This window comes from Nocardia sp. NPDC127606, from assembly GCF_042671725.1.
In the GTDB taxonomy this organism is placed as follows: Bacteria; Actinomycetota; Actinomycetes; order Mycobacteriales; family Mycobacteriaceae; genus Nocardia.
In genome coordinates this window covers 566378-624048 of record NZ_JBHXWQ010000002.1, presented here as the reverse complement: position 1 = coordinate 624048, position 57671 = coordinate 566378, and the positions used below count along the sequence as shown (strand labels likewise).

Genomic DNA, 57671 nt, shown 5'->3' with positions numbered 1-57671 from the left:
GCGAATGCGCACCCGGTCGTCGGGCTCGAGGTAGCGGCGTTCCCAGCGGTAGAGCCCGGCCTCGCGGCGGATGTCGATATTGCGTTCGGCGACGGCGGTGAGCACCGCGTCGAGCCTGGCTTCCGGGCTCAGCGACGGGTCGTCGGCCGCTGCGGCGACATCGCGCAAACCCCGAGCACCCTCCTCGGCGGCGGCGACGAGCAGCGCGTACTTGTTGGCGAAGTGGCGGTACAGCGCGGGTCCGGAGATGCCGACCTCGGCGGCGATCTCGTCCACGCCGACCGGGTGGTAGCCGCGCGCGCTGAACGCACGGGCGGCGGCCCGCATGATCTGCATCTTGCGGTCCTTCGGCCTGCGGCGCACGACGCGGGCAGGTGCGATCGTCGGCTCGCAGGCCTGTTCGGCCTCACTGCGATCGGCGACCATGCACTCACTTTCCGTTGCGCGAACCGGGTTGGTCCAGTCAACCTAAGTTAACCACAATTCGCAAACGTCGAGGGCAGGTCGAAGAAATGGGACCGCCCCGGCAGCGACGTGCTCGCTATCGGGGCGGCTCGGGAGAAACCGGTGTCTACAGGCCGAGCCCGCGGGCCAGGGTCGGCCACGACAGCTTCAGCTCGTCCTTCCAGTAGCCCCACGAGTGGGTGCCGTTGGGGCGGAAGTTGAAGGTCGCCGGGATACCCAGCTCGTTGAGCCGGTTGGCCAGATTGTGCGTGCAGTAGTTGGTGCCCGCCTCGATCACGCCACCGATGACGATCTGGTTGGCCAGACCGTAGGCGCCGGGCAGGGCGTACGGGCCGTCGAGGGTGTCGTACGGGCCGGGCAGGCCGTTGCCGGTGGAGATGTAGAGATCGACGCCGCGCAAACCTTCGGCATTCACGTACGGGTCGTTCTTGACCCATTCCTCCGAGCCCTGCGGACCCCACATGTTCATGGTGTCGCCGCCGCCCCAGGTCTCGACCGTGACCTTCACGAACTCCGAACCGACCGGGTCGGAGGTCTGCGCGCAACCGCTGTACGCCGCGGCCGCCTTGTACAGGCCGGGCTTGGCGATCGGCAGCGCGAGCACGGTGGTGCCGGAGGTGGACAGACCCGCGATGGCGTTCACACCGTTGGTGCCCAGCGCGCCGTCGACCAGCGGGGGCAGTTCCTCGGTGAAGAAGGTCTTCCACTTGTTGCGGCCCACGACCGGGTCGTCGTGGATCCAGTCGGTGTAGTAGCTCCAGGCGCCACCGATCGGCTGGATGACGTTGACGTTCTTGTCGCTGAGGAATTCGAGCGCGTCGGTCTTGGCGACCCACGATGCCGAATCCTCGCCGCCGCCCGCACCATTGAGCAGGTACAGGGTGGGGCGCGGGACCGAGGCGTCGGCGGGGCGCTGCACGTCGACGATGATGTTCTGGTCCATGGCCGCGGAGTACACGTGCAGTCGCAGACTGCGCGAGTCCTTCACTTCGGCCTTGACGATCTTGGACCCGTCCTCGGAGACCGGGTTGGCGAGCAGGCTCTTGGAATCGATGATCGGGTCAGCTGATGCCGGGCTCGTGCCGATGCCGGACATCAGTCCCGCCGCCACTGCCGTTGCCGCGATCATCGCCGCGGCCCGGGAGCCACGACGCCGGGTGTGCCGACGCATCAATTTCGCACCTTCGCTTCGTCTCGAATTCCGATTCGGTCCGTGCTCCGACAGGGCACGAAGTTGCAACCAGCCAGACCCTACGGGTTATCCGGTGGTTACAACAGGGGTAATCGTTACAACAGCGCGGTCACATCATGCCTCACCGGCACCGCTGATGCCATGGCGCCCCAGCGTTCGAGTCACCGCGAACCAGCGTTTGTGTCACCGCGACCCGGCCGCACGGTCGCCGGCGTCGAGCAGCTCCGCGAGTCGCGGACCGATCTCCGCCAGTGCCTGCGGCGAGGTCATCTGATCATGCACCACCGCGACCGGCCGATCGCGCACCGCGCCGTCGACATACGGAGCCCAATTGGCCGCCGCCGCCTCATGTCCGAGCGCGCTGAAGTATTCGAGCCTGCCGCGGAACACCGCGGGCCGGTGTTCGGCGATGAGCTCGGCCGAGCGCACCGCGCTGCGATAGATCCGGCGCACCCGCTCGGGGGTGAGTACGGCCATGTTGGCCGGGATGATCGCGTGCAGCGCGGCCAGTGCGTCCTCGCTGAGTTCGCGCACCCCCGCGGCGGGCAGCGCCGCGCTGATGTCGACGCCGAGTTCGGCGAGCGCGTCACGGACCGCCGTGTGGAAATCGGGGACATCGATGTCGGGATGCGAATCCAGCATCGCCAGCAGCGACACCTGCTCCCCCGCCGCCTGGAGTTCGGTGGCGACGGCGTGGGCGAGCACACCGCCCAGCGACCAGCCCATCAGCCGGTACGGGCCGTGCGGCTGCTGGGTCCTGATCTCGGCGGCGTAGCGGCGCGCCATCTCGGCGAGCGTGCCCGGCAGGTAGCCCGCCTCGCTCAGCGCGGGCGACTGGAGGCCGAAGATCGGCCGCCGCGCCGGAATGTACTGCGCCAGCCCGGCGTAGCACCAGGACAGCCCGTACATCGGGTGGATGCAGAACAGCGCGCCGCCCGCCTCCGTGCCGTGCGGTACCCGGTTGCGGATGGCCAGCAGGACGCCGAGGGCGTCGTCGGATTCGAGGTCGGAGGTGAGGTCGCGGTCGCCGCCCCCGGACTGGGTGGCGTCGATCCGCTCGGCCAGCGCGGCGACAGTGGCGTCGGTGAAGAACCACTGCACCCGCACCTCGGCGCCGACCCTGGTGCGCAGACGGCTGATCGCCTTGGTGGCGACCAGGGAGTTGCCGCCGAGTTCGAAGAAGTCGTCGTCGAGGCCGACCTTGCCCGCGCCGAGCACCTCCGCGTAGACCTCGGCGACGGCGCGCTGCAACGGCGTGGTCGGCGGGCGGTAGGCGCGCGTGGTGAAGGCGGGGACGGGCAGGGCGTTGCGGTCGAGCTTGCCGCTGGCGTTGAGCGGCAGCGAACTCAGGATCACCACGGTCGCCGGAACCATGTACGACGGGAGCGCCGCCCTGGCATGGGCGAGCAGGGCGACTTGATCGAAACCGGTGGTAGTGGTGCCGCTTTCGATCGAGTAGCCCTCCGGTCGAGCCGACGCGGGAGCCTCCTCCACCGGCGCCTCGAGCGGCACCACGTAGCCGACCAAGCGGTCTCCCGTCGGGCCGTGGACGAGCGCGACGGCAGCGTGGCGGACACTGTGATGATCGCGCAGGACCGCCTCGACCTCACCGAGTTCGATGCGCTGACCGCGCAGCTTCACCTGGAAGTCACTGCGGCCCAGGTATTCCAGGCTCTCGTCGGCGGTCCAGCGCACGACATCGCCGGTGCGGTAGAGCCTGCCGCCGCCGGGATGGGCGACGAAGCGTTCGGCCGTGAGGGTGGGCGCGCCGAGGTAGCCGCGAGCCAGCTGCACGCCTTCCAGGTACAGCTCCCCGGCGGTGCCGGGCGGGACCGGTCGCAGTTGCCGATCGAGCACGTGGACGCGCGTGTTGGCGACCGGTATGCCGATCGAAATACCCACGGCGGGACCGGCTTCGACCTGCGCCGCGGTCACCACGGTGGCTTCGGCGGGGCCGTACCAGTTGACCAGCGTCGCCGCGGGCAGCACCTGAGCGAACCGGCGGGCGGTCGAGGACGACAGCGCCTCGCCCGCGGCGAATACCCGTCGCAGCGAGGGGAATTCGCCCGTGTCGCGGTCGGCGAGGAAGGCATCCAGCATCGACGGCACGAAATGCACGGTGGTGACGGCGCGTTCGGTGATCACCTCGGCCAGGTAGGCCGGGTCACGATGACCGTCGGGGGCGGCGATCACCACCGTGGCGCCGGTCTGCAACGGCCACAGCAACTCCCAGGTGGAGATGTCGAAGGTGACCGGGGTCTTGTGCAGGACCACGTCGCCGGGGCCGTGCGGGTAGGTGCGCTGCGCCCAGCGGAACTGGTTGACCAGCTGCCGGTGCGTCAGCATGACGCCCTTGGGCGTGCCGGTGGACCCGGAGGTGTGGATGACGTAGGCGAGATTGTCGGCCGTGGGCAACTCGAGATCCGCCGCTTCACCACTGACAGCGGCTGTTTCGATGACGGGGATCTCGGAGGTGGTGGTGAAACCGGCGGTGGCGAGCACGCAGATCGGCGCGGCCGAAGCCAGCACCCGTTCGGTCCGTTCGGCCGGGTGGTCCGGGTCGACCGGCACGTACGCCGCACCGGTCCGCAGCACCGCGTAGATCGCGGTCACCAGGTCGATGCCGCGCCGCATCGCGACCGCGACGAGCGTCTCCGGCCGGGCGCCCCTGGCACGAAGGGAAGCGGCGAGCTCGCGCACGCGTTCGTCGAATTCCGCGTAGGTGTAGGTGGTTTCACCGTCGACCAATGCGGTGGCCTGCGGCGTGCGCCGGACCTGCGCGTCGAACAGCGACAGCAGGGTCGCCTCGTCGAGCAGTTCGGGCGCGTCGGTGGCGTTGACCGCCGCCAGGGTCGCGCGTTCCTCCGCGAGCAGCACGTCGATCTCGGCGATCCTGGCCTGCGAGCTCGCGACGAACCTCGCCAGCAGCATCGAAAAGCGTTGCGCCAGGGCGTTCGCGGTGTCCTCGCCGAACACATCGCGCAGGTACTTCACCGAGACCCGGAGCTGCCCGTCGGCGACCACCTGCACGGTGAGCGGGTAGTGGGTGCCGTTGGCGGCGTCCATCCCGGTGACGGCGGCCGATCCGGACGCGGCCTGTGCCAGCCCTTCGCGGTCGACCGGGAACGACTCGAAGACGACGAGCGAGTCGAACAACGCGTCGATGCCCGCGATCTCCTGGATCTCACCGAGCCCCAGATAGTGGTGGTCGAGCAGCGCGGCTTGATCGTCCTGCAGCGTGCGCAGCAGTTCGGCGACGGTATCGCCGGGACGCAACCGCACGCGCACGGGAATCGCGTTGAGGAACAGCCCGACCATCCGCTCCACGCCGTCGAGCTCGGCCGGCCTGCCCGAGACGGTGGCGCCGAACACCACGTCGTCGCGATCCACCAACCGTGCGATGAGCAGGCCCCACGCCGCCTGGACCACGGTGTTCACCGTGACGCCGAGGCTCGCGGCGAGCTCGCTCAGCGCGGCGGTGTCCGCCGGGGAGAGCGCGAACCCGGTCTCCCCTGTGCCCGTCGCGATCTCGCGGCCCTGATCGACGGGGGCGAGCGGTGTCGGCTCGGCCAGGCCGGTGAGCGCGGTGCGCCATGCCGTCCTGGCGGCTTCGAGATCCTGGCCGACGAGCCAGGCCAGGTAGTCGCGGTAGGGCGCGACCTTGGGCAGGCGCCTGCTCCGACCGCCGACCACGTACGCGGTGAGCAGTTCCTGCAGCAGCAGCGGGGTCGACCAGCCGTCGATCAGGATGTGATGGCTGGTGACGAGCAGATGCGCGGTCTCGGCGGTGCGCACCAGCGTGAACCGCAGCAGCGGCGCGGCGGCCATGTCGAAGTGCGTGGCCAGATCGGCGGCGCGAATGCGCTGGTAGACGGCATCGTCGGCGCCCCGACCGGCGGGCCCGGAGGCGGCAGCGGAGCGTGACCACGCAGGGCCCTCGGGAGGGGCGCCATCGAGCACTGTGTCGATGACCTGCCACGGCACGTCGATGTCGTCGAGCACCACCTGCAGCGGGGTGCCCGCGGCGTCGGTGGCGAACGCGACGCGCAGGTTGTCGTGCCGGTCGAGCACCGCCTGCGCCGCCTCGTGCAGTCGCTCGGCGTCCACGGACAGATCGAGGTCGAGGACGAACTGGGTGATGTAGGGGTCGACCGAGTTCTCCGCGAGCAGCGCGTGGAACAGCATCCCCGATTGCAGGGGCGTCACCGGCCACACGTCGCTGAGCAGCGGATAGCGGCGGACCAGACGCGTCAGTTCGGTCTGGCCCAGGCGCACCAGCGGGAAGTCCGACGGCGTGAATCCGCCGGCGCCGGGCTGCAATCCGTGTTCGGCGAGTCCGCCGAGCGCGCGGATCCAGTGTTCGGCGAAGGTCTTGACCGCGTCCGCGGTGAGTACGGCGGTGGCGTAGTCGAATCGGGCGACCAAGCCGTCGTCGGTCGCGTCGACCGTGAGCACCAGAGCGAGGTCGTCGGCGGCCACATCGGTGTGCACGCGCGCGGGGCGCAGGTCGCGCAGACGGACGGCGAACCGGCCGCGATCCAGCGTGCGGACACTGTCGGCGGTCTCGGCGTCGAGGTAGCGGAGCAGGCCGAAACCGGCGCCGTGGGCGGGAACCGCGCGGCGCAGTTCCTTGATCTGGGCCAGGGCCGTCCCGGCGGCGGGACCGCCGACGAGCGCGTCGGCGACATCGATGCCGTCCAGGCGCAGCGCGAGCGGGTAGTCGGTGGTGAACCCGCCGACGACGTTCTCCGCATCGGGTCGGCCGAGCAGACGCTGATCGGCGCGCAGCCGCACCACCGTGCCGATCGCCCGTGCCGCGGCGGTGTCGGCCGCCGTGTGCAAGGCCAGCGCGGCAGCGGTGAGCAGCACCTCGTCGACGGTGGCGCGGTAGGCATCGGCGACGGTGCGTACCGCGGTGGTGCCCTCGCCCGTGATGCTCAGCGAGACGCGGTTGCGCAGGTGCAGATCGGCGGATTCGCCTGCCCTGGAACGGATTGCGCGATGCCAGTACGCGCGTTCGGCCCGCGCGGCGGCGGTCGACGGGTACTGCGCGAGGTGGCGTACCAGGTCGCCGAGTCCGGCATCGGGTGCGGCGGGTGCGGCGTGGCGGCCGCGGCTCCATGCCGTGGTCAGCTGGTCGACCACGGCACGCCACGAAACCTCGTCCAGGACGAGGGCATTGGCGACGACGACCAGGGTGGCCGAGCTACCGGCGTCGCCGGTGAGGACGAAGTGGATATTGCGACCCTCGTCCGGATCGAGCGCCGCCGAGGCCGCGGCCACGATGTCGTCGACGGGCAGCGAGGACTCACCGTCTTCGTTGTCGAGCCTGCGGAAGGCGTCGCCGATGCGTTCGTCGGGCGGCGGGATGCGCAGCACCGGGGTGTCGCCGGTGCGGTCGAGCAGCGCCCACAGCATCGGATGCTGGTTCATCACCGCGGCCGCGGCGGCCGCGACGGCCTCGTCCGGGCAGTCGGCCGGTACTTCGAGCAGCACCGCACGGGGTTCGACCGCGACCTCGCCCAGTTCGGTGAGCTGGGCGGCGGTGGCGGTGAGCGGGAGCGTGTGCGACGGGGCGCTCGGTGCGACCGCGACGTCGGCGCGCCCGGCGAGCGCGGCGACGGTGCGCGCGTCGAACAGGTCACGCGGTCGCAGGACCACGCCGGCGGCCGTGGCCCGCGAGACCACCTGGATGGCGGTGATGCTGTCGCCGCCGAGGGCGAAGAAGTCGTCGTCGAGGCCGACCCGGTCGTGGCCGAGGACGTCGGCGACGACCCGGGCGATGGTCTTCTCGGCGGTGGTGCGGGGCGGGCGGTATTCGCCGCGCGCGGTGATCGGGTCCGGCAGCGCGCGCCGATCCAGCTTGCCCACGGGGGTCAGCGGAATCTCGTCGAGGACGATGATCGCGGCGGGCACCATGTAGTCGGGCAGCACCTGCGCGGCGAGCGCGGTGAGTTCGGCGGTATCGAGCTCTCGGCCCTCGTCGGCCAGGACGTAGGACACCAGCATCGTCGAGCCGGCGCCGTTGTCGCGGCCGAGCGTGGCGACCCAGGAGACTCCGGGTGCGGCGGCCAGCACGGCGTCGATCTCGCCGAGCTCGATGCGCAGACCACGGATCTTGACCTGGAAGTCGTTGCGGCCCTGGAACTCCAGGACTTCGCCACGTCGACGAACGAGGTCGCCGGTGCGGTAGAGGCGGGCGCCCTCGGAGCCGAACGGGTCGGCGACGAAGCGTGCTGCCGTGAGAGCGGAGCGCTGGTGGTAGCCGCGGGCGAGTTGGATGCCGCCGAGATAGAGCTCGCCGGTGACGCCTTCGGGGACCGGACGAAGGCGTTCGTCGAGGATCAGGGCGCGGATGCCCCGGACCGGGCCGCCCATGTGGACGGGGTCGCCCGGATGCAGCGCGTCGCTGATGGCGGTCATGACGGTGGTCTCGGTGGGACCGTACCCGTTGTGGAAGTGCCGCTGGGGCAGCGTGTTCCAGCGAGCGGCCAGGTCGGCGGGTACGTGCTCGCCGCCGACGATCAGGGTGCGCAGACCGGGGACGCCGTCGGGGTCGAGGGTGGCCAGCACCGAGGGGGTCAGGAACGTGTGGGTGACGCCCTCGGTGCGGATCAGTTCGGCGAGCTCGGTGCCGCCGACGGATCCGGCGGGAGCGACCACCAGGGTCCCCGCGCCGCCGATGGCGAGCAGCAGTTCCAGCACGGACGCGTCGAACGACGGGGAGGCGAAAGCCAGTGCGCGCGTAGCGGAGTCGAGGCGGTAGCGCTGCTTCTGCTCGGCGCAGAAGTTGGCGAGGCCGGCATGGGTGACAACGACGCCCTTGGGCAGTCCGGTCGAACCGGAGGTGTAGATCATGTACGCGGCGTTGCCGGTGCTCGGCGGGGTGAGCAGTTCGATCTCGCGCAGGCCGACGGTGGCGCAGCCGGCGATCTCGGCGGTGAACGCCCGATCGTCGAGCGCTACCCAGCCGCCGTCGCCGGACAGCGCGGGCAATCCGGCGAGTTCGGCGGCGAGCGTGATGCCGAAGACCGCACCCGAGTCGGTGACCATATGGCTGATCCGCTCGGCCGGGTAGCCGGGATCGATCGGCACGATCACCGCGCCGGTGCGCGCGATCGCCCAGACCGCGAGCACCGATTCGACCGAGCGCCGAATCGCCACGGCGACCGCGGCTTCCGGTCCCGCGCCACGGGCGATCAGGCCGCGGGCCAGCTGGTTGGCGGCGGCATCGAGCGCGGTGTAGGTGAATCCGCGCCCGTCGCCGCGCAGGGCGATGCCGGTCGGATTGGCACGCACCGCATCGTCCATCAGCTGGGCGAGGGTGCGTTCCGGCTCGGCCGCCGGGCCCGCGAAGGTGATGCTGGCGAGGAATTCGGCGGGGTCGAGCAGGTCGATATCGCCCACGGCGAGATCGGGGTCGGCGGCTACCGCGGCGAGCAGACGGACGAAGCGCGCACCGAAACTCCGCACGGTCTCGGCATCGAACAGGTCTGTCGCGTAGGTGAATTCGGCGTGCATGCCGCCGTTGCCCTGCTGTTCGCGCACGGTGAGCAGCAGGTCGAACTTGGCCTCGGCGGTGCGGGCGTCCAGCGCGCCCACCGTGATTCCCGGCAGTTCGAAGGCGACCGGGGCGAGGTTCTCGAACGACAGCGCCACCTGGAACAGCGGGTGCCTGCCCGCCGACCGCGCGGGCTGAATCGCGTCGACCACCCGCTCGAACGGGACGTCGGCGTGGGCGAAGGCGCGCAGATCGGTGTCGCGGGTCTGTGTCAGCAACGCGGTGAACGGATCGCTCTCGGCGATCCGGCTGCGCAGCACCAGGGTGTTGACGAACATGCCGACCAGATCGTCGAGCTCACGGGCGCCACGGCCCGCGATCGGGGTCCCGATGGCGACGTCGTCGGTGCCGCTGAGCCTGGCGAGCAGCACCGCGAGCGCGGCCTGCACGACCATGAACACCGTGACGCCCTGCGCACGGGCCAGCCCGGCGAGCTCGGCGTGCAGTGCGGCGTCGATCTCGAAAGTGCTGGTGGCGCCTGCGAAGGACTGCACCGCCGGGCGCGGGCGGTCGGCGGGGAGCGCGATCTCCTCGGGCAGGCCGGCGAGCTCGTCGTGCCAGTAGGTCAGCTGGGCGGCGGCTGTGGAGGTGGGGTCGGCTTCGTCGCCGAGTGACTCGCGTTGCCACACCGCGTAGTCGGCGTATTGCAGCGGCAGCGGCGACCACGCGGGTGGCGAGCCTGCCGTGCGCGCGGTGTAGGCGAGAACGAGGTCGCGGGTGAGCGGGCCCATGGAGAAACCGTCGGCGCTGATGTGGTGGGCGACGAACACCAGGACGTGATCGTCGGCGCCGAGGCGTAGCAGCCGCAAGCGGACCGGAGGCTCGGCGGTGACGTCGAATCCGGTGGCGACCGTCCGGCGCACCTCGTCGGCGAGGTGGTCGGGGGTGACCTCGACCGGTGTCAGGTCGACGCGCACCGCGTCGGGCGCGAGCACATCCTGGACCGGCACGTCCGCGCGCGCCGGGTAGCGGGTGCGCAGGACCTCGTGCCGGGCGAACAGGTCGGCGACGGCCAGGCCGAGGGCGGGCAGGTCGAGGGCGCCGGTCAGCCGGATCGCGGCCGGGATGTTGTAGACGGTCGCCTCGGGGTCGAGCCGGTTGAGCAGCCACATCCGCTGCTGTGCCAGCGACAACGGCACCCGCTGCGGGCGCGGTCCGGCGAGCAGCCGCGGTGCGGTGGCCTCGTCCGATCGGTGCACGCGCAGCGCGAGATCGGCCACCGTCGGCGCCTCGAACAGCAGTCGGACGCCGACCGCGCGATCGAGTGCCGTCCCGATCCGGGCCGCCGCCCTGGTGGCGAGCAGCGAGTTGCCGCCGAGGGCGAAGAAGTCGTCGTCGGCGCCGACGGAGGCGACGCCGAGGATCTCGCCGTAGACCTCCGCGACCACCTGTTCGGTGGGGGTCGCCGGGGCGCGGAAGGTGGCGGCCTCGAAGATCGGCGCGGGCAACGCCTTTCGATCCAGCTTGCCGTTGACGGTGTAGGGCAGTTCCTCGAGGACAACGAAGGCGTCGGGCACCAGGTAGGTCGGCAGCTTGTCCCCCAGCGCGGACTTCAGCTGTGTGACATCGAGATCCGCGCCGACCACATAGGCGACCAGTCGATCGCCGAAATGGGCGTCGGTCCGGGCGAGCACCGCGGCCTGAGTCACCGCGGGCAGCCCGAGCAGCACAGCTTCCACTTCGCCGGGCTCCACCCGGAATCCACGGATCTTCACCTGGAAATCGCTGCGGCCCAGGTAGATCAGCCCGCCGCCCGCACCGCGTGCCGCTGTCGCGAGACCGGCTGGGATCAGGCTGTCCGGCGCCTCGGTCAGCGGCGTGCGCGCGACCAGGTCACCGGTGCGGTACATGCGCGCGCCGGGCTCGAAAGGATCGGCGACGAAGCGATCGGCCGTCTGGGCCGCTTTGCGCAGGTAACCGCGAGCCAACTGCACGCCGCCGAGGTACAGCTCGCCCCTGATGCCGGGGGCGACGGGCCGCAAGCGCTCGTCGAGAACGTAGACGCGACTGTTCCATACGGGCGCGCCGATCGGCACGGTCAGCACGTCGGCGGTGCCGACACGGTGGTCGGTGATCGACACGGCGGCCTCGGTGGGGCCGTACAGGTTGTCGATCCTGGTGTCGGGCAATGTCTTCAGCAGGCGCTGGGCTAGCGCGGCGGGCAGGGATTCGCCGATCGCGAGGATGCGGGTCAACGGCACGACCCGGCCCGGCCCGGCGTTCTCGGCGTGCGCGGACGACTCCCAGTAACCGGACAGCGCGTCGAGCAGCGACGGCACCGCCGTCAGGGTGGTGACGCCGGCGTCGGTGATCAGGGCGTCCAGGTAGGCGGGGTCGCGATATCCGTCGGGGGCGGCGATCACCAGGCGGCCACCGCAGACGGCGGCGGACCAGAATTCCCAGACGGACAGGTCGAACGTGGCGGGGGTCTTCAGCAGGAAGACATCGGCGGCATCGGTGCCGAATTCACCGCGTAGCCACTGCAACTGGTTGATCACCGCCGCGTGCGGCACCGCCACACCCTTGGGGCGACCGGTGGAGCCGGAGGTGAAGATGACGTAGGCGGTGTTCTCCGGATGCAGCGGCGCACGGCGGTCGGCGTCGGTGATCGGACTGGGATCGGCGGAGGCGATCACCGGGTGGTCGACGCGCACCACCGGCGCGGCGTCGGTTCGGAAACCGTTGGTGAGCACGCAGATCGGCGCGGCGGTATGCAGGATGTAGTCGGTGCGGTCGGCGGGCTGATCGGGGTCGATCGGCACGTAGGCCCCGCCCGACCTGGTCACCGCGTACATGGCGACGACGAGATCGATCGACCGCGGCAGGGCGAGCGCGACCAGCGACTCCGGGCCCACCCCGATCGAGATCAGGTGCCGCGCGAGCCTGTTCACCCGCGATTCGAACTCGGCGTAGGTGAGTTCGAGGCGCCCCTCGGGCAGATCGGCCACGAGCGCGACGGCTTCGGGCCGGGCGACCGAGGGCAGGTCGGCGAGCGTGCCGCCGGGCACAGCGAGATCAGCGGCACCACTGACGATTTCGGTCGCGCGTTCCTCGGCGGTACGCAGGTCGACATCACCGACCAGCACGGCGGGCTCGCGCACCACCGCGTCGAGCAGCAATGCCAGCCGGGCGGCGAAGGCCGCCACCGTCGCGGCGTCGAAGAGATCGGTGGCGTAGGTGAAGAAGCCCTCGATGCCGGCGGGCGCTCCGTCCGCGTCGTATCCGTCGCCGACGATCAGATGCAGATCGAATTGCGACACCGCGAGTTCCGCGGACACCGGCGCGATCCGCAGGCCGGGCAGTTCCAGTGCGGCGCGGTCCATGTTCTGGAAGGACAGACCCACCTGGAACAGCGGATGACGTGCGGTGGAGCGCGGCGGATCGAGCACCTCGACCAGCCGCTCGAACGGCACATCGGCCGCGGCGAACGCGGCCAGGTCGCTCGTGCGCTGGTCGGCGAGCAGCTCGGCGAACGTGGCGCCGCCGTCGTAGCGGGTGCGCAGAACGACCGTGTTGACGAACATGCCGATCAGATCGTCGAGTTCGCGCTCTCCGCGGCCGGCGACGGGCGTGCCCACCGCCACGTCCGCGGCACCGGATAGTCGTGCCAGCAGCACGGCGAAAGCGGTGTGCAACACCATGAACACCGTGACGCCGCGCTCGCGCGCGAGCTGCGCGAGCGCGGCGTGTGTCTCGGCGTCGATGCGGACCGGCACCCGTCCACCCGCGAGGGAGGCGACGGCGGGACGCGGGTAGTCGGCGGGCAGTTCGAGCAGATCCGGCAGATCGGCGAGTTCGGAGCGCCAGAACGAGAGCTGTTGGGCAGCTGCCGAATCCGTCTCGTCCTCGGCGCCGAGGCGATCCAGCTGCCACAGGGCGTAGTCGGCGTACTGCACCGGCAGCGCCGCCCACTCCGGGGCGTGTCCGGCGGCCCGTGCGAGATAGGCGGTGGTCACATCGCGCACCAGCGGCGCCATCGAGGAGGCGTCGGCGGCGATGTGGTGCACCACCACGGCGAGCACATATTCGGTGGGCGCGTCCGGCTCGATCCCGGTGACGTCGAGCAACTGGACCCGCAGCGGCACCTCGGTCGTCACATCGAACGCGGTCGACGCGAGCGCCGTCACCTGCTCGATCAGCCCGGTCACAACGGCCGAAGGCCGGTCCAGGTCGATCCCCGGTCGGCCCGGACCGACCCGGCGCACCACGAGATCGAGGTCGACTTCCTCGACCGGCAGGATCCGCTGGACCGGACCGTCGGCGGTGTCGGGGTAGATCGTGCGCAGGACCTCGTGACGGGCCAGCACGTCGCGCAGGGCCACGGTGAGCGCGGGGACATCGAGGGCGCCGGTCAGCCGTAGCGCGAAGGGCAGGTTGTAGGCGGCGGCTCCATCGTCGACGCCCTGGTCGAAGCGGTTGAGGAACCACATGCGGCGCTGGGCGGGCGACAGCGGCAGCTCGTCGGGACGGGGCAGCGTGCCGAGGCCACTGGCCGGCTCCGCCACCGCGTCGGGGTCGAGCACCGCGGCAAGCCCGGCGACGGTGGGGGTTTCGAAGAGAGTGCGCACGGCGATGCGGCCACCGGTGGCGGCGCCGAGGCGGGCGACCAGACGGGTGGCGATCAGCGAGTTGCCACCGAGTGCGAAGAAGTCGTCGTCGGCGCCGATGTCGGTGCGGCCGAGCACCTCCCCGAACAGACCGGCGACGAGCCGCTCCTGCGTGGTGCTCGGCGCGCGGAAGGCCCGTGCGGTGAAGCTCGGCGCGGGCAGCGCCTTGCGATCGAGCTTGCCGCTGGGATTGAGCGGCAGTGCGTCGAGCACGGTGATCGACGCCGGAACCATGTAGACCGGCAGGGTCTTCGAGACAGCGGCCTGCAGCCGGTCCGGCTCGGCGGCGTGGCCGGGCGCGGGCACCACGTAGGCGACCAACTGATCACCCAGCTCGGTCGCCGCGACCAATGCCACTGCCTGGCTGACGGATTCGTGTGCGAGCAGCGCGGTCTCGATCTCGCCGAGTTCGATCCGCTGTCCGCGGAATTTCACCTGGAAGTCGATGCGCCCCAGGTAGTCCAGCCGGTGCGGGGCATTCGCGATGGGCCGACGCCACACCACGAGGTCGCCGGTGCGGTACATGCGAGCGCCCGAGGAGGCGATGCCGGATGCCGAGGCGAAGGGGTCGGCGACGAATCGATCGGCGGTGAGACCGGGTCGCGCGACATAACCGCGCGCGAGCTGATCGCCGGCGAGATAGAGCTCGCCCGCGATACCCGGCGGCACCGGTCGCAGCCGGTCGTCGAGGACGTACACGCGCGAGTTCCACTGCGGCAAACCGATCGGCACCGAACGCTCACCGGGCCGGGCGGGCCAGTAGGTCACCGAGACAGCGGCTTCGGTCGGCCCGTACAGATTGTGCAACCTGGCGGAGCTGACCGCGGCCATGGCATCGACGGTCTCCGCGGGCAGCGCCTCACCGATGACGAAGATCTCGCGCAGCGACTCCAGGTCGGCGTGGCCTTCGGACGCGGAGCTCGTGTCGATGACTGCCGCCTGCGCGGCGAACATCGTGAGCATCGACGGGACGAAGTCGGTGACGGTGACCTTGTGCTTGCCGATCAGGTCGATCAGATAGGCGGGATCGCGGTGGCCGTCCGGGGTGGCGAGCACCAGTTTCGCGCCGACGCGCAGGGGCATGAAGTAGCCCCACAGCGACACGTCGAAGGTGGTCGCGGTCTTCTGCAGGTACACATCACCCAGGGCGAGTGGGTATTTCGCCAGCATCCACACCAGCTGGTTGTGGATGGCGGCGTGCGAGATCGCCACACCCTTGGGCTTGCCCGTGGAACCCGAGGTGAAGATGACGTAGGCCGGGTGGTCGGGGTGCAGCGGTGCGCGCAATTCCGACGGAAGGACGGGATCGCCCGGTACACCGGCGAAATCGAGCTCGTCGAGCAACAGCAGCGAGGTGCCGGGCGGAACTTCGATGGCGTCGGCGCGGGTGCTGAGCACGCAGGCCGGGCGGGCGGTGTCGAGGATGTAGGCGATGCGCTCGGCCGGATGGTCGGGATCCAGCGGCACGTAGGCGCCGCCCGCGGTGAGCACCGCGTACATCCCGATCACCAACTCGGGCGAACGCCGGACAGCCAGGCCGACAAGGCTTTCGGGACCGACGCCCTGGTCGATCAGCAGCCGGGCGAGGGCGTTCACGCGCTCGTCGAACTGCCGGTAGGTCAGCTCGGTGTCCTCGTAGACCAGCGCGGTGGCGTCGGGATGCGTCTGCACCGCACGGCGATACGCGTCGAGCATCGGCTCCGGCGGCACCAAATGACGGGTCTCGTTCCAGCCCACCAGGCTCTGCTCCCGCTCGGCCTCGGTGAGCAGGTCGATCTCGGCGATCGCGAGATCGGCGTCGGTGGCGACCGCGTCGAGCAGACGGGTGAACCGGGCCGCCAGGATTTCGATGGTGTCGGCATCGAACAGATCGGTGGCGTAGTTGAACGACGCGGCCATCGGCTCGGTCGGATCGGCGCCGGGCACGATCGTGAGCTGTAGGTCGAAACGCGCGACCGCGCCGCCGAATTCGACGGGAGTGGCGTCGAGGCCGGGCAGACGCAGGTTCGGCAGGTCCAGGTTCTGGAAGAACAGGGCAACCTGGAACAGCGGGTGATGGGCCTGCGAGCGAACCGGATCGAGCAGTTCGACCAGGCGCTCGAACGGCAGGTCTGCATGGGCGAAAGCGGCGAGGTCGGCGCGTTTGGTCGCGCGCAGCAGTTCGGCGAAGCTCGCGCGCGGGTCGAGGTGCGTGCGCAGGACGAGCGTGTTGACGAACATGCCGATCAGGTCGTCGAGTTCCCTGGCGCCGCGACCGGCCACCGGGGTGCCGATGGCGATGTCGTCGGTGTGCGCGACCCGGCCGAGCAGCACCGCGAAAGCCGCGTGGACGACCATGAATTCGGAGGTACCGCTGCGCTGGGCGAGCGCGGCGAGTGCCGAGTGCACCGCCGCCGGGATCTGGAACCCGAATTCGGCGCCGCGACCGGTGAAGACAGGCGGGCGTGGACGATCGGTCGGCAGGTCGAGTCGGTCGGGCAGTCCCGCGAGCGCGGTACGCCAGTGCGAGATCTGAGCGGCGGCCACCGAATCCGGGTCGTCTTCGGCGCCGAGGAGCTCGCGATGCCACAGCGTGTAATCGACGTACTGCACCGGCAGCGGCTGCCACCGGGGTCGCGAGCGGTTGCGGCGGGCGAGGTAGGCGCCGAGCAGGTCACGCAGCAGCGGTGCGACCGAGGCGCCGTCGGCGGTGATGTGGTGCAAGGCCACGGCGAGCACGTGATCGTGCGGCCCCAGTTCGGCCAGCGCCACCCGGAACGGCACACCGGCGGCGACATCGAATCCGGTGCCGGCGAATTCGCCCAGCCACAGCGGCAATTCGTCCTCGGTGAGCGAGTCGACCAGCACATCGGGTACGGCTTCGTCCATCGGCAACACGACCTGGTGGCCGACGCCGTCGACGACCGCACCGTCGGCACCTCGCTCGTACACATCGGCGGTGTGGACCGGGTACAGAGTGCGCAGGGATTCGTGCCGAGCGACCAGATCCGACAGCGCCGCGTGCAGGGCGCGCGCGTCGAACGGTCCGGACAGGCGCAGCGCGAACGGGATCGTCTCGGCGGTCGAGCCCGGATCGAACTGGTTGAGGAACCACATCCGCTGTTGCGCGGGTGAGAGCGGGATCAGCGCCGGGCGTTCGCGAGGTGCCAGGGGCGCGTGGCCGCCCGCGCCCTTCAGCGGTTCGAGCAGCGCGGCGAGTCCGGCGACAGTGGGACTTTCGAAGACGTGACCGGCGGGCACCCGGGCCGAGAGCTCCGCGCCCAGGCGCGCCGCGGCCCGCGTGGCGAGCAGCGAATTGCCGCCGAGGGCGAAGAAGTCGTCATCGGCGCCCACCGGGTTCTCCGGCGCGAGCAACTCGGTGAAGACATGCGCCACGAGCTCTTCCATCGCACCCGAGGGCGCACGGAACTCCTCGGCACGCAGGGTGGGCGCGGGCAACGCGGCCCGATCGAGTTTGCCGACCGGAGTCAGGGGAATGGTGTCGAGCACGGTCAGCGCGGTCGGCACCATGTGCGCGGGCAGCCCCGCCTTGGCGTGCTCGAACAGCTGGTCGGTGTCGATTCGCGCGCCGGGCGCGGCGTGGACGTACGCGGCGAGAATCGTGGTGCCGTTGTCGAGTTCATGGCCCACGGTCACCGCGAAGTCGACGGTGTCGTGCGCGGTGAGCACGGTGTCGATCTCACCCAGCTCGATCCGGAACCCACGCACCTTCACCTGGAAGTCGTTGCGTCCCACGAACTCGATCGCACCGTCCACCCGGCGACGCACCAGGTCACCGGTGCGATACATCCGCCCCTCGGCCCCGGCGAAGGGATCGACGACGAAGCGCGACGCCGTCAGACCCGGCTGACGGTGATACCCACGCGCCAACCCGTGACCGGCGATGTACAGCTCGCCGATCATCCCGTCGGGCACCCGGACCAGGCGTTCGTCGAGCACGTACTCGGTCACCCCACGCAGCGGCGCCCCGATGTTCATCGTGTCGCCGACCACCAGCGGCGCGCTGATATTGGTCACGATGGTGGTCTCGGTCGGCCCGTAACAGTCGTGGAATCGGCGGGTCTCCGTGGCCCAGCGCCGGATCAGGTCCGGCGGACACGCCTCGCCACCGGTGGTGACCACGGCCAGCGCGTCGAGCCCGGCCGGATCCAGCGATGCCAGCGCGGCGGTGGTGATGAACATGTGCGTGACGGCTTCGCGACGCAGCACATCGGCCAATTCGGCGCCGCCGAGAATGCCCGCGGGCACGAGCACCATGGCGGCCCCGGCGCCCACCGCCATCAACAGCTCGAGCACGGCCGCGTCGAACGAGGGCGACGCGAAATGCAGCGTGCGTGAGGTCGGCTCGATCGCGTAGTGCGCGCGCTGTTCGGCGCAGTACCCGGCCAGCCCGGCGTGCGTCACCACCACACCCTTGGGCAGACCCGTGGAACCGGAGGTGTACACCACGTACGCGGGGTGCTGTAGCCGCAGCGGACGCACCCGGTCGGCGAAGGTCACCGGGTCGCCGGCCTGATCGTCGGTGGCGCGACGGACGGCGCCGTCGTCGAGGCACAACCACTCGAGCGCACCGGGCAGACGGTCCATCGCCGTGCCGACCGCGACCCCGATGACCGCCCCGGAATCGCCCAGCATGTGACGCACCCGAGCAGGTGGATAGTTGGGGTCGACAGGCAGGAACGCCGCGCCCGTCTTGGTCACCGCCCACATCGCCAGTACCGATTCCGGCGAACGCGGAATGCCGACGGCCACCACGTCCTCGGGGCCGACGCCACGGGCGATCAGCAGCCGCGCCAGCCGGTTGGAACGTTCGTCGAGCTCGGCGTAGGTCCAGCGCACCGGCGCGGACACGCCGTCGTCCCACGACAGCGCGAGCCCACCGGGGTTGGATTCCACCGCCACGGACAGCAGTTGCGGCAGCGACTTTCCGCGCTGCCGGGCACGGGCGCCGGACGCCCGGTTCGCCCGGGTCACGACAGTTCCGTCCGATCGACGGAGTCGACTTGCCGTTGCCCGGTCATGCACACCTCGTACCGATATCGACGCGCACTGCCACTCATCCGCACCGCGCGCGGACCAGCCAGTGTTCGTTCCACCTATCCATCCATCCCGACCACCGTGCGCCGCTCGTGCGGCTGCCCGGTGTTGCCGATCATCTCACTGAGCGCGACAATCCTCGCACCTGTTCCGTCGCCGGGTTCGGCAACGGCCACCGCGGACTCGGTGAACACGTGGCTCACCTCGTCCGCACCCCCCTGGTCTGCCCCCATCACCAGCGTCGCGCCCGCGATCGCGGCCGCGACGATCTCGAGCACGCCCGCCACCGAATCCGGTCGGCCCGCCGCTCGCGTGCGTGATTCGAAGTTGAGCCCGGTGCGCTCGGCCACCTGCTCGGCCGCGGTCGCCAAGTCGTCGTAGCTCAGTGTGCGGCCGCCGCCGACGAAGGCCACGTCGTCGCCGCGCAGGGCGCGGGTGCGGTGCGCGTAGCCGATCGGGCGAGGTGATTCCGCGGCCAGTTCGGCGCGCAGCGCGGGGTCGGCCAGGTCGTACCAGTCCAGGCCGTCGGGGGCGTCGAGGATGTCGATGGTCAGGCCGAGTTTCACCTCGAGGTTGCTGCCCGGCGGGCGCGCGTCCATCGTCATCAGCGGCACCACCGCGGCGCCTGCCTTGAGCACCGCCCAGGTCGCGATCGCCGCGTCCACCCCGCGGTCGAGCCGGACCGCGACTCCCGTGCCGGGTCCGGCGCCGCGGGCGATCAGGGAGCGCGCCAATTGTGAGGAGCGGGCGTCGAATTCGGCGTAGGCGATCTCGGCCTCACCCAGCTCGAGGGCGGGTGCGTCCGGGTCTTCCTCCACGGCCGAGGCCAGTTCCTGCGCCAGCGCGGCGCCGTTGGCCGACGGCACGGGGGCATAGGCCGCGGCCGTCAGTTCGCGTTCGCGTTCGCTGGCATCACGCAGGTCGATATCGCCGACTCGCACCGTGGGATCGGCGGCGACCGCGGTGACGATCTCGGTGAGCCCGCGCGCGAAGGCGGCGACGGTGTGTTCGTCGAAAAGGTCGGTGGCGTAGGTGAAGACGACGCCGATCTCATCGGGTTCGCCGGTCGCGGACAGGCGCGGTTCGATATTGACCTGCAGATCGAACTTGGCGGGCCGGGCCGCGAGGTCCATCGCCTCGATGGTGAGGCCGGGCAGGCGGAGCACGGGGGTCTCGTTGTTGTGGAAGGAGAGCACCACCTGGAACAGCGGGTTGTGCGACACGGTGCCGGTCGGGGCCACCTCCTCGACCACGCGCTCGAACGGCAGGTCGGCGTTGGCGAAGGCGGCGAGGCCGACCTCGCGTGCGGTGCTGACCAGTTCGTCGAAGCCGCGGCTCGGGTCGACCTCGGTGCGCAGGGTCAGGGTGTTGACGAACATGCCGACCAGGTCGTCGAGTTCGGGTTCACCCCGGCCTGCGATCGGGGTGCCGATCGCGATATCGGTGCTGCCGGAGATCCGGGCGAGCAGCACGGCCAGTGCCGCGTGCACGACCATGAACAGCGACGCGTTGTGCCTGCGGGCGATCTCGGCGAGGCGGACATGAACGTCGGCGGGCAGGGTGGTGCTCACGTCGGCGCCGCGCAGCGAGGCGTGCGAGGGGCGCGGATGATCGTGCGGCAGTTCGACCGTGCCCGCCTGCCCCGACAGCGTGTGCCGCCAGAACTCCAACTGCCTCGCGGCGGTGGAATTCTCGTCGGATTCCGAGCCGAGCACCTCGCGCTGCCACAGCGCGTAGTCGGCGTATTGCACGGCCAGCGGCGCCCAGGCGGGTGAGCGTCCCTCGACGCGGGCCCGGTAGGCGATCACGAGGTCGCGAGCCAGCGGAGCGAGGGAGGCGCCATCGGCGATGATGTGCTGCACCACCACGGCGAGCACGTATTCTTCCTCCGCGAGCGGGTCGTCGGCAGGCGAGGTGAACAGCCCGGCGCGCAGGGGAACTCGCTCGGCGACATCGAAACCGCCCGCGAGCAAACGCATCACCCGGTCACGTGGATCGTCGCATTCCTCCAGCGCGAGGCCGGTCGGCAGAACCGCGCTGACGGGCAGGATCTCCTGGTACGGAACAGCGTCGGCGTCATCGGCCGGGAAGCGGGTGCGCAACGCCTCGTGCCGTTCGAGCACATCGGCGACGGCATAGCGCAGCGCCGAGGTGTCGAGCGCGCCGCGCAACCGCAGGACCAGCGGGATGTTGTACGCCGGCGAATCGGGGTCGATGCGGTTGAGCAACCACATCCGCTGCTGCGCGGGCGAGAGCGGAACGACGCCACGATCCTGCGCCGGGATCAGCGGCGGTCGTGGCGCGGCCACCGAACCAGGACGCACGCGCGCCGCGAGCGAGCCGACGGTCGGCGCCTCGAACAGGTCACGCACCACCAGGTCGGTACTGAGCGCCTGGTCGATGCGGGCGATGGCCCTGGTAGCCAGCAGCGAGTTGCCGCCGCGGTCGAAGAAGTTGTCGTCCAAGCCGATCTCGGGCACGCCGAGCAGGGTGGCGAATACCTCGGCGACGCTGAGTTCGATGGGAGTGGTCGGCGCGCGGAAGGTGGTGGCGGCGGTGAACTCCGGTGCGGGCAGTGCGGCCCGGTCGAGTTTGCCGTTGGTGGTCATCGGCAGTTCCGGGACCACCACGACAGCGTCGGGAACCATGTATCCGGTGAGGAAGCCGGCCACGGCGGCCCGCACTTCCACCGGGTCGAGAGCCGCGGCCACGTGAGGATCGGCGGGCGCGAAGTCGTCGCCGTCGGACCCCGCTCCGCTGTCGCCACGTCCGAAGCGCGCGCCGACCGGAGGCTTCGGAAGTACGGTAGTGGGCGCGTCGTGCGGCTCGACTACATCTGTCGCCGGGACGACATAGGCGATCAGCCGGTCTCCGGCGTGCTCGTCGGCGCGCACGATGACCGCGGACTGCCCGACGCCGGGCACCCGGAGCAGGGCTGCCTCGATCTCGCCCGGTTCGATGCGGAAACCACGCAGTTGCACCTGCTGGTCGCCGCGGCCGCCGTATTCGAGGGTCGGAGTGCCACGGAACCCGATCCAGCGGCCGAGGTCTCCGGAGCGGTAACGCCGGGCGCCCGGTTCACCGAACGGGTCGGCGACGAATCGAGTGGCGGTGAGGCCCGGCTTGCCGAGGTAGCCGCGCGAGAGCTGGTTGCCCGCGATGTAGAGCTCACCTGCCACACCGAACGGCACCGGACGCAGACGGTCGTCGAGCACGACCACCGACAGTCCGGGCAGCGCGCGGCCGATGAGGCTGCCGGGCAGGTCGACGGCGGTTCCCCCGATGTGGTCGGTATCCGCGCCCGCCCGATCGGTCACGATGTCCGCGGTCCGCGAGGTCAGAACCTGGTGCGAGACGTGGACGGTGGTCTCGGTGATGCCGTACATGTTGACGAGTTCCGGTGCGCCCGGCCCGTTTCCGTAGCGGTCGTACCAGCGGCTGAGCTTGCGGGGATCCAAAGCCTCACCGCCGAAGACCACGTAACGCAACGGCAGCCCGGTGGCGCCCGCGGCCTGCGCGGCCCGGTCGGCTTCGTCGAGTTGAGCGAAGGCGGTGGGCGTCTGGCTCAGCACCGTCACGTGTTCACGGGCCAGCAGTTCGCGGAATTCGATCGGCGACCGGGAGGTGAGGTGGTCGACGACGACCACCGACGAACCGCCGGCCAGCGCGCACCACAGTTCCCAGACGGAGAAGTCGAAGGCGAAGGAGTGGAACACCGTCCACACGTCGTCCTCGTCGAACGTGAACAGCAGCTGGGTGTTGGCGAACAGCTCGAGCACATTGCGGTGGGTGACGCCGACGCCCTTGGGCAGGCCGGTGGAACCCGAGGTGTAGATGACGTACGCGAGATGATCCGGGCGCAGCGGGGCGCGACGTTCATCGGGTCGCAGGGGCGCATCGCTGTAGACGGGCGGCTCGTCGAGCAACACCACGGGCAGATCCGCGAGCGGCGCCAGCAGTCCGCGCTCGGCCGAGGTTGTCAGCAGGACAGCGGGTTTCGCGTCGTCGACGATGTAGGCCAGCCGCTGCGCGGGGTATCCGGAGTCGATCGGCAGGTAGCCCGCACCCGACAGGAGCACCGCGAGCAGCGCGATCGGCAGCTCCTCGGTGCGCGGAACAGCCACGGCCACCAGGGTTTCCGGGCCCGCGCCCTGCACGACGAGCGCGCGGGCCAGCGCCGATGCCCTCCCGAGGAGGTCGGCGAAGGTGAGGGACCGCTCCCCCGCCCTGATCGCGATCGCCTCGGGACGCTGTTGCGCCTGGGCGGTGATCAGGTCGGTGAGAGTCACCTCCGGAACAGTCATGCCGGGCGAATAGCCTTCGCGCAGCACGAGTTCACGCTCACCGGGGGCGAGCACGTCGATATCGCCGACCGGCTGCGCGGGGTCGGCCACCACCGCGGCGAGTACCCGAATCCAGCGGTCGGCGAAGTCGGCGACCGTGGCGCGGTCGAAAAGGTCGGTGGCATAGACGAAGGTGGCCGACATGCCCTGCGGCGCGCCGTCGACGCCGATGCGTTCGGCGAGTTCCACCTGCAGATCGAACTTCGCCAGTGGCACCGTGAAGTCGGCGGCGGAAACGGCGAGACCGGGCAGCGCGAGGTCGGTGCGGGCCAGGTTCTGGAAGGTCAGCATCACTTGGAACAGCGGATGCCTCGCGGTCGAACGCACCGGCTCCAACAGGTCCACGAGCCGCTCGAACGGCACGTCGGCATGCCCGAAGGCGGCCAGATCGCGTGCTCTGACCTCGGCGAGAAGCCCGCCGAAGTGCATCGCCGGATTCACCTCGGTACGCAGGACCAGGGTGTTGACGAACATGCCGATCAGCTCGTCGAGCGCCTGCTCGCCACGGCCCGCCACCGGGGTCCCGATCGCGATGTCGCGGCTGCCGGAGAGCCGGGCCAGCAGCATGGCCAGCGCGGTGTGCACCACCATGAACAGCGTGGCGTTGTGCTCGCGGGCCAGCGCGGACAGACCGGCGTGCACCGAGGCGGGCACCTGCACGCTCAGCGACCCGCCCGCCCGGCTCGACACGGCGGGACGCGGCCGGTCGGTGGGCAGTTCGAGCTGTTCGGGCAAGCCGGACAGCGTCTTTCGCCAGAAGGCCAGTTGCGCGGCGAGCAGCGAAGCCGGGTCGTGCTCGGCGCCGAGCAGTTCGCGCTGCCACAGCGTGTAGTCGACGTACTGCACCGGCAGCGGCGGCCATTGCGGCGCGCCGCCCCCGCGCCGTTCGGCGTAGGCGGTGAGCAGATCCCTGGTCAGCGGCGCGAACGAGAAGCCGTCGGCGGCGATGTGGTGCACCACGCAGACGACGACGTGCTCGTTGTCCGAGATCGCGAGCACCCGCACCCGCACCGGCGGCCCGGCGGTGACGTCGAAGCCGGTCAGCGCGGCAGCGCCGATCGCCTCGGTCAGGTCCTCCTCCGCCACCTCGACGACGTCGAACTCGGGCATCGCGGCCGGGTCGCCCGCCGCCAGCACCAGCTGGTGACCTTCGCCGTCGAGGACCGCGCCGTGGCCCTCGGCGCCGATGCCGTCGGACACCGGGTAGACGGTGCGGAGGACCTCGTGGCGCGCGATCAGGTCGGCGATCGCGGCGCGCAGGGCGGGTAGGTCGAGGCGGCCGGAAAGGCGGACCGCGACCGGGATGTTGTCCACGGCCGACGCGGGGTCGAAGCGGTTGAGAAACCACATCCGCTGCTGGGCGTAGGACAGCGGGACCAGCCCGGGGCGCGGACGCGGCGTCAGCGGGAGCGCGTGTGCCGAAACACGCTGCTGCTCTGCTCGATTGGCGAGAGCGGCGACGGTCGGCGCTTCGAACACCGCCTGCACCGGCACCCGCACGTCCAGCGCGGCGCCGATGCGGGCCACCGCCTGCGCGGCGAGCAGCGAGTCGCCGCCCAGTTCGAAGAAGTCGTCGTCGGCGCCGACCCGGCCGGCGCCGTCATGCAGCAACAGCGCGGCGAACACGTCGGCCACCACCTGTTCGGCCGGGGTGGCGGGCGCGCGGAAGCCGCGCGCGGTGAACACCGGCGTCGGCAACGCGGCGCGGTCGAGTTTGCCGACCGAGGTCAGCGGCAGCTCGTCGAGGACCATGATCACCGACGGAATCATGTACGCGGGCAACGATTCCGCGAGGAAGTCCGCCAGGGCGCCGGTGTCGACCGTGCGGCCGACGCGCGGCAGCACATAGGCGACCAGCGCCGTGGCGCCCGAGGGCATCGTCTTGCCCAGTGTCACGGCGTAATCGAGGTCGGGGTGCGCGGTGAGCGCGTTGTCGATCTCGCCGAGCTCGATCCGGAAGCCGCGCACCTTCACCTGGAAGTCGGTGCGGCCCAAATATTCCAGCGTGCCGTCGTGTTCGAACCGGCGCACCAGATCACCGGTGCGGTACAGCCTGCCCGGCCCGAACGGCGAGGCGACGAAACGTTCCGCGGTGAGCCCCGGCCTGCCCAGATACCCCTGCGCGAGCGCGGGACCGGAGAGGTACAGCTCGCCGACCACTCCGGCCGGCACCGGTCGCAGCCGCGCATCGAGCACGTACAAGCCCATGCCGGGCACCGCGGTGCCGATGGTGATCGGCGCGTGTGCCCGCAGTGCCGAGGTACTGGTGGCCAGGATCGTCGCCTCGGTGGGGCCGTACCCGTTGTAGAACGCGCGCTCACCGGTTGCCCAGCGGCCGACCAGTTCCGGGCCGAACCGGTCGCCCGCGACGATCACGGTCGACAGATCCGGCAGCCCGGCCGGGTCGACGGACTCGAGCGCGCCGGGGGTGATCAGCAGGTGGGTGATGCGTTCGCGGCGCAGCAGGTCCGACAGTTCGAAACCGCCGAAGACGCGCGGCGGCGAAACCACCAGTGTCGCACCGGCACCGAAGGCGAGCAGCAACTCGAGTACCGACACGTCGAAGTTCGGCGAGCAAACATGCAGCACCCGCGAATCAGGTTGCACGCCATAGTGTTCGCGCTCGGCGGCGACCAGCGTGGCGAGCCCGGTGTGCGTCACCACGACGCCCTTCGGCTTACCGGTGGAGCCGGAGGTGTAGATGACGTAGGCCGGGTGGCCTTCGTCGATCGGGCGGACCCGGTCGGCGTAACTCACCGCGTGTCCCGGCCGCACGGCGATGCGCTCGGCGACCACCGGGTCATCGAGTTCGATCCAGTACGCGGTGGTTCCGAGGCAGGCGCGATGCGCCGCGGTGGTCAGGCCGATGGTCGCGCCGGAGTCGGCGACGATGTGGGCGATCCGGTCGGCCGGGTAGGCCGGGTCGACCGGCACGTACGCGGCGCCGGTCTTGGCGATGGCCCACACCGCGAGCACGGATTCGATCGAGCGGGCGATGGCGATCGCGACGACGTCGCCCGCGCCCATGCCACGGTCGATGAGTTCGCGTGCCAGGCGCGAGGAGCGCTCGTCGAGCTCACGATATGTGAGGTGCTGTTCCGCGCCGGGCATCCCGGTGGGGTTGTAGCGCAGCGCGATCGAATCGGCCGCGGATTCGACGGCGGCCGTGAGCAATTGACCGAACAACGGTGCGCCGATAGCACGTCGGCGACCGGCACGGCCCGTGCGGCGGGGGGTTTCCACAGACCAATACACCTCTCGCGTCCGGCGGCCGAGTCGGACACAGCATAGCCACACCTACATAGCCGCTGCCGACCGTCGCCGAGGTGTGCGCCACGACACACCAACTCTATCGCAACAGAATCGTAATGCCCATGTAGTCCGTTACGGACGTGTATCGCCGGATCCGTCCGCACCTGCGACGACCTGCGCAATTGCCGGTCCGGAGGTGGCTACCGCCACAGCCGAGAGCATCTCCTGGTGGGCGGCCTCGACCGGGTGATCAGCAATGATCCCGCTGACGAACGGGCGCCATCGCGAGGCCCCGTCCCCCAGCTTTTGGGGGGTCCGCAGGGCGGTGAAATAGGTCAGATCACCGTCGAATCGTGCGGGTTCGAGCTCGGTGAGAAGCGCCACCGAGCGCAGTGCGCCGCGGTACATGCCCACGAATTGCGCGCGCGAGATCGGCGTGTCTGCGGCCAGAGTTGTGTGCAGTGATTCCAGTGCCTCGTCGCCGAGTTCGGTGAGTTGGCCGGGCAGTTGCCGCTCGGGTATGCCGAGCTCGGTGAGCACGTGCCGCAACTCGGTGGCGAAATCGGCGAGTGCGGCGCCGGGGAGGCTGTCGAGCATCGTCAACGACGCCACCGTCTCGCCCTCGGCTTGCAGGCGGGTCGCGACGGCCTGCGCCAGCACGCCGCCGAGGGACCAACCGAGCAGCTGATAGGGGCCATGGGGCTGGACGCCGCGGATTTCGGCCAGGTAGCGGTCGACCAGCTCGTCGGCTGAGGTCGGCCGGAATTCCGGATCGCTCAGTGCGGGTGACTGGATGCCGACCACGGGCTGATCGTCGGGCAGGTGCGGCACCAGGCTCGCGTAGGCCCACGCCAGACCCGAGACGGGGTGCACACAGATCAGCGGCGGGCGGGTGCCGCGGCGGGCGATCGGGAGCACGACCGCGAGTGCGGCTTCGAGGTCGGCCGCGCCCGCGTGGCCGTCGCCGATTCTGGAAGCGAGACCGGCGACGGTCGGGTCGGCGAAGAACGCGGCGACGGTGAGCTTCACGCCGGTGTGTTCGCGCAGGTGGTGCACGACGCGGGTGGCCAGCAGCGAGTTGCCGCCGAGAGCGAAGAAGTCGTCGTCGAGGCCGGGGTTCCGCGCGCCGAGGACCTCGGTGAACACGGCGGCTACGGCGATCTCGTGCTCGGTCTCGGGCGCGCGGTAGCGGCGGGGTTCGACCACCGGCGCCGGCAGGGCGGCCCGGTCGAGCTTGCCGTTCGCGTTCAGCGGGAGGTGGTCGAGCACGACGAAGGCCGAGGGCACCATGTAGGACGGGAGCACCTGCGCCACCGCGGCTTTGGCCTGCGCGGTGGTGAGCGTTTCCCCGGGTGCCGGGACGACATAGGCAACCAGCCGGTCACCGAGTTGCGGATCGGTCATGGCCACGACCGCTGCCTGAGCGATCGGGGGCGCGGCGAGCAGGGCGGCTTCGATCTCGCCGAGTTCGATGCGGAAGCCGCGGATCTTGACCTGGAAGTCGGTGCGACCGCGGTACTCGAGTTCGCCGTCAGCGGTCCAGGCGACCAGATCGCCCGTGCGGTACATGCGGGCGCCGAGCTCGGTGAACGGGTCGGCGACGAAGCGGTCGGCGGTGAGGTCGGGGCGGGCGAAATACCCACGGGCCAGCTGGGCGCCCGCCAGATACAGCTCGCCCGCGACACCTACCGGGACCGGACACAGGCGGGCGTCGAGGACGTAGGCGCGGCTGTTCCATTCGGGCCTGCCGATCGGAACCGTGCTGCGATCGGCGGTGGTGACGCGGTGGTCGGTGATGGAAACCGCGGCCTCGGTCGGGCCGTACAGGTTGTGCAGCGCCGCCGAGTTCGTCGCCAGGAAACGCTGAGCAGTCGCGGCGGGGAGGGCCTCGCCGATGGCGAGTACGCGCCGCAGCGAATTCGGCAGCACACCGGCGGATTCGGTGAGCAGCGCGTCGAGCATCGACGGCACCACGTGCAGGGTTGTCACCGAGTGCGCGGCGAGCGCGCGGAGCAAGTAGGCGGGATCGCGATGGCCTTCCGCAGCGGTGAGCACCAGGCGAGCACCACAGATCGCGGCCGACCAGAATTCCCAGACCGACAGGTCGAAGGTGGCGGCGGTCTTCAACAGGACCGAGTCGTCGCGACCGAGGCCGAACGCCGCTGTCTTCCACAGCAACTGGTTGACGATGGCGGCGTGCGAGACGGCGACGCCCTTCGGCTTGCCGGTCGAGCCGGAGGTGAAGATGACGTAGGCGGTGTTCGCTGGCCGCAACACACCGATGCGCTCGTCGGCCGCGATCGGGGCGGCGGACACCGCCGACAGGTCCAGGTCGTCGACGGCGATCACCGGCACACCCTGTGTCGCGTCGACGCCGGTGGTGAAACCAGCACGCGTGGTGCTCAATACGCAGGTCGGAGCAGCGGTCGCGAGCACATGCGATACCCGATCGGCAGGCTGGTCGGGATCGACGGGAACGTAGGCGGCGCCCGCCTGCGTCACCGCGTACATGGCGACGACCAGCTCGGTCGAGCGTCGCATCGCCAAGGCGACCCGGTCCTCGACGCCGACGCCCTGCGCGATGAGGTGTCGCGCCAGCTGATTCACGCGGGCCGCGAACCCACGATAGGTGAGCGCGGCGCCGTCGGCGTCGACGAGCGCCACACCGTCCGGGTTCGCGGCGGCGGTGTCGGCGAACAGGGCGGCGAGGGTCGTGGCCGGGGTGGTGTGGCCGGTCGCGTTCCAGTCGTGCAGGATTCGCGCACGCTCGGCATCGAAGAGCAGGTCGATCTCGTCGACGGGGCGTCCCGGCGCGGCGGCGATCGCGGTGAGTACCCGCGCGAAGCGATCGGCGTAGGACTGTGCGGTCGACTCGTCGAAAAGGTCCGTGGCATAGGTGAACACGCCGCTGATTCCCTGCGCGACGCCGGCACTGTCGTAGCCGTCGGCGACGATGGCGTGCAGATCGAACTGCGACACCGCGAGATCCACGTCGACGCCCTCCACCGCGGTCTCGCCGAGTTCGAGGCCGGAGCGGCTGAGGTTCTGGAAGGACAGGCCGACCTGGAACAGCGGGTGGCGGGCAGTGGAGCGGGCGGGGTTGATCGCCTCGACGAGTCGCTCGAACGGCAGGTCGGCGTTCGCGAACACCTGCAGGTCGGTATCGCGTTGGCGGGCGAGCAGTTCGGTGAACGACTCGCCGGACCGGAGCGTGGTGCGAAAGACCAAGGTGTTGACGAACATGCCGATCAGGTCGTCGAGCGCGGCTTCGCCACGGCCCGCGACGGGGGTACCGACCGCCAGATCGTCGGTGCCCGCCAACCTCGCCAATGTCACCGCGAGGGCGGTGTGCACGACCATGAACAGCGTCGCGCCCTGATTGCGCGCCACAGCCAGTAGGGCACGGTGGGTTTCGGCGTCGACCTCGATCGGGACGCGACCACCGGCGAAGGACTGCACGGCGGGACGCGGCCGGTCGGCGGGCAGGTCGAGCTGGTCGGGCAGCCCGGCCAGCGCGCCACGCCAGTAGGCGAGCTGGGCCGAGGCCAGCGACCGCGGGTCGTCCTCACTGCCGAGCAGGGCCCGCTGCCACAGCGCGTAGTCGGCGTACTGCACGGCCAGCGGCGCCCACCGCGGCGCGTCACCCGCCGAGCGGGCCGCGTAGGCGAGCATGAGATCCCTGGTCAGCGGGGCGAGCGAGGAGCCGTCACCGGCGATGTGGTGCACCACCACCGCGAGCACCGCGTCGTCGCCGCCGAGCTCGAACAACGCGACGCGCAACGGCACCTGGCCGCGCACATCGAACCCCGACGAACCGAACTCGCGCATGGCGGCGGTGAGCTGCTCGGGCGCGATCGAGCGCACCTCGAGCCGCGGCGTCGCCTCGGTCCCGGCCAGGATCTGCTGGATCGGCCCGTCGTCGGTCTCGGGGTAGATCGTGCGCAGGGTTTCGTGCCGGGCGACGAGATCGGCGACGGCGGCGCGCAGAGCCTCGACGTCGATGGCGCCGTGCAGCCGCACCGCCATCGGGATGTTGTAGGCGACCGATCCCGGGTCGAACTGATTGAGGAACCACATCCGCTGCTGGGCCAGCGACAGCGGAATCCGCGCGGGCCGCTCCCCCGCCGTCAGCGCGGGACGTGCACCCGCACCGGCGGATTCGGCGAGTCGCCGGGCCAGCGTTTCCACCGTCGACGCCTCGAACAGCAGCCGGACCGGGAACTCGGTGTCCAGCGCGGCGCCGAGGCGGGCGGCAACCTGGGTGGCCATCAGCGAGTTGCCGCCGAGGGCGAAGAAGTCGTCGTCGAGGCCGAGCTGAGTATCGCCGAGGTCGAGCACCTGAGCGAAGGTGCCCGCCACGATCTGCTCGACCGCCGTTGCGGGAGCGCGGAATTCGGCGTGTTCGAGGATCGGCGCGGGCAGCGCCCTTCGGTCGAGCTTGCCGACCGGGGTGAGCGGGATGGTGTCGAGTTCCATCAGCACGGTCGGCACCATGTGCGCGGGCAGGCTGCGCTCGGCGAAGGCGGTGAGCGCGGCGGTGTCGACGGTCGCGCCCGGCGCCGCGTGCACGTAGGACACCAGAATGGTGGCGCCGCTGTCGAGTTCGTGGCCGATGGTGGCGGCGAAGTCGAGGCTCTCGTGAGCCGAGAGCACCGCGTCGATCTCGCCGAGTTCGATGCGGAAGCCACGGATCTTCACCTGGAAGTCGTTGCGGCCCACATAATCCAGCGCACCATCGGCGGTCCAGCGGACGAGGTCGCCGGTGCGGTAGAGGCGAGAACCGGCCGGGTCGAACGGATTCGCGACATAGCGGGAGGCGGTGAGACCGGGGCGGGCGTGGTAGCCGCGGGTCAGCTGGGCGCCGGTGATGTAGAGCTCGCCGGTGACGCCGGGCGGAACGGGGCCGAGCCGGTCGTCGAGGACGTATTCGGCGACGCCGTTGATCGGGCCGCCGATGGCCATCGGGTCGCCCGGTTTCAGCGGCACGCTGATGTTGGTGACGATGGTCGTCTCGGTGGGCCCGTACACATTGTGGAATTCGCGCAGCGTGCCGTCGGCGAGCGGAATCGCCCAGCGCCGCAGCAGATCCGGCGCAACGGCCTCGCCGCCGACCGCCACCACCCGGAAGTCGTCGAGCCCGTCCGGGTCGATCGAGGCCAGCGCGGCCGGGGTGATGAACGCGTGGCTCACCCGCTCCCGCCGCAGCAGCGCGGCCAGATCGTCGCCGCCGTACACACTCGGGTCGACGATCACCATCGTGGCGCCCGCGCCGATCGCCAGCAGCAGCTCCAGCAGCGAGGCATCGAACGACGGCGACGCGAAATGCAACGTGCGCGAAGTGGATTCGACACCGTAGTGCCGACGTTGCTCCTCGCTGAACCCCGCGAGCCCTGCCTGCGTCACCGCGACGCCCTTCGGCAGGCCGGTGGAGCCGGAGGTGTAGATGAGGTACGCGAGATCCTCGGCCCGCACCGGACGCAACCGATCCGCGGCGGTGATCGCCGCGCCGGAGAGATCGTCGACAAGACGGCCGGTCTGCTCAGCGTCGAGTTCGAGCCACTCCACCTGTGACGGAAGGCCGTCGGCGACGGCCGCGACGGTCAGTCCGAAGACCGCGCCGGAGTCGGTGACCATGTGGGCCACACGGTCCGGGGGATAGTTCGGGTCGACGGGGACGAAGCCCGCACCGGTTTTGGTGACGGCCCAGACGGCGAGTACCGATTCGATGGAGCGCGGGATTCCGAGGGCGACCAGGTCGCCCGCGCCGATGCCACGGCCGATCAGGAAGCGGGCGATGCGATTCGAACGCTCGTCGAGTTCGGCGTAGGTGAGGCTGCCGATGGTGTGGGTGGCGTCGGCGAGGACGACCGCGAGGCCGTCGGGGTTGGTCTCGACCGCGGTGGCCAGCAGCTGCGCCAACGCGGTGACGCGCGGGCGACGCGTACGAACCGGTCGGGTTCTTGCCGGTCGTGTCATAGCTGTTCCACCTCACCCATCACCGAAACTTGTTGTCCCGCAGCGGGACCCCGCGCCGCGAGCGCTGCTCACGCCACCGGGGCGCGCAGATCTCCGAGTACCAGCACTGCCTCGGCCGCTCCCGGATTGCCCGGTGCGGCATCGTCGGCGATCAGCGCCTGCAGATCACCGAGCTCGGCGGTATCGAGCGCCTCGATGCCCGCCCGATCACCGAACAAGTGGGTCACCCACTCCTCGGCCAGCGCCGCCGACAATCCGTTGGCTACCCCGGTGTCCGCGAGACCGGGCACCAGCACCATCGACGCGCCCGCGACACCTGCGGCCACCGGCTCGACCAGCGCCGTGAAGCTGTCGGCGCAGCCGTAGCCGAAGGTACGGGCCTCGAAGGTCAGGTCGGTGTCGGAGCGCACCCGCGCACCCGCCGTGGCGAGTTCGTCGTAACTGCGAGCGCCGTCGGCGCTGACGAAGGCCGGGTCACCGCCGCGCAGGGCCCGGGTCCGGTCGGCGTAGGTGACCGGACGAGCGGACTGAGTGGACAGTTCGGTCTTGATCGCCGGGTCGTCGAGCGAGATCCAGTCGACGCCGCGAGGTTCGCCGACGGTGATACTCAGTTTCGCGGCGGGTTCGGCGGGCGACTCGGTGCCGGTCACCGGGACCACGGCCGCGCCTGCCTTGAGGATCGCCCAGACCGCGACGGCCCAGTCGACACCACGCGCAAGATCAACGGCCACACCGTCTCCGGGCCCGAAGCCGCGCCCGATCAGCAGGCGGGCCAGGCGGGCGGAGCGGGCGTCGAGCTGCTCGAAGGTCAGCGCGTCGTCGCCCCAGACGAGCGCGGGGCCGTCGGGGTCGTCCTCGGCGGCGGCGGTGAAAGCCTGCGCGAGAGTGGTGCCGCCCGACGGGGTGCTCGGCGCGGGCGCCTGGGCGGCCCCAGCCAGCAGCCGGGTGCGTTCGGACTCGTCGAGGATGTCGATGTCGCCGATCCGGATCTGCGGGTCGGCGGCGACGGCGGTCAGGATGCGGGCGAAGCGGGCGCCGATACTGCGCACCGTGGCCTCGTCGAACAGGTCGGTGGCGTAGTTGAACAGCGTGACCAGCTCGTCGGGATCACCGGCGGCGGTGAAACGCGGTTCGACGTCCACCTGCAGGTCGAACTTGGCCGCGACGGCGGTATCCAGCGCGTTCACGGTGAGGCCGGGCAGTTCGAGCGCGGCCGCCTCGTTGTTGCTGAAGGTGAGCGCCACCTGGAACAGCGGGCTCTGCGCACTGCCCCGCCCCGGCGCGACGACCTCGGCGACCCGCTCGAACGGCAGGTCGGCATTGGCGAACGCGCCGAGATCGGTCTCCCGCGCCACGTCCACGGCCTCGTCGAAGGAACCGGCCGGATCGAGGGTGGTGCGCAGGGTCAGGGTGTTGACGAACATGCCGACCAGCTCGTCGAGCGCCCGCTCGCCGCGCCCGGCGACAGCGGTGCCGATGGCGATGTCGGACGTGCCCGACAACCGGCCGAGCAGCACGGCCAGCGCCGCGTGCACGACCATGAACAACGACGACTTGTGCTCGCGTGCCAAGTGATTGAGGGCGGCGTGCACCTCGGCGGGCAAGCGAAGCTCGGACGTGGCGCCGCGCAGGGACGGTACCGAGGGCCGCGGGCGGTCCTGCGGCAGCTCCAGCAGCGGTGGCACGTCGGCCAACTGGTTGCGCCAGTAGTCGAGCTGGGCGGCGGCCAGGGATTCCGGCTGCTCGTCGTCGCCGACGACCGCCCGCTGCCACAGCGCGAAGTCCGCGTACTGAATTTCCAGCGGCGTCCACGCCGGGCTCTGGTGTGCGGCACGAGCCACGTAAGCGGTCATCAGATCGCGGGCGAGCGGCGCCAAGGACGCGCCGTCGGCCGAAACATGGTGCACCACGACAACGAGCAGCCACTCGGCCGAAGTCCCGTCGGTGAGCAATCGCGCACGCAGCGGAACCTCCCGCGTCACATCGAAGCCCGCACCGGCCAATTCACCCGCACGCGTGAGGATATCGGTGGTCGTCTCGACCTGTAGCCCCTCGGGCAGGACCTCGGCCACGGAGAGAATCTCCTGGACAGGCCTGCCATCGGACACCGGGAAGACGGTGCGCAGCGATTCGTGTCGGCCGAGCACGTCGGTGACCGCGGCGTCGAGGGCGGCGATGTCGAGCTCGCCGGTGAGGCGGATCGCGAAGGGGATGTTGTAGGAGCCCGAGGTGGGGTCGACCTGGTTGACCACCCACATGCGCTGCTGGGCCAGCGACAGCGGAATGCGCTGCGGCCGTTCGGCGGCGACCAGTGGCGGGCGGGCGGCGGTACCGCCGGCACCACCGATGCGCGCGGCCAGGGCCGAGACGGTGGGCGTCTCGAACAGGTCGCGGATGGCGAGGTGGGCGTCGAGCGCCTCGTTGATGCGGGCGATCGCGCGGGTGGCGAGCAGCGAGTTGCCACCGAGGGCGAAGTAGTCGTCGGCGGCGCCGACGCGGGCCATGCCGAGCAGTTCCGCGAAGACCCCGGCGACGATCTCCTCGGCGGGGGTGGCGGGGGCACGGAACTCACCCGCGGTGAACGCGGGGGCGGGCAGCGCCTTGCGGTCGAGCTTGCCGCTCGGATTCAGCGGGAAGCTGTCCAGCACTGTGACGACGGTCGGCAGCATGTAGGTGGGCAGCGAGTCCGCCACGGCCGTACGCAGCGCCGCGGGGTCGGGCTCCACGCCGGGCCGCGCCACCACATACGCCACCAGGTGCTGGCCGGACACGGTGTCGAGCACCAGGGCCACCGCCTGGCTGATCTCGTCCTGTGCGAGCAGGGCCGTCTCGATCTCACCGAGCTCGATGCGCTGACCGCGGAACTTCACCTGGAAGTCGGTGCGGCCCAGGTATTCCAGCGCGGGCTCGGCCGAGGATCCACCCCAGCGGACGAGGTCACCGGAGCGGTACATCCGCGCGCCGGGCTCGAAGGGGTTGGCCACGAACCGATCCGCGGTCAGACCGGGACGGGCGACATAACCGCGCGCGAGCTGGTCACCGGCCAGGTACAGCTCGCCGACCACACCGGCGGGCACCGCGCGCAGGCGCGAATCCAGCACGTAGACACGGGTATTCCACTCCGGCACGCCCATCGGCACCGAACCGCGATCGGCATCGCTCGCGGGCCAGCGCGTCACGGTGACAGCAGCCTCGGTAGGCCCGTACAGGTTGTGCACCCCGGCCGCGGACACCCGGGCCACGTCGGCCACGGTCTCGGTGGGCAGCGCCTCACCGGCGGCGAACACCGCCCGCAGACTCGGAATCGAACCGGCGGTGGTGTGCGCGGCGAAGACCGACAGCATCGACGGCACGAAGTCGGTGAGCGTCACGCCCTGCGCCGCGATCGTTTCGGCGAGATACAGCGGGTCGCGATGTCCGTCGTGGGTCGACACGACCAGCTTCGCGCCGGTCCGCAGCGGCAGGAAGTAACCCCACAGCGACACGTCGAACGTGGCCGGCGTCTTCTGCAGGTACACATCCGACGGGCCGATCCCGTACTCGGCGCCCATGTAGACCATCTGGTTGACGATCGCCGCGTGCGACACCGCCACACCCTTGGGACGCCCGGTGGAACCGGAGGTGAAGATGACATAGGCCGGGTTCTCGGGCCGGACCGGCCGAGCCGGCTCGACAGGCGCGGCCGAGAACTCGTCGAGCGCCACGGAATCCACCAGGATCACCGGCACCCCCGCGGGCACCTCGATCGCATCCGCGGTGGTGCTCAGCACTGCGGCGGGCGCGGCGGTATCGAGAATGTGGGCGATGCGATCGGCCGGATGATCCGGGTCGATCGGCACATACGCACCACCGGCGGTCACGATCGCGTACATCCCGACCACCAGATCGAGCGAGCGCCGAACCGCGAGGCCGACCAGGGATTCGGGACCGACACCGTGGGTCACCAGCAGCCGGGCGAGACGGTTGACCCGCTCGTCGAACTCCCGGTAGGTCAGCTCGGCACCCTCGTAGGCGACAGCTACCGCATCGGGGTGCTCGGCCACCGCACGCCGATAGCCGTCGAGCAACAGTTCCGGAGCGAGGTCGTGGCGAGTGTCGTTCCACCGCACCAGGATCCGGTCCAGTTCGGCGGGCTCCAGGAGCTCGATCGCACCGAGCGGCGCGGCGGGCGCGGCGACGATCGCGGCCAGCAACCGCTGGAACCGATCGGCGAACCCGGCGACGGTCTCGGCGTCGAACAGGTCGGTGGCGTAGGTGAGCCCGACCGCGATGCCGTGCGGCGCACCGTGGCGATCGGTGTCCTCCACCATCTCGAACTGCAGGTCGAACTTGGCGAACGGAATGGTCATCTCGACGCCCGCGACGGTCAGTCCGGGCAGCTCCAGTGCCGTCCGCGCCATGTTCTGGAAGGCGAGCATCACCTGGAACAGCGGATGCCGCGCGGTCGAACGCGCCGGGTCGAGCAGCTCGACCAAGCGCTCGAACGGCACGTCGGCGTGACCGAAGGCCGCGACGTCGACCGCACGGGTCGAGGCGAGCAGCTCTTCGAAGCTGCCTGCCGGGTCGACCTCGGTGCGCAGCACCAGGGTGTTGACGAACATGCCGATCAGGTCGTCGAGTGCGGCGTCACCGCGACCCGCGACGGGGGTGCCGATGGCGATGTCGCTGCTGCCCGACAGCCGGGCGAGCAGCGCCGACAGCGCGGCGTGCACCACCATGAACAGCGTCGAATTATGGGCGCGCGCAAGCTGATCCAACCCGGCGTGCACCTCGGTCGGAATGCGGAAGTCCAGGCTCGCACCCTGATAGGAGGCGGTAGCCGGGCGCGGTCGATCGGTGGGCAGCTCGAGCTGATCGGGCACACCGGCGAGCTGGGTGCGCCAGAAGTCGATCTGCTGGGTCAGGATCGATTCCGGGTCGTCCTCGGTCCCGAGCACCGCCCGCTGCCAGAGCGTGAAATCGGCGTACTGGACGGCCAATTCGGGCCAGCCCGGCGCGTTACCCGCGCTGCGCTGGACGTAGGCGGTCATCAGGTCGCGGGTGAGCGGGCCCATCGACACACCGTCACCGGCGATGTGGTGCATCACGCAGACCAGCACGTGCTCGGTAGCGCTCAGTCGCAGCAGGCGCAGTCGCAGCGGCGGGGCGACGGTGACATCGAAGCCCGCGCTGACAGTCTCGGTGACCAGGGCGGCGATCGCGTCCTCGCCTGCGTCGTCGGCCGCCAGAGCGGGCACGGCGCGCGGGTCCGACAGCGGCAGCACCAGCTGCGTGCCGACCCCGTCGACCGGCGGGTACATCGTGCGCAGCACCTCGTGGCGGGCCACCAGGTCGGTGACCGCGACGCGCAACGCATCCACGTCGAGCGCGCCCGACAGGCGCACCGCGATCGGCATGTTGTTCACTGCGCTGGCCGGATCGAACTGGTTGAGGAACCACATCCGCTGCTGGGCGAACGACAGCGGGATCGAATCGGGGCGCTGCTGCGCGACCAGCTCCTGACCCGATCCGGTGCCGATATGACGTTCGACGCGTTCGGCCAGCCCCGAGACGGTGCTGACCTCGAACAGCACCTGCACCGGAATCCTGGTGTCGAGCGCGGCGCCGAGGCGCGTGGCGGCCTGCGCGGCCAGCAGCGAGTTGCCGCCGAGCTCGAAGAAGTCGTCGTCGGCGCCGACCCGGATCTCTTCCGGCGCACCGGCGGTCAGCAGCTCGGCGAAGATGTCGGCCACCACCTGCTGCACCGGCGTCACCGGGGCGCGGAACTCACGTACCGCGAAAACAGGCTCGGGCAACGCTTTTCGGTCCAGCTTGCCCACCGGCGTCAGCGGGATCCGGTCCAGCACCATGATCGCGGCCGGAATCATGTAGCCGGGCAACGATTCGGCGAGGAACGCGTCGAGCGCGGTCACCTCGACCGTGGCGCCGGAACGGGGCATCACATACGAGACCAGCGCTGTCACACCGGAAGGCAACGTCTTGCCGAGAGTCGCCGCGAAGTCGATGTCGGGGTGCGAGGTGAGCGCGTTGTCGATCTCGCCGAGTTCGATCCGGAAGCCGCGGATCTTCACCTGGAAGTCCGAACGCCCCATGTACTCGATGACGCCGTCACCGGATTCGCTGCGCCGCACCAGGTCTCCGGTGCGGTACAGGCGCGCGTTCGCGTCACCGGATTCGGCGCCGAACGGGCTGGCGACGAAACGTTCCGCGGTCAGGGCGGGGCGGTTCAGATAACCCTGTGCCAGCGCGGGACCCGACAGATACAGCTCGCCGATCACGCCCGCGGGCACCGGCCGCAGCCGCGAATCCAGCACGAACGCACCGACACCGGCGATCGCGGCACCGATCGTCACCGGCGCGGCCGGGTCCATCGGCGCGGTGCTGGTGGCCAGGATGGTGGCCTCGGTAGGGCCGTAGCCGTTGTAGAACTCGCGCTCGCCGACGGCCCAGCGGCCGACCAGTTCCGGACCGAACTTGTCACCCGCGACGACCACTACGCGCAGGTCGTCCAGGTCCGCCGGATCGACCGATTCCAGCGCGCCCGGGGTGATGAGCATGTGCGAAACCTGTTCGCGGCGCAGCAGGTCCGCCAGCTCGAAACCACCGAATACCCCGGGCGGCGCGATCACCAGGGTGGCGCCGGCGGAGAAGGTGAGCAGCAGTTCGAGCACCGACACGTCGAAGTTCGGCGAGCACACGTGCAGCACGCGCGAGTCGGCGGCGACGCGGTAGTGCGTGCGCTCGGCCGCGACCAGACCGGCCAGACCGGTGTGGGTCACCACGACGCCCTTGGGCTTGCCGGTGGAGCCCGAGGTGTAGATGACGTAGGCCGGGTGCCGCTCGTCGAGGGTGCGGATCCGGTCGGTGTAGGAGATCGGGTGCGCGGGCTGGGCCGCGATCAGGGTGGCCGTCTCGGCGTCGTCGAGCTCGAGCCAGGTCAGCGCCGTTCCGAGCACCTCGCGATGCGCGGCGGTGGTGAGCCCGAGCACCGCACCGGAGTCGGACACGATGTGCGCGATGCGGTCGGCCGGGTAGTTCGGGTCGACCGGGACATAGGCGGCGCCCGTCTTGGCGATCGCCCACACCGCGAGCACGGAGTCGATCGACCGGGCGATACCGATGGCGACGACGTCGCCGGGGCCGATGCCCCGAGCGATGAGCGCGCGGGCCAGCTGCGAGGACTGCTGATCGAACTCGGAGTAGGTGAGCTGACGCTGGTCGGCCGGGTCACCGGACGGGTTGAACCGAACCGCGACCCGATCGGCGGCCGATTCGACCGCTCCTGTCAGCAACTGCCCGAATGTCGGACTGCTCGACCGGCGACGGCGATTACCGCGGGCAGAACGACGGGCAGTTTCCATTCGAGTTCATTCACCTCTCATCGCGTCTGCGCGTGCGGCTGCCCCGCACCGTGCAGATCGAGCCATCATATAGACCGGCCGCATAATGTCCGAGTCAGCGTGCCCCCGGTGCTCGGGGCCCAGAGGACTATCGGCCCGGCCCAGGAACGTGTTGCCCCCGCCAACGGCAAAGTGACGGGGCTCATAAGAACCACCGTCACTCGCTGTGCGGAGAAAGCTCCGCGCTCACACCGCTCAGTGCGCGGAAGGGCCCCATTCCAGCGGCACGCCCTTGGAAGCGAGGTACGGAATCGGATCCATCTTGGCGCCGCCCTGATCCCAGATCTCGAGGTGCAGGTGCGGGCCGGTGGACTGGCCACGGTTGCCGACGGTCGCGATGACCTGACCCGCGTTGACCCGCTGGCCTTCGCTGACCAGCATTTCGTTGACGTGGCCGTAGACGCCGGTGGTGCCGTCGTCGTGCAGCACACGCACCCACAGGCCGAAGCCCGACGCCGGGCCCGCCTCGATGACGGTGCCGTTGGACACGGACTTGATCGGGGCGCCGATCGAGTCGGCGAAGTCGAGGCCGTAGTGCATGGCACCCCAGCGCGAGCCGAAGCCGGAGCTGATCGGGCCCGCGACCGGGCGGGTGGCCTGCGGCGGCGCGACCTGGTGCTGGATGCCCTGGAGGATGTCCTCGACCTGCGACAGCGGGCCGGAGATCTCGGGGGGCAGGTTGCCGATACCGAAGGGCGCGGCCACGGGGGCGGCGATCGGCGCGGCGACCGCGGTCACCGGCGCGGGGGTCTCGACGTGCGCGGCGACTTGCTGCGCGGCGACGAGGTCGACATCTTGGCGGGCCGACTCGGGAACGACCGATTCCTCGACGCTGTCGTCGTGGGTCGGCAGCAGCGGCGCGGCGAAGGCCAGCGCCGGGGCGATCTGAGCGGTGACGCCGACCAGGGCGCCCGCGGCGACCGCGGCGCTGGCGGCGACCCGGACACGATCGGTACGCGACGCCTCGGCGCGGTGCCTGCTCCTGCTCGGGCTCCGGCCATCCGCGTGCGCAAGCAGGGCCTGCACGGAGATGGATTCGGGACCCACACGGTGCTGCGACAAGATCTCGTCCTAGCGTCCGACAACAAGGAAAACGAAACCGGTCTGCGACCGGCCCGGAGACCACCTGGGTGTTCTCCCGTGCCGAACTATGTGTAACGGTTCGGCATACGTTGTGACGCGAACTCTACCCGGCCGTGACCATTCCGCAACCTTCTGTCACGAAATCGCAGGTAGATGACGTGCCGCACAGTAACAATCACACTGTCCGACTCGTCACACGCGCTGTCACCGGGCCTGAACACGGCCCCGACCGACCAGACTCGACCCATGGTGATCGAGACCTTGACCGTCCCCATCGTCGCCGCGCCCATGGCGGGCGGCCCGTCCACCCCCGAGTTGGTGGTCGCCGTCGCGGCCGCGGGCGGATTCGGCCAGCTCGCCGCCGGATACCTCGGCACCGAGGCGGTGGCCGCGCAGATCGAGGCGACCAGGGCCGCCACCGCGGCGCCGTTCGGGGTGAACCTGTTCGCGCCCGGCGTGGTGGCCGATCCGGCCGCATACGCCACCTACCTCGCCGAACTCGGCGCCGAATTCCCGATCGGCACCCCCGAGCACGACACCGACGGCTGGGACGACAAGCTCGATCTGCTGGTCGCCGATCCGGTCGCCGTGGTCTCGACGACCTTCGGCTGCCCCAGCGCGGTGGAGGTGGACCGGCTGCACGCGGTCGGCTCGGAGGTGTGGGTCACGGTCACCTCCCCCGCCGAGGCGCTGATCGCCGTCGAGGCGGGCGCCGACGTGCTGATCGCCCAGGGCGCCGAGGCGGGTGGGCACCGCGCGAGCTTCCTCGATGATCCCGCCGAGGACCCGATCGACCCGCCCGGCCTGCTGACCCTGATCCAGCTGCTCACCGCCGTCACCTCCCGCCCGCTCGTCGCGGCGGGCGGGATCGCCACCGGCGCCGGCGTGGCCGGGGTGCTGGCGGCCGGCGCGGCGGCGGCCCAGATCGGCACCGCTCTGCTGCGCTGCCCGGAAGCCGGCACCAACGCCGTGCATCGGGGTGCGATCGGGACGCCGGAACCGACGATGCTCACGCGCGCGTTCACCGGACGCCGCGCCCGCGGGATCCGCAACCGTTTCCTCGTCGACCACACCGCCGACGCGCCGGCCGCCTACCCCGAAATCCATTACGCCACTGCCCCCTTGCGGGCCGCCGCGCGGGCGGGCGGCAACACCGACGAAGTGAATCTGTGGGCGGGGCAAGCGCACTCGCTGAGCACCGGGCAACCGGCAAGCGAACTGGTCACCGACCTGGCCGCCGACGCGAAAAGCGCACTCCGGAAAGCACTTTCGGAACGAATCCAGGGTTATTGACAACGGATTTCGTTTAGACTCGGACCTGGCATCGCATCCCGCCGACCACCCCCAAGCAGGAGGAGAGCGCCATGTCCCTCGATGTTCCCGCCGCATTACTCGAACGCGCAGAGCAAGGCAATATCGACGACGCCGATTTCGTCGAATGTGTCCGTACCTCACTGCCTTACGCGTGGGAGGTGGTGAGCCGGGTAGCCGAAGACCTGCGCAGCGGCACCGACGAATACGCCGACAACCGGATCCCGCCGCCGGACGAGGTGGCACGCGGGCAGCTGCTGCGCGCCCTGGCCTCCGACGCCATCCGCGGCGGCCTGGAACGGCATTTCGGTGTGAAGCTGGCCTTCCAGAACTGCCATCGGGTCGCGGCGTTCCCGCTGTCTGCCGTCGGTGGGGATACCTACACCACCTACATCAGCCCGCGTGCTCAGCTCTTGAACCAGAGCCCCGAGCTGCGCAACTGCTGATCGACGAAAAAGGCGGGCGTGGAAGCGATTCCACGCCCGCCTTGTCGTTCGTCTACACCGTGACGACGTCCAGCTCGCCCTCGGCGTACTGGGCGCGCAGGCGCTTCTTGTCGAACTTGCCGACGCTGGTCTTCGGCACCTCGGCGATGAAGGTCCAGCGCTCGGGCAGCTGCCACTTGGCGAACTTGTCGGCCAGGTAGTCGCGCAGCTCGCTCGCCTCGGCGGCAGCGCCCTCGGCGAGCACGATGGCGACCAGCGGGCGCTCGTCCCACTTCTCGTCGGGCACACCGATGACCGCGGCCTCGGCGACGGCCGCGTGGCCCATCACCGCATTCTCCAGGTCCACCGAGGAGATCCACTCGCCGCCGGACTTGATGACGTCCTTGGAGCGGTCCACCAGGGTGAGGTAGCCGTTGGCGCTGATCTTGCCGACATCGCCGGTACGCAGCCAGCCGTCGTCGAACTTGTCCGGGTCGATCTCCGCGCCGGTGGGCGAGTAGTAGGAGCCGGTGATCCACGCGCCGCGGACCTCGAGCTCGCCGAGCGACTCACCGTCGTTCGGGACGACCTTGCCGTCGTCGCCGACCAGCCGGGCCTCGACGTTGGCCGGGAAACGACCCTGCGTGTAGCGGTACTCCCAGGCGTCGTCATCGCTGACGCCCGCGGGCGCGTGCGCGACGCTGCCCAGCGGGGAGGTCTCGGTCATGCCCCACGCGTGCAGGATGCGCACGCCGTGCTTCTCCTCGAACGCGCGCATCATCGCGGGCGGCACCGCGGAACCACCGACGACCGCGGTACGCAGGTGCGAGATGTCCTGCGGCGCGGCGGCCAGCGCGGCCAGCACGCCGCCCCAGATGGTGGGCACCGCGGCGGCGAAGGTCGGCTTCTCGGCCGCCATCATCTCCAGCAGCGGGCCGGGCTGCAGGAAGCGGTCCGGCATCAGCACGTTGGCGCCCGACATCAGTGCCGCGTACGGCAGGCCCCACGCGTTGGCGTGGAACAGCGGCACGATGGCCAGCACGTAGTCCGAGCCCTGGAAACCCATGCCGTTGGGCGAGTTCACCTGCATCGCGTGCAGCCAGTTGGAGCGGTGCGAGTAGACGACGCCCTTCGGGTCGCCGGTGGTGCCGGAGGTGTAACACATCGCGGCGGCCGAGCGCTCGTCGACGACGGGGAAATCGAAGTCGGCGGACTGGGCGTCGAGCAGCTCGCGGTAGGAGTGCACGGTGACGCCCTCGGGCGCGGTGAGCGCGGCCGGGTCGCCGTTGACGACGATCACATGCTCGACGGTCTTCAGGTTCGGTAGGTACTGCGCGAACAGCGGCACCAGCGTGCCGTCGACGAGCACGACCTTGTCCTCGGCGTGGTTGGCGACGAAGACCAACTGCTCGGGGAACAGCCGGATGTTGAGCGCGTGCAGCACCGAGCCCATCGCGGGCACCGCGATGTAAGCGACCATGTGCTCGTTGTTGTTCCACATGAAGGTGCCGACGCGGTCACCCTCTTCGATGCCGAGACCCCGCAGCGCGTTGGCCAGCCGGGCCGAATCGGCGCCGAGCTCACGGTAGGTCATGGTGCGAACACCGTCACCGGTCCATGTGGACACTGTCGAGTCGCCCTGGAAAGTTGCGGCATAGTTGAGCAGTTTGGCCAGCGAGAGCTGGTCGTCCTGCATGGTGCTCAGCATCGGTGCTCCTTCAAGTCCCTGCCGTGGCATGAGCCACGTCACAACGGATGCTACCGAAAGGTTTGAGGCTCGCAATCGTTTCCTCCGACAACATTCCTGCAGGTCGGCTCGTCATCACGAACCGGGTGGCTGCGGATGGGGCGGCTGACCATCGGGGCCCCTATGGTGCGATGGCACTCCGGGACCGGCATGTTCGGCGTTGTGTACCGCGTCGACGACCAGGCTGCGGACGTGGTCGTTGTCGAGGCTGTAGTAGATGGTGGTCCCCTCGCGACGGGTGCGCACAAGCCTGGCCATCCGAAGTTTCGCCAGGTGCTGGGACACCGAGGGCCCCGGTTTGCCGACTCGGGTCGCCAATTCGTTCACCGAGAGTTCTTGATCGGCCAATGCCCACAGAACCTGAACCCGGGTCGGGTCGGCCAGCATTCGGAACACCTCGACCACCAACCCCACCTGATCCTCGGCCAAGGGCGAACGGGCATCTGCATTCATGCGCAGATAATAGATCCGCTGCGGTTCGCCTCGCCAGGGACCGCGATGTGAACGACGGATACTGTGACGAGCATGGCTGTTGACCGGATGCTGCCCACCGACGAGGCGCGCGACCTGATCGAACTGACCCGCGATATCGCCGACAAGGTGCTGGAGCCGCGCGTCGCCGAGAGCGAGAAGACCGGCGTCTTCCCCGAAAGCGTCTTCCCCGCGCTCGGCGCGGCCGGGTTGCTCAGCCTGCCGTACCCGGAGGAGTTCGGCGGCGGCGCGCAGCCGTACGAGGTGTACCTGCAGGTGCTCGAGGAGATCGCAAGCCGCTGGGCCGCCGTCGCCGTCGCGGTGAGCGTGCACGGTCTGTCGTGCCATCCGCTGTTCACCTACGGCACCGACGAGCAGAAGCAGCAGTGGCTCGAGGGCATGCTGTCGGGCGAAACCATCGGCGCCTACAGCCTTTCCGAGGCACACGCCGGTTCCGACGCGGCCGCCCTGCGGTGCCGCGCCACCCCCGTCGACGGCGGCTACAACCTCAACGGCACCAAGGCCTGGATCACCAACGGCGGCCGTGCCGACTTCTACACCCTGTTCGCCCGCACCGGCGAGGGCTCGCGCGGCATCTCCTGCTTTCTCGTCCCCGCCGACACCGAGGGCCTGAGCTTCGGCAAGCCCGAGGAGAAGATGGGCCTGCGCGGCATCCCCACCACCACCGCCGCCTACGACGACGCGTTCCTGCCCACCGAACGTCGCATCGGCGAAGAGGGACAAGGACTTTCGATCGCGTTCAGCGCGCTCGACGCGGGCCGCCTCGGCATCGCCGCCGTCGCCACCGGCGTCGCCCAGCGCGCGCTCGACGAGGCCGTCGCCTACGCCAAGGAGCGAGAAGCCTTCGGCCGCAAGATCATCGACCACCAGGGCCTCGGGTTCGTCCTCGCCGACATGGCCGCCGCCGTCGACACCGCCCGCGCCACCTACCTAGACGCCGCCCGCCGCCGCGACGCGGGCCTGCCGTATTCACGCCAGGCGTCGGTCGCCAAACTGATCGCCACCGACGCGGCCATGAAGGTGACCACCGACGCGGTCCAGGTCTTCGGCGGCTACGGCTACACCCAGGACTTCCCCGTCGAGCGCTACATGCGCGAAGCGAAGGTCATGCAGATCTTCGAGGGAACGAACCAGATCCAGCGCCTGGTCATCGCCCGCCACCTCGCCGGTAGCTAATGGGCAACGCGCTGATCAAGACGGGTCGGTGCGTTTGGGCAACCGATCAGTAAACTGGACGGCATCTCGACACCTCGACGAAATGAGGCGCGCGATGCTGTGGTGGCTGATCGTGATCGTGATCGTGTGCGTCGGTGCCCTGCTGTACCTGCGTGCCGAACAGAACAAGCGCAACGCGCGCGAGCTCGAGGAGGCGCAGGCCGACGCGCGGGTGACCATCGAGCGGCTCGGCGGACAGGTCTACCAGCTGACTCCGCGCAACGAAGCCGCACGACAGGCCCTGGCCGACGCATCCGAACGGTACAACGCCGCGGGCGGTCAGATCGACCGCGCCGGCTCCCCCGCCCAAGCCCGGCTGGCCAAGCAGTCCGCGCTGGAGGGCCTCTATTACATTCGCGCCGCCCGCACCGCGATGGACATGGACCCCGGCCCGCCGATCCCGGCCATCGCCGGCCAGGACATCGCCGGTCAGGTCGACGAGCAGCGCACCATCGCCCACAACGGCCGCGCGATCACCGCCTCCCCCGCCCCCTCCGCGGGCACACCGAACTACTTCCCCGGCGGACGCGTGGCGGGCCGCCCCGTCCCCGCCGGTTGGTACTCCGAGCCGTGGTGGAAGCCCGCGCTGATCGCCGGAGCCTGGGGCGCGGGCTCGGCACTGTTGTTCACGACGCTGTTCGCCGGAATGGGCGGGGTCGGCTACAACGCGCAAGCCTTCGAGGACGGCACCGGCGAAGCGGCCGTCGATCCCGGCAACGACCAGGGCGGATTCGACCCCGGCGACACCGGCGGCGACTTCGGCAACAGCGGGGGCTATGACACCGGCGGAGGTTACGACAGCGGTGGCGGCGGCGATTTCGGCGCCTTCTGACCCCGCCCAACGGGCCTCTGCCACCGAACCCGACCCCACGCTATACTCAGCTCGGCCAGCCCAGCCTGGCCACGCCTTCGTAGCTCAGGGGATAGAGCAACCCTCTCCTAAAGGGTAGGTCGCAGGTTCGAATCCTGCCGAGGGCACCACAGCAGCTGAGTACCAGAATCAGCTGCCCCGCGTTGAGCACGCGCTGTCGCAGTTCCCCGCTTCCACGCCCGCTGATTGCGCACTGTGCCGAGCTGATGCCCGGCGAAGTTCGAGTAGTCGACTACTCTACGCCGCGACTACGTCGGACCCTATTGTTGATTCGGTACTGGACGCGTTCTCGGGCCATTCCACACTGGTGCTGCGCCACCCCAGCGTGGCCGGACGTTGTGTGGCGCAATCCGGATCGAGTGTTTGGGCATGAACGACGATTTCTGGGACGATCTTCTCGCGCATATCCGGCAGCGGGTTCTGGTACCGGTTGTGGGGCCCGGCGTGACCAGGGTCGATATCGGCGACGCTGATCAGACATTCACCACACTCATCGGCCAACGCCTTGCCGAACGCTGGAACCTCTCCGTGCCGCCCGGACCGACCACCATGGATGAAGCGGTGGCGGCGTTCGTGCGCGAGCGGGGCCAAGACGAGATAGAGCGGTTGTATCGCGTCATCAACGACATCATCGTGGAGGTCGATCCAGACCCCGGTGACGCACTTCGTAACCTCGCCGCGATCGATGACCTGCGATTGTTCGTGAGCACGACGCCCGACCGAGTGCTCGCGAAGGCAGTGAACGCGGTCCGTTTCCAGGGCAGGCAAGGCGCACGAGAGATTTCGTTCTCTCCCAATCAATCCACCAGCGAACAGTCGCGAAATGCCCAACCGGCCACAGCGGCCGATACCGTCATTCTGAATTTGTACGGTCAAGCAGCCTCCACGCCTCAATATGCGATCCATGAGGAGGACCGGCTGGAGTGGCTGCACGCATTACTCAGTGAAAAGGCGAGCCTTCCCGACTGGGTCAGTTATCAACTGAAGGAGCATCCTCTACTCTTCATCGGCTGCGAGATCCCCGACTGGCTCGGACGGTTCCTCTTGCGGATGTCCAGCAATACCCGGCTGTCGCTGGAACGCATTCCATTCTTTCTCGCCGGCTGCTCGGCGTCACGAGAACCTTCCCTCTCGAGTTTTTTCGCAACGTACTGTCGCAAGACGCTGGTCCAGCAACTGGACATCGAACCGGCGACATTTGTCGCGGAATTACGCGCGCGCTGGGTGCAGCAGACTGCTCAGAGGCAGCATGATGCGGTCGGCGCCGCCGTTCGTCCGCTTCCGGACGCTCCGACGATCTTCATCAGCTACATGCGGGAGGACGCCGACGCGGCCAGGCGGGTCTGCGATGCCATCACGAGTCTCGGCGGTGACGTGTGGCTCGACGAGCGGCGGCTCAGCCCAGGAGATTCGTGGGAGCACGAGATTCTGAGCAGTATCCGCCGAACCGTCCGTTTGTTCGTCCCGATCATCTCCGCGAACACCGAGCACGCGGAGGAAGGTTACGTTTTCAAAGAATGGTATGAGGCGGCAGATCGCGCACGCTCCATCCCGAGCCGCCGCTTCATCGTGCCCGTGGTGATCGACGACAACTACGATCACAACCCGAGCCGCTACCGGCAGATGCCAGACAGCTTCGGGCGCTTGCACTTCGGCAGGGCACCCGGCGGTGAGCCGGATGCGGGGCTCATCGCCATGCTGAAGGATGAGATCCGTGCGATGCGGCGGACAGCGGCATGACTATCGGCACCCGAGCCGGGCAACTCGACAGCGAGAACCCGTGGCCGGGCCTGGAATCCTTCGAGGAAGACGGGCAGGCGTTCTTCTTCGGACGCGACCGTGAAGCGGAATCCTTACTGAACCACGTACGCGATGCCCCGGTCACGATCTTGTACGGGCGGTCCGGCCTCGGGAAGACCTCCCTGCTGCGAGCCGGCCTCTTTCCCGCACTGCGCGAGGAACACTTCCTGCCGATCTACATACGCTTGGATCTCACGCTGCATGCGACGGCACTGTCTCGCCAGCTACACCGATCGGTGCGCGACTCGATCCGGGCCGACGCGCCCGACGCGATGTTGCCCGCCGACGACGAATCGCTGTGGGAGTACCTGCACCGCACGGACTTCGAACTCTGGAGTGCACAGAACTATCCGCTCACGCCGGTGATCGTTCTCGACCAGTTCGAGGAACTCTTCACCCTCGGTGAGCGAGTTCCCGATCTCGTCCGTGAATTCATGCACGACCTCGGTGACCTTGCCGAGAACCGGATTTCCGACGAGGTGGCCGCGCGGATCGACAACGATGAGGCCGAGGCAGGCCGCTTCCGGCTACGGTCGCAGAATTTCAAGTTGCTGATCACGTTGCGGGAGGACTTTCTACCCAACCTCGAGGAGTGGTGCCCGCTCATTCCCGCGCTGGGACGGTCACGGATGCGGCTGCTTCCCTTTCGTGCCGACGCGGCGTTCGATGCGGTCCACAAGCCGGCCGAGCACCTGATCGACGATGCTCTCGCGCACCGGGTGGTGAGCATCATCGCCGGCGAGGACCTCCACCTCGGCCGGGATGCCTCATGGGTCGACGTCGATGACAACCTCACGGCCTCGGACGTGGAGCCCGCACTGCTGAGCCTGTTCTGCCGCGAGCTCAACGAAGAGCGGAAGCGGCGTGGGCGGGCGCACTTCGACGAGCAGCTGGTCGAGGATGCCAAGCGCGACATTCTGTCGAACTACTACGCGTCGTGCGTGCGTGATCTGTCACCGCGAGTCGCGCAGTTCATCGAGTCGGAACTGATCACCGAGAAGGGTTTTCGCGACAGCTACGCCCGTGAGGACGCGGTGCCGTCACGGCTGACCGACGACGAACTCGCTCGACTGATCGGCTCGCGCCTGGTGCGGCTCGAGGAATACCACGGCGCGCAACGGATCGAACTGACGCACGATGTGCTCACAGGCGTCGTACGCGAGCACCGCGACCGGCGACGCGCGGAGGAAGAGCGCGCGGCACAGGCGGCTCGAGCGGAAAAGGAGAAGCAAGCCCTGCTGGACGCTGCCGCCCGGCGTGAGGCCGAACTCGACGATGAGCGGCGGGCGGGACGGCGACTCAGGCGGCTGTCCACTGTCCTGGCAATGGTGTGCGTCGTATCGGTCGTGCTCGCTGTCTTGGCGGCGATCAATTGGCGATCGGCCGACGTCGCCCGCGATGATGCCGCGGCCCGAAGCAGAGAGGTTTTCGCCGGGCGCCTGACCTCGCAGGCGCAGGCGATGCTGGCCGGCGGCCAGCCCGGCAGCGAGTTGGCGGCACTCGACAAACTGCTCGCAGCACAGCAAATCTCGACCAATCCCGACCTCGGCGCGCTGGTGACGACATTGCGGAACGAGGCGCGATTGCACAAGGTCATCGACCTGTCTGCGCGGGGCGGCGTGCTCAGTGCCGATGGCCGGCGGGTTGCCACGCCCACACCGTCCGGAATCAAGCTGGTGGATACGGAGACGGGGAAGCCGCGCGGAGAGCCGTTCGTTGCCGACGGCACACTCGAGGCTGCAAGCCCGGACGGGCGGTATCTCGCATTAGGTGACCGGGACGACATCGTTCGGATCTGGGACTCGGCCGAGGGCGAGCCGATCGGGCCGCCTCTGACGGGCGGAAAGGATCGGCTGCTGACCGCTGTCGTCAGTCCGGATGGTGGTCGGGTCGCCGCGAGCTACGGAGATCACGCGCGTTTGTGGGACGCCCGGACCGGACAGCAGATAGGTCCATCGCTGAGCGGGCCCGGTGCGGAGGTGTGGGCGCTGGCGTTCAGCCCGGACGGGAAGCGTCTGGCGTCCGCGGGTACCGAGCGGACGGTAAAGCTCTGGGACGCCCACAGCGGCGCGGCGCTCGGCGAAACGGTACCTGTCGGCGACCCGCGCATCGCCGAGGCCGAAGCGATATGGAGTCTGAGCTTCAGTCCCGACGGACACTTCATCGCCGCCGGCGGACACACCGTTGGCCTCGGTACATTGTTGAGCGCAGGCACACCGTTGCGGATCTGGAACGCCGATACCGGCGCCGCAGTCGGGAACCCGGTAACCGGCAATTTCGGCGCCGTCGATTCGGTGGCGTTCAGCCCGGACGGGGCCCGGGTCGTTACGGGTGGCAGCGACAAAACCGTTCGAATGTGGGACCCGAACACCGGTCAGCCGGTCGGCAATCCGCTCGAACTCAAAGCAGCCGTCCAGTCCGTCGCCTTCACCCCTGACGGCAATCGGATCGTTGCTATAGCCGACAACACCGCCCAGGTATTCCACGCCGACCCCGATGCCGCGTTGGCCACCGAGGTAGGCGGCAGCAGAGCGGTTGAGCTTGCGGCACTGGGCAGCGGCTACGGGATAAACAACCACACGGATCAGCCACGAATCGTGATCCTTCGTGACGGCGCGCTGCGACGGCTGAACGCCGACACCGGTGAGCAGGTTGGGAATGCGATCGTTTCCGAGGCCCTCCGAGGAGGCGCCCAGATCTCCTTCAGCCCGGATGAACGCTGGCTCGCGGTTGTGGGCCGGGACAACGATATCCGAGTCCTGGATGTAGCGAATGGACTGCAGCGTGGAGCGCCGATGAAAGGGCACCAGGACACGATAGAGACGGTCGACTTCAGTCCGGATGGGAAGACACTCGCGACTGGAAGCAGTGACAATACGGTCCGACTCTGGGACTGGGCCGAGGGGCAGCAGATCGGTGATCCGTTGACAGGGCACAAGAATCGCGTGCACGAAATTGCGTTCAGCGAGGACGGCCGTCGCTTGTATTCCCTCAGCAGCGATTCCGTCCGTATCTGGGATACCGCAACGAGGCAACCGGTCGGCAAGGCAATGAAGGGCTCCTTCACGAGCATGACGCTCAGCCATGACGACCGGCGCATCGCGGTCGCAGACCGCGGGACGATCCGCCAATGGGACGCCGAAAGCGGCGACCCCGTCGGCATGCCTTTCGAAGGCCACGACAAGCGCGTTGATTCTGCCGGCTACAGCCCCGACGGCAGGTACCTCGTCTCCGCCTCGAGAGACCGCACGCTGCGGTTCTGGGACACCGACACCGGACGTCAGATCGGCGAACCGATCGCCACCATCCCGGCCGGCTCGACCCCCATTCTTGAATTCAGCAAGGACGGACGTCGTGTTTTCGTTGTTTCCCAACGGGTCTCCTTGGACGGCAAGCCTCCGTTCGTGGGCGGTGGGATCTGGCAGCTTCCGGGGCCCGCCGCGTGGCGGGACGCGCTGTGCGACAAACTCACCTCGAATCCCAGCGACGAGCAATGGAAGAACTGGGTTTCGGACGACATACCGAATGCCGAGCTGTGCCGGGGCAAACCCCAGGCATGATCCGTTGCGTCGCGCCGGGACCTCCCGGAGCTCGGCCACGGCGATGCTGATTCCACGCTAAAGTCACCCCGAAGGGCAGAATTGAAACACGTTCTAATGGGGGCTTCATCATGTCGAGATGGCGAATCGGGTCGTTGCTGTGTGCGGCAGCAGTGACGGTAGGTATGGGCGCCGGGCCCGCGCAGGCGGAACTACCGGTGGAATACAGCACGTGGAGTGGCATACGCGCGGAGCTGACTCATCCCGGTGGATCACTACCCGGCAGCAACGACTGGGACTGCAAACCCGATGCGGCACACCCGAATCCGGTGGTGATGGTGCACGGCGGAGCGGGAGCCGGCGCCCAAACCAATTGGGGCACAATCGTTCCGCTGCTGGCTAACGAAGGCTACTGTGTCTTCTCGCTGACCTACGGCGCGCTGGACCTGCCATGGCCGGTTTCGGCGCTCGGCGGGATGACGGGTACCCCGGAGCAGAACGCGCGCACCATCGGCAGTTTCATCGAGCGGGTACAGGCCACGACCGGCGCCGAGAAGGTCGATATCGTCGGCCATTCGCTGGGCACATTGCTGCCGAACTATTACGCGAAACGATTCGGGGGTGCGTCCCTGATCGAGAACTACGTCTCCTTGGCCCCGGTATGGAGTGGCACCTTCGGCGATCAGTTGGCCACCGCCCGCGAATACGCCGCCCAGCTCGGTGTCGGCCCAGCCCTCGAAGCGGCATTGGCCGCCCAGCCCTCCGGGAAGGAAGCACAGACCGGTTCGCCACTGATGGTCGACCTGCATTCCGACGGCATGTATGTCCCCGGCATCAGCTACACCAACATCGTCACCATCCACGACCAGGTCGTCCTGCCCTATACCTCCGGCCTGCTGCCCGGTGACGGGGTGACGAATATCGTTCTGCAAGAAGGTTGTCCGCAAGACATGTCCGATCACCTCGGCATCGTCGCCGATCCCCGCGCAGCCGCCTACCTGCTCAACGCCCTCGATCCACAACACCCTCGCCCGGTGCCCTGCGCCGCCGGATAGTCGGCCTGGAGGCGGCCTGTCTATTTCTCGCAGAGCGCGTGGTCCACCAGTTCGTTGACCATCCGTAGTTGCGCGAATCCCTTGCTCTGCGTGACGTCCGCACCGACAGCGAGAGTGGCCGACAGCGAGACCACGGCGCTTCGGCCACCGTCGTCGGTCACTCCGGCGTTGGTGAGAAATCCCGTCTGACCGCCGTTGTGCATCCAATACGTGCCGCCGCAGGTCAGCGGCACCGCGAACAGGCCGAGGCCGTAGCTCGCGCCGGGCCAGACCAGCCCGGTGACGCCGTCGACCGGCACCGTGGTGCGCATCTGGGCCAGCTCTTCGGGTCGTAACAGTTTTCCGCCGAGCAGGCTTCGATAGAAGGTGCCGATATCGGCGGTGGTGGAGAGGTAGCCGACGGAGGCGTCGGCGTCCACCAGTTCGGTGACATCGATCAGCGGACCGTCGGCCTCGAATTGCTGATACCCGTTCGCGTGCGGGTCGGGCAGCGTCGGCGCGTCGCCGGGCCAGCGGGTGTCACGCAGCCCGAGCGGTTCGAGGATCCGCGCGGAGATCTCGTCGTGCCAGGGCCGGTTTCCCACCTGCTCGATGATCAGACCCAGCAGGACATAGCCGACATTGGAATACGACCACCCCGCACCCGGCGCGAAATCGGGTGCGTGCCGCATGGCGGACGCTACTGTGTCGAACGGATCGCGCGCCTGATAGCGGAGCCGGTAATAGTCCTCGGCAGTGGTCATTTCGGGCGGGCTCTCGTGAATACCGCTGGTGTGCTGAAGAAGTTGCCGGACGGTGATCCCAGCCCCGTCATTTCCGTTGCCGCGCACCATATCCGGCAGCCAGTGCTGGACGGAGTCATCCAGCGAGAGCCGACCTTCGCCGACCAGCATGAGGACCACCGTGGCGACCATCGTCTTGGTCAAGCTCCCGATCCGGAAGTACCCCTCGGGTGAAACCTCATACAGGGCAACAGCATCCGAGTGACCCGATACCGCTGTCCGATCGGTCCCGACGCCCACGACCCTGGCCTGCACTCCCGTAGTTCCCAGTGCCGCGATCGCATCGACGTCACGTTGCAGAGTGCCCGCGCGGGGTTCGGCGTCGCACCCGCAGACCGTCAAGGCCAGCGCGAGCACCGCGGCCAGGATCGTGTATCGCATCGTTCCCCTCTCGCACCACTGGGAACCTATCGATGCCGAACACCCCTCGACATCCCACTGCGGTACGGGGACTCACTCACCCCGCGGTATCGACTCGGCGTTCGCGCGCCGGACGAGTCATGGCGCGAGCGCGTCTGCGAGATTGGCGATCAGTTCAGCGCGGGTCTGGCTCTCGTGCGCGACCCAAGCGGGTTGACCGGGTCCGCTTCGCCAGGATTCGCTGAGCGGACTGTTGTCGACGGTGTCGAAGCCGAATCGGTCGTACAGTCTCGTCACGAGTTCGACCGCCTCGGGAAAGTCGCTCGACGCCGACAGCGCCAGCCGCCCCGGGGTGCCCGCCGGTTTACCCGCGGTGGTGATCCGGGGAGCTTGGATGTGCGTGAAGGCCTTGACCACCTTCGACGTCGGCAGCTGCTCCTGGCGCAGCTCGTGAACGGTCTTCTCGCCCGAGTCGATCACCGGGATATTGCCGTCGCGCCAGACCATGTAGTTGTTCGTGTCGAGCACGATCTTGCCCGCGAGCTGATCGACCGGCATGTTGTTGACCATCGCGAGCGGGACGGCCACCACCACGAATTCGCCCGCGGTGGCGGCCCCGGCAGCGGTGGCGGCGCGCGCCGAGGGGCCGAGCTGACCGATGAGATCCTCGAGCGTCTCGGGTCCTCGCGAGTTCGCGATGACGACGTCGTAACCGTTCGCGATTGCCGCACGGGCGATCTGGCTCCCGACCTCGCCCGCGCCGATGATGCCGATGGTCGTCACCGGGCGACCGAATTCTCGATCATCTGCAGGGCTGCGATCTTGGCCAAGCGCAGCTCCTCCTCGCCGACACCCGATTTGTGCAGGAACTCGATTCCCTGCATGACGGCGATCAGCGCGCGGGCAGTCTGCTCCGCGTCGATGTCGGCGTCGATCTCGCCGCGCTCCTTGGCCTGGGTGATCTGCCGGGTGAACAGCGCGAGGGTTCTGGAGTAGACCTGGCAGGCGAGAGCCCGGACGCCCTCGTCCTGCGCGCTCAGGGCGGCGGCGCTGTTGGCCATCAGGCAGCCTTGCGGCGGCAGATCCAGGCGGCCGCCGTCCTCGAACGTGACAGCCGACGTGAGCCCGTGCCATGGGCTCGGGTCGGCGGTGACGGCGGATTCGAGCCCCGCGGACTGGAACGCGCAGTAGTCGTCCAGGATCCGCAGAAAGAGGTCGTGCTTGTTGCCGAACGCGCCGTACAGGCTCTGCGTCCCCAGCCCGGTCGCGTCGGTGAGGTCTTGGACCGACGTCGCCGCGTAGCCGTCGCGCCAGAATTTGGCTCGCGCGGCGGTGAGCACTTCCTGCTCGTCGAACTTCCTCGGCCTTGCCATATTTCGAAACTAGCAGTTATTGAGCGATCCCTCAAATTTGACAAGCGGCGCCCCCACTGCAATTTTTGAGTGATCACTCCATAAACAGATCGAAGGATGCCGCACATGACCACAGGACTGCTCGAAGGCAAGACCGCGCTGGTAACGGGAGGATCCAGGGGCGTCGGCGCCGGCATCGTCGCCCGATTGGCCGCCGACGGCGCGAAAGTGGCGTTCACCTATGCGAATTCAGCGAAGAGCGCGGCCTCCGTGGCCGACGCGGCCGTCGCCGCAGGGGGCACCGCACACGCGATCCATGCCGACAGCCTGCGCGAACAGGACGTGGAGCGGGCCGTCGCGCACACCGTCGACCGGTTCGGTGGACTGGACATCCTGGTCAACAACGCCGGCGTCGGCAGCTTCACCACGATCACCGACCTGACCATGAACGAGATCGACACGATGCTGACAGTGAACGTCCGGTCCGCAATCGTCGCCATCCGCGCATCGCTGACACACCTGGGCGACGGCGGGCGGATCATCAACATCGGCAGCATCAACGCCGACCGCATGCCGTTCCCCGGCGGGTCGATCTACGCCATGACCAAGGGCGCGCTGGCCAGCCTGACCCGCGGTCTCGCGCGTGAGCTGGCCCCGCGCGGAATCACGATCAACAACATCCAGCCGGGCCCGGTCGACACCGACGCCAATCCGGCCGACGGGCCCGCCGCGTCGACCATGCTCTCGGTGATGGCCGCGGACCGATTCGGCACCGCCGCGGAGGTCGGCGCTTTCGTGTCCTATCTCGCCGGGCCCGATTCCGCGTACATCACCGGCTCCAGCCTGAACATCGACGGCGGATTCGGAGCATGACCACGCGGTACCTTCATCGGCCCACTGCGACCGGCCTGATCATGCGAACGTTGAACCACGCGCAGAAAGGAAAACCCATGAATGTTCGGACCCGCAGATTCGGCTTCGCCGCGATGCTCGCCGCCGTGCCCGCCGTGCTCGCCGCACCGAATGCGACCGCGGCAGTCACCGGAGTGAGCGTGGAGCAGCCGGCCGAGGGCCTACGCACCGGCTGCTCGTACACGGTCACAGTCGGTGTCGACGCACCGGTTTCCGAAGCCGGGGAGGTGACCATCGGCATCAGCGGTGGTTCGGTCCCCGGGAACGGAAAACAGCTCGGAGTCGCGGTCTACCATCCCGAGAACGGCACCGCGACCTTCGACTGGACGCCCGAGTACACCGGTCGTCAGAATCTTGTCGCCCAGCAGTTCAAGCCCGGGCAATACACCTCGACGGACTACATCACGGTCGAGGTCGTAGGGCGCGGTCTGAATACCGGAAGCTCCTGCCTGCCGCTCCCGTAGAACCACGGGCCAGGCCGACTTCCGCGAAATCCGACAACCCGCGCGATTAGGATCGCGACGGTGGGATTGGTGTTCGAGACCCGATTATCGGACTCGCCGTGGGTGGAGTCGGTCTGGACCTGCCGCAGTGAGCAGGTCACGGAGATGACGTCCGTGGCGACCGAGACCTGGGGATTGGTGTTCTGGGAGCAGCAGGGTGTGCCGTCCGCGGCGGTCACCGGGCCGGAGGTCGCCACCAGCACCGCGCCCGTTCCCGAGGGGGCGGACTTCGTCGGCATCCAGTTCGCGGTCGGCACCTCGCTGCGCGCGGTGACCGCGACGACCCTGGTCGACAGTGGGATCGTCCTGCCCGATGTGACCACACGGGGGTTCTGGCTGGATGGCGACCGATGGGAAACACCGCGCGTCGACGACGCGGAAGCGCTGGTCG

The 57671-nt window shown here is 69.4% G+C and carries 21 protein-coding genes, 1 tRNA gene and 1 pseudogene (2 of these 23 running past the window's edge); 11 read left to right on the top strand and 12 right to left on the bottom strand.

From position 1 onward, the window contains the following. The 7 genes and pseudogenes from ACFVJ5_RS13615 to ACFVJ5_RS13585 all read right to left on the bottom strand — a co-directional run. Positions 1–426 carry the beginning of a TetR/AcrR family transcriptional regulator gene (locus ACFVJ5_RS13615; RefSeq protein ID WP_379220258.1) on the bottom strand. 813 nt of this gene lie to the left of the window's left edge, so the window shows 426 of its 1239 coding nt (coding positions 1–426); its start codon is at positions 424–426; its stop codon lies off the left edge, out of view. Positions 427–571: 145 nt separating this feature from the next. Further along, the gene (locus tag ACFVJ5_RS13610; RefSeq protein WP_378632461.1) at positions 572–1594 is read right to left on the bottom strand and encodes an alpha/beta hydrolase; all 1023 of its coding nucleotides are present in this window, start codon (positions 1592–1594) and stop codon (positions 572–574) included. A 246-nt stretch (positions 1595–1840) separates the two neighbouring features. Then, positions 1841–18799, bottom strand: a complete 16959-nt coding sequence (locus tag ACFVJ5_RS13605; RefSeq protein ID WP_379220257.1) for an amino acid adenylation domain-containing protein — start codon at positions 18797–18799, stop codon at positions 1841–1843. 122 nt (positions 18800–18921) lie between these two features. Then, positions 18922–26448: an amino acid adenylation domain-containing protein gene (locus ACFVJ5_RS13600; RefSeq protein ID WP_379220256.1), complete on the bottom strand. Its 7527-nt coding sequence runs from the start codon at positions 26446–26448 to the stop codon at positions 18922–18924. Between the two features lie 141 nt (positions 26449–26589). After that, positions 26590–32406, bottom strand: a pseudogene (locus tag ACFVJ5_RS13595) (amino acid adenylation domain-containing protein); the annotation flags it as partial. 95 nt (positions 32407–32501) lie between these two features. Then, complete coding sequence (locus tag ACFVJ5_RS13590) at positions 32502–39794, bottom strand: amino acid adenylation domain-containing protein (protein WP_379220255.1); 7293 nt, start codon at positions 39792–39794, stop codon at positions 32502–32504. Between the two features lie 234 nt (positions 39795–40028). Continuing rightward, entirely contained in the window at positions 40029–40895 is an 867-nt protein-coding gene (locus ACFVJ5_RS13585) for a M23 family metallopeptidase (RefSeq protein WP_379220254.1), read from the bottom strand. A 267-nt stretch (positions 40896–41162) separates the two neighbouring features. Between ACFVJ5_RS13585 and ACFVJ5_RS13580 the strand changes: the two genes are divergently transcribed. Then, entirely contained in the window at positions 41163–42209 is a 1047-nt protein-coding gene (locus ACFVJ5_RS13580; RefSeq protein ID WP_379220253.1) for an NAD(P)H-dependent flavin oxidoreductase, read from the top strand. Between the two features lie 71 nt (positions 42210–42280). After that, a complete protein-coding gene (locus ACFVJ5_RS13575) occupies positions 42281–42673 on the top strand; it encodes an SCO5389 family protein (protein ID WP_379220252.1) in 393 nt (130 codons plus the stop codon). A 52-nt stretch (positions 42674–42725) separates the two neighbouring features. Here ACFVJ5_RS13575 and ACFVJ5_RS13570 read toward each other — a convergent pair whose 3' ends face one another. Together ACFVJ5_RS13570 and ACFVJ5_RS13565 are read right to left on the bottom strand one after the other, a co-directional pair. Beyond that, a complete protein-coding gene (locus tag ACFVJ5_RS13570) occupies positions 42726–44360 on the bottom strand; it encodes a long-chain fatty acid--CoA ligase (protein WP_379220251.1) in 1635 nt (544 codons plus the stop codon). 114 nt (positions 44361–44474) lie between these two features. Beyond that, entirely contained in the window at positions 44475–44852 is a 378-nt protein-coding gene (locus tag ACFVJ5_RS13565; RefSeq protein WP_379220250.1) for an ArsR/SmtB family transcription factor, read from the bottom strand. Positions 44853–44924: 72 nt separating this feature from the next. Between ACFVJ5_RS13565 and ACFVJ5_RS13560 the strand changes: the two genes are divergently transcribed. The 6 genes from ACFVJ5_RS13560 to ACFVJ5_RS13535 all read left to right on the top strand — a co-directional run bounded on the left by ACFVJ5_RS13560 (position 44925) and on the right by ACFVJ5_RS13535 (position 53371). Continuing rightward, positions 44925–46067 (top strand): acyl-CoA dehydrogenase family protein, encoded by a 1143-nt coding sequence (locus ACFVJ5_RS13560; protein ID WP_379220249.1) that lies wholly within the window; start codon positions 44925–44927, stop codon positions 46065–46067. Positions 46068–46161: 94 nt separating this feature from the next. Further along, entirely contained in the window at positions 46162–46938 is a 777-nt protein-coding gene (locus tag ACFVJ5_RS13555; RefSeq protein WP_379220248.1) for a DUF1542 domain-containing protein, read from the top strand. 73 nt (positions 46939–47011) lie between these two features. Continuing rightward, positions 47012–47087: transfer RNA gene (locus ACFVJ5_RS13550), tRNA-Arg, on the top strand. Between the two features lie 259 nt (positions 47088–47346). Next, positions 47347–48717, top strand: coding sequence for a toll/interleukin-1 receptor domain-containing protein (locus ACFVJ5_RS13545; protein WP_379220247.1), 1371 nt, complete (start codon positions 47347–47349; stop codon positions 48715–48717). Next, entirely contained in the window at positions 48714–52337 is a 3624-nt protein-coding gene (locus ACFVJ5_RS13540; RefSeq protein ID WP_379220246.1) for a hypothetical protein, read from the top strand. Before ACFVJ5_RS13545 ends, ACFVJ5_RS13540 begins: the two co-directional genes overlap by 4 nt. Before the next feature lie 110 nt (positions 52338–52447). Continuing rightward, complete coding sequence (locus ACFVJ5_RS13535) at positions 52448–53371, top strand: esterase/lipase family protein (RefSeq protein ID WP_379220245.1); 924 nt, start codon at positions 52448–52450, stop codon at positions 53369–53371. Positions 53372–53391: 20 nt separating this feature from the next. Here ACFVJ5_RS13535 and ACFVJ5_RS13530 read toward each other — a convergent pair whose 3' ends face one another. The 3 genes from ACFVJ5_RS13530 to ACFVJ5_RS13520 all read right to left on the bottom strand — a co-directional run bounded on the left by ACFVJ5_RS13530 (position 53392) and on the right by ACFVJ5_RS13520 (position 55886). After that, complete coding sequence (locus ACFVJ5_RS13530; protein WP_379220244.1) at positions 53392–54534, bottom strand: serine hydrolase domain-containing protein; 1143 nt, start codon at positions 54532–54534, stop codon at positions 53392–53394. Positions 54535–54651: 117 nt separating this feature from the next. Further along, entirely contained in the window at positions 54652–55296 is a 645-nt protein-coding gene (locus ACFVJ5_RS13525; protein ID WP_379220243.1) for an NADPH-dependent F420 reductase, read from the bottom strand. After that, positions 55293–55886: a TetR/AcrR family transcriptional regulator gene (locus ACFVJ5_RS13520; RefSeq protein ID WP_379220242.1), complete on the bottom strand. Its 594-nt coding sequence runs from the start codon at positions 55884–55886 to the stop codon at positions 55293–55295. The genes ACFVJ5_RS13525 and ACFVJ5_RS13520 overlap by 4 nt, the downstream gene beginning before the upstream one ends. A gap of 105 nt (positions 55887–55991) precedes the next feature. On the opposite strand from ACFVJ5_RS13520, the gene ACFVJ5_RS13515 reads away from it, so the two are divergent. The 3 genes from ACFVJ5_RS13515 to ACFVJ5_RS13505 form a co-directional block, all read left to right on the top strand. Continuing rightward, positions 55992–56738, top strand: coding sequence for an SDR family oxidoreductase (locus ACFVJ5_RS13515; protein WP_379220241.1), 747 nt, complete (start codon positions 55992–55994; stop codon positions 56736–56738). 77 nt (positions 56739–56815) lie between these two features. Then, the gene (locus ACFVJ5_RS13510; RefSeq protein WP_379220240.1) at positions 56816–57241 is read left to right on the top strand and encodes a hypothetical protein; all 426 of its coding nucleotides are present in this window, start codon (positions 56816–56818) and stop codon (positions 57239–57241) included. Positions 57242–57301: 60 nt separating this feature from the next. Continuing rightward, a protein-coding gene (locus ACFVJ5_RS13505; RefSeq protein ID WP_379220239.1) for a helix-turn-helix domain-containing protein crosses the window boundary here: on the top strand, positions 57302–57671 show its 5' portion. Its footprint extends 341 nt past the window's final position; 370 of the gene's 711 nt are visible here — the first part of the coding sequence; the start codon lies at positions 57302–57304; the stop codon falls past the right edge of the window.

What these genes read in the sequence shown, in the direction of transcription:
- ACFVJ5_RS13610 (WP_378632461.1), bottom strand. Translation starts at nt 1,594, where the DNA reads ATGATCGCGGCAACGGCAGTGGCGGCGGGACTGATGTCCGGCATCGGC.
- ACFVJ5_RS13590 (WP_379220255.1), bottom strand. Translation starts at nt 39,794, where the DNA reads ATGGAAACTGCCCGTCGTTCTGCCCGCGGTAATCGCCGTCGCCGGTCG.
- ACFVJ5_RS13580 (WP_379220253.1), top strand. Translation starts at nt 41,163, where the DNA reads ATGGTGATCGAGACCTTGACCGTCCCCATCGTCGCCGCGCCCATGGCG.
- ACFVJ5_RS13575 (WP_379220252.1), top strand. Translation starts at nt 42,281, where the DNA reads ATGTCCCTCGATGTTCCCGCCGCATTACTCGAACGCGCAGAGCAAGGC.
- ACFVJ5_RS13570 (WP_379220251.1), bottom strand. Translation starts at nt 44,360, where the DNA reads ATGCTGAGCACCATGCAGGACGACCAGCTCTCGCTGGCCAAACTGCTC.
- ACFVJ5_RS13565 (WP_379220250.1), bottom strand. Translation starts at nt 44,852, where the DNA reads ATGAATGCAGATGCCCGTTCGCCCTTGGCCGAGGATCAGGTGGGGTTG.
- ACFVJ5_RS13560 (WP_379220249.1), top strand. Translation starts at nt 44,925, where the DNA reads ATGGCTGTTGACCGGATGCTGCCCACCGACGAGGCGCGCGACCTGATC.
- ACFVJ5_RS13555 (WP_379220248.1), top strand. Translation starts at nt 46,162, where the DNA reads ATGCTGTGGTGGCTGATCGTGATCGTGATCGTGTGCGTCGGTGCCCTG.
- ACFVJ5_RS13545 (WP_379220247.1), top strand. Translation starts at nt 47,347, where the DNA reads ATGAACGACGATTTCTGGGACGATCTTCTCGCGCATATCCGGCAGCGG.
- ACFVJ5_RS13540 (WP_379220246.1), top strand. Translation starts at nt 48,714, where the DNA reads ATGACTATCGGCACCCGAGCCGGGCAACTCGACAGCGAGAACCCGTGG.
- ACFVJ5_RS13535 (WP_379220245.1), top strand. Translation starts at nt 52,448, where the DNA reads ATGTCGAGATGGCGAATCGGGTCGTTGCTGTGTGCGGCAGCAGTGACG.
- ACFVJ5_RS13530 (WP_379220244.1), bottom strand. Translation starts at nt 54,534, where the DNA reads ATGCGATACACGATCCTGGCCGCGGTGCTCGCGCTGGCCTTGACGGTC.
- ACFVJ5_RS13520 (WP_379220242.1), bottom strand. Translation starts at nt 55,886, where the DNA reads ATGGCAAGGCCGAGGAAGTTCGACGAGCAGGAAGTGCTCACCGCCGCG.
- ACFVJ5_RS13515 (WP_379220241.1), top strand. Translation starts at nt 55,992, where the DNA reads ATGACCACAGGACTGCTCGAAGGCAAGACCGCGCTGGTAACGGGAGGA.
- ACFVJ5_RS13510 (WP_379220240.1), top strand. Translation starts at nt 56,816, where the DNA reads ATGAATGTTCGGACCCGCAGATTCGGCTTCGCCGCGATGCTCGCCGCC.